49 protein-coding genes, 2 pseudogenes and 1 riboswitch (2 of these 52 cut by a window edge) are annotated in these 57,671 nt (G+C 67.2%); of the genes and pseudogenes, 23 read left to right on the forward strand and 28 right to left on the reverse strand.

Annotation, left to right across the window (positions count from 1 at the left end; all coding sequences use genetic code 11):
* Both ABH927_RS17440 and ABH927_RS17445 read right to left on the reverse strand, forming a co-directional pair.
* Positions 1 to 180 carry the 5' end (the start) of an RNA polymerase sigma factor gene (locus ABH927_RS17440; RefSeq protein WP_370022738.1) on the reverse strand. 1,056 nt of this gene lie to the left of the window's left edge, so 180 of the gene's 1,236 nt are visible here — the first part of the coding sequence; the start codon lies at positions 178 to 180; its stop codon lies beyond the left edge, outside the window.
* Entirely contained in the window at positions 170 to 535 is a 366-nt protein-coding gene (locus ABH927_RS17445; RefSeq protein WP_370022740.1) for a YciI family protein, read from the reverse strand. The genes ABH927_RS17440 and ABH927_RS17445 overlap by 11 nt, the downstream gene beginning before the upstream one ends.
* Before the next feature lie 157 nt (positions 536 to 692).
* Between ABH927_RS17445 and ABH927_RS17450 the strand changes: the two genes are divergently transcribed.
* The 3 genes from ABH927_RS17450 to ABH927_RS17460 all read left to right on the forward strand — a co-directional run bounded on the left by ABH927_RS17450 (position 693) and on the right by ABH927_RS17460 (position 2,547).
* Positions 693 to 905, forward strand: a complete 213-nt coding sequence (locus ABH927_RS17450) for a nuclear transport factor 2 family protein (protein WP_370022742.1) — start codon at positions 693 to 695, stop codon at positions 903 to 905.
* A gap of 128 nt (positions 906 to 1,033) precedes the next feature.
* Positions 1,034 to 1,582 carry an RNA polymerase sigma factor gene (locus tag ABH927_RS17455; RefSeq protein WP_370022744.1) on the forward strand — a complete coding sequence of 183 codons (549 nt, stop codon included), beginning with the start codon at positions 1,034 to 1,036 and terminating at the stop codon, positions 1,580 to 1,582.
* Positions 1,579 to 2,547 carry a hypothetical protein gene (locus ABH927_RS17460; protein ID WP_370022746.1) on the forward strand — a complete coding sequence of 323 codons (969 nt, stop codon included), beginning with the start codon at positions 1,579 to 1,581 and terminating at the stop codon, positions 2,545 to 2,547. The genes ABH927_RS17455 and ABH927_RS17460 overlap by 4 nt, the downstream gene beginning before the upstream one ends.
* Positions 2,548 to 3,136: 589 nt before the next feature.
* Here ABH927_RS17460 and ABH927_RS17465 read toward each other — a convergent pair.
* The 5 genes and pseudogenes from ABH927_RS17465 to ABH927_RS17485 all read right to left on the reverse strand — a co-directional run bounded on the left by ABH927_RS17465 (position 3,137) and on the right by ABH927_RS17485 (position 6,421).
* On the reverse strand, positions 3,137 to 3,718 hold the full coding sequence (locus ABH927_RS17465; RefSeq protein WP_370022747.1) for a ClpP family protease: 582 nt from the start codon (positions 3,716 to 3,718) through the stop codon (positions 3,137 to 3,139).
* A gap of 124 nt (positions 3,719 to 3,842) precedes the next feature.
* Positions 3,843 to 4,112, reverse strand: coding sequence for an ROK family protein (locus ABH927_RS17470; RefSeq protein ID WP_370022749.1), 270 nt, complete (start codon positions 4,110 to 4,112; stop codon positions 3,843 to 3,845).
* Positions 4,113 to 4,531: 419 nt separating this feature from the next.
* Positions 4,532 to 5,215, reverse strand: coding sequence for a DUF4386 domain-containing protein (locus ABH927_RS17475; RefSeq protein WP_370022750.1), 684 nt, complete (start codon positions 5,213 to 5,215; stop codon positions 4,532 to 4,534).
* Between the two features lie 11 nt (positions 5,216 to 5,226).
* Positions 5,227 to 5,484, reverse strand: a pseudogene (locus tag ABH927_RS17480) (DUF4386 family protein); the annotation flags it as partial.
* A 169-nt stretch (positions 5,485 to 5,653) separates the two neighbouring features.
* On the reverse strand, positions 5,654 to 6,421 hold the full coding sequence (locus tag ABH927_RS17485) for a DUF4386 domain-containing protein (protein ID WP_370022752.1): 768 nt from the start codon (positions 6,419 to 6,421) through the stop codon (positions 5,654 to 5,656).
* Positions 6,422 to 6,956: 535 nt separating this feature from the next.
* Between ABH927_RS17485 and ABH927_RS17490 the strand changes: the two genes are divergently transcribed.
* Complete coding sequence (locus ABH927_RS17490; protein WP_370022753.1) at positions 6,957 to 7,235, forward strand: hypothetical protein; 279 nt, start codon at positions 6,957 to 6,959, stop codon at positions 7,233 to 7,235.
* A gap of 127 nt (positions 7,236 to 7,362) precedes the next feature.
* Positions 7,363 to 7,692, forward strand: coding sequence for a three-helix bundle dimerization domain-containing protein (locus ABH927_RS17495; protein WP_370022755.1), 330 nt, complete (start codon positions 7,363 to 7,365; stop codon positions 7,690 to 7,692).
* Between the two features lie 66 nt (positions 7,693 to 7,758).
* On the opposite strand, the pseudogene ABH927_RS17500 reads toward ABH927_RS17495, so the two are convergent.
* Positions 7,759 to 7,836: pseudogene (locus ABH927_RS17500) on the reverse strand (hypothetical protein); the annotation flags it as partial.
* Between the two features lie 806 nt (positions 7,837 to 8,642).
* On the opposite strand from ABH927_RS17500, the gene ABH927_RS17505 reads away from it, so the two are divergent.
* On the forward strand, positions 8,643 to 8,900 hold the full coding sequence (locus tag ABH927_RS17505; protein WP_370022756.1) for a hypothetical protein: 258 nt from the start codon (positions 8,643 to 8,645) through the stop codon (positions 8,898 to 8,900).
* 290 nt (positions 8,901 to 9,190) lie between these two features.
* On the opposite strand, the gene ABH927_RS17510 is transcribed toward ABH927_RS17505, so the two are convergent.
* Genes ABH927_RS17510 through ABH927_RS17525 form a run of 4 tightly spaced genes read right to left on the reverse strand, consistent with a single transcriptional unit; the run spans position 9,191 to position 14,706 of the window.
* Positions 9,191 to 11,275: a dipeptide ABC transporter ATP-binding protein gene (locus tag ABH927_RS17510; protein WP_407072832.1), complete on the reverse strand. Its 2,085-nt coding sequence runs from the start codon at positions 11,273 to 11,275 to the stop codon at positions 9,191 to 9,193.
* Positions 11,185 to 12,120: an ABC transporter permease gene (locus tag ABH927_RS17515; protein WP_370022759.1), complete on the reverse strand. Its 936-nt coding sequence runs from the start codon at positions 12,118 to 12,120 to the stop codon at positions 11,185 to 11,187. Before ABH927_RS17515 ends, ABH927_RS17510 begins: the two co-directional genes overlap by 91 nt.
* Positions 12,117 to 13,070, reverse strand: a complete 954-nt coding sequence (locus ABH927_RS17520; RefSeq protein WP_370022761.1) for an ABC transporter permease — start codon at positions 13,068 to 13,070, stop codon at positions 12,117 to 12,119. The genes ABH927_RS17515 and ABH927_RS17520 overlap by 4 nt, the downstream gene beginning before the upstream one ends.
* Before the next feature lie 25 nt (positions 13,071 to 13,095).
* Complete coding sequence (locus tag ABH927_RS17525) at positions 13,096 to 14,706, reverse strand: ABC transporter substrate-binding protein (protein WP_370022763.1); 1,611 nt, start codon at positions 14,704 to 14,706, stop codon at positions 13,096 to 13,098.
* Positions 14,707 to 14,901: 195 nt separating this feature from the next.
* On the opposite strand from ABH927_RS17525, the gene ABH927_RS17530 reads away from it, so the two are divergent.
* From ABH927_RS17530 to ABH927_RS17550, 5 genes are read left to right on the forward strand one after another with little or no spacing between them, the layout of a single operon-like run.
* Positions 14,902 to 15,585, forward strand: coding sequence for an IclR family transcriptional regulator (locus tag ABH927_RS17530; protein WP_370022765.1), 684 nt, complete (start codon positions 14,902 to 14,904; stop codon positions 15,583 to 15,585).
* Positions 15,586 to 15,616: 31 nt separating this feature from the next.
* Positions 15,617 to 16,672 carry an ADP-ribosylglycohydrolase family protein gene (locus tag ABH927_RS17535; RefSeq protein WP_370022767.1) on the forward strand — a complete coding sequence of 352 codons (1,056 nt, stop codon included), beginning with the start codon at positions 15,617 to 15,619 and terminating at the stop codon, positions 16,670 to 16,672.
* Positions 16,669 to 17,661, forward strand: a complete 993-nt coding sequence (locus tag ABH927_RS17540) for a PfkB family carbohydrate kinase (protein ID WP_370022769.1) — start codon at positions 16,669 to 16,671, stop codon at positions 17,659 to 17,661. The genes ABH927_RS17535 and ABH927_RS17540 overlap by 4 nt, the downstream gene beginning before the upstream one ends.
* The gene (locus ABH927_RS17545) at positions 17,658 to 18,461 is read left to right on the forward strand and encodes a hypothetical protein (protein ID WP_370022771.1); all 804 of its coding nucleotides are present in this window, start codon (positions 17,658 to 17,660) and stop codon (positions 18,459 to 18,461) included. The genes ABH927_RS17540 and ABH927_RS17545 overlap by 4 nt, the downstream gene beginning before the upstream one ends.
* Positions 18,458 to 19,945, forward strand: a complete 1,488-nt coding sequence (locus tag ABH927_RS17550) for an aromatic amino acid lyase (protein WP_370022773.1) — start codon at positions 18,458 to 18,460, stop codon at positions 19,943 to 19,945. The genes ABH927_RS17545 and ABH927_RS17550 overlap by 4 nt, the downstream gene beginning before the upstream one ends.
* Before the next feature lie 177 nt (positions 19,946 to 20,122).
* On the opposite strand, the gene ABH927_RS17555 is transcribed toward ABH927_RS17550, so the two are convergent.
* A complete protein-coding gene (locus ABH927_RS17555; protein ID WP_370022775.1) occupies positions 20,123 to 21,232 on the reverse strand; it encodes a fatty acid desaturase in 1,110 nt (369 codons plus the stop codon).
* An 11-nt stretch (positions 21,233 to 21,243) separates the two neighbouring features.
* Positions 21,244 to 22,398, reverse strand: a complete 1,155-nt coding sequence (locus tag ABH927_RS17560) for a ferredoxin reductase (protein ID WP_370022777.1) — start codon at positions 22,396 to 22,398, stop codon at positions 21,244 to 21,246.
* A gap of 819 nt (positions 22,399 to 23,217) precedes the next feature.
* On the opposite strand from ABH927_RS17560, the gene ABH927_RS17565 reads away from it, so the two are divergent.
* Positions 23,218 to 23,478, forward strand: a complete 261-nt coding sequence (locus tag ABH927_RS17565) for a hypothetical protein (protein WP_370022779.1) — start codon at positions 23,218 to 23,220, stop codon at positions 23,476 to 23,478.
* Positions 23,479 to 23,688: 210 nt separating this feature from the next.
* Here ABH927_RS17565 and rpoB read toward each other — a convergent pair whose 3' ends face one another.
* Complete coding sequence (gene rpoB, locus ABH927_RS17570) at positions 23,689 to 27,156, reverse strand: DNA-directed RNA polymerase subunit beta (protein ID WP_370022781.1); 3,468 nt, start codon at positions 27,154 to 27,156, stop codon at positions 23,689 to 23,691.
* Positions 27,157 to 28,294: 1,138 nt separating this feature from the next.
* Here rpoB and ABH927_RS17575 point away from each other — a divergent pair.
* From ABH927_RS17575 to ABH927_RS17585, 3 genes are all read left to right on the forward strand, one after another.
* Positions 28,295 to 29,164 (forward strand): LLM class flavin-dependent oxidoreductase, encoded by an 870-nt coding sequence (locus tag ABH927_RS17575; protein ID WP_370022783.1) that lies wholly within the window; start codon positions 28,295 to 28,297, stop codon positions 29,162 to 29,164.
* Positions 29,165 to 29,669: 505 nt separating this feature from the next.
* Complete coding sequence (locus tag ABH927_RS17580) at positions 29,670 to 30,410, forward strand: DUF899 domain-containing protein (protein WP_370022785.1); 741 nt, start codon at positions 29,670 to 29,672, stop codon at positions 30,408 to 30,410.
* Between the two features lie 222 nt (positions 30,411 to 30,632).
* On the forward strand, positions 30,633 to 31,829 hold the full coding sequence (locus ABH927_RS17585) for an FAD-dependent monooxygenase (RefSeq protein WP_370022787.1): 1,197 nt from the start codon (positions 30,633 to 30,635) through the stop codon (positions 31,827 to 31,829).
* Positions 31,830 to 31,865: 36 nt separating this feature from the next.
* Here the strand turns inward: ABH927_RS17585 and ABH927_RS17590 are convergent, their stop codons facing one another.
* Positions 31,866 to 32,651, reverse strand: a complete 786-nt coding sequence (locus tag ABH927_RS17590; RefSeq protein WP_370022789.1) for a MerR family transcriptional regulator — start codon at positions 32,649 to 32,651, stop codon at positions 31,866 to 31,868.
* A gap of 56 nt (positions 32,652 to 32,707) precedes the next feature.
* On the opposite strand from ABH927_RS17590, the gene ABH927_RS17595 reads away from it, so the two are divergent.
* Positions 32,708 to 32,992 carry a hypothetical protein gene (locus tag ABH927_RS17595; protein ID WP_370022791.1) on the forward strand — a complete coding sequence of 95 codons (285 nt, stop codon included), beginning with the start codon at positions 32,708 to 32,710 and terminating at the stop codon, positions 32,990 to 32,992.
* Positions 32,993 to 33,066: 74 nt separating this feature from the next.
* On the opposite strand, the gene ABH927_RS17600 is transcribed toward ABH927_RS17595, so the two are convergent.
* Positions 33,067 to 33,780, reverse strand: coding sequence for a hypothetical protein (locus ABH927_RS17600; protein WP_370022792.1), 714 nt, complete (start codon positions 33,778 to 33,780; stop codon positions 33,067 to 33,069).
* 400 nt (positions 33,781 to 34,180) lie between these two features.
* Here ABH927_RS17600 and ABH927_RS17605 point away from each other — a divergent pair, with 400 nt between their 5' ends.
* Entirely contained in the window at positions 34,181 to 35,335 is a 1,155-nt protein-coding gene (locus ABH927_RS17605) for an MFS transporter (RefSeq protein ID WP_370022794.1), read from the forward strand.
* Here ABH927_RS17605 and ABH927_RS17610 read toward each other — a convergent pair.
* Together ABH927_RS17610 and ABH927_RS17615 are read right to left on the reverse strand one after the other, a co-directional pair.
* Positions 35,328 to 36,188, reverse strand: a complete 861-nt coding sequence (locus tag ABH927_RS17610) for a LysR family transcriptional regulator (RefSeq protein WP_370022797.1) — start codon at positions 36,186 to 36,188, stop codon at positions 35,328 to 35,330. The genes ABH927_RS17605 and ABH927_RS17610 overlap by 8 nt on opposite strands.
* 205 nt (positions 36,189 to 36,393) lie before the next feature.
* Positions 36,394 to 36,525, reverse strand: coding sequence for a hypothetical protein (locus ABH927_RS17615; RefSeq protein WP_370022799.1), 132 nt, complete (start codon positions 36,523 to 36,525; stop codon positions 36,394 to 36,396).
* A gap of 86 nt (positions 36,526 to 36,611) precedes the next feature.
* On the opposite strand from ABH927_RS17615, the gene ABH927_RS17620 reads away from it, so the two are divergent.
* Positions 36,612 to 36,785 carry a hypothetical protein gene (locus ABH927_RS17620; protein WP_370022800.1) on the forward strand — a complete coding sequence of 58 codons (174 nt, stop codon included), beginning with the start codon at positions 36,612 to 36,614 and terminating at the stop codon, positions 36,783 to 36,785.
* A gap of 272 nt (positions 36,786 to 37,057) precedes the next feature.
* On the opposite strand, the gene ABH927_RS17625 is transcribed toward ABH927_RS17620, so the two are convergent.
* From ABH927_RS17625 to ABH927_RS17645, 5 genes are all read right to left on the reverse strand, one after another.
* The gene (locus tag ABH927_RS17625; RefSeq protein WP_370022802.1) at positions 37,058 to 37,309 is read right to left on the reverse strand and encodes a hypothetical protein; all 252 of its coding nucleotides are present in this window, start codon (positions 37,307 to 37,309) and stop codon (positions 37,058 to 37,060) included.
* A gap of 391 nt (positions 37,310 to 37,700) precedes the next feature.
* Positions 37,701 to 41,294: a methionine synthase gene (gene metH, locus ABH927_RS17630; RefSeq protein ID WP_370022953.1), complete on the reverse strand. Its 3,594-nt coding sequence runs from the start codon at positions 41,292 to 41,294 to the stop codon at positions 37,701 to 37,703.
* 104 nt (positions 41,295 to 41,398) lie between these two features.
* Positions 41,399 to 41,475: riboswitch (S-adenosyl-L-homocysteine riboswitch) on the reverse strand.
* A 246-nt stretch (positions 41,476 to 41,721) separates the two neighbouring features.
* Entirely contained in the window at positions 41,722 to 44,019 is a 2,298-nt protein-coding gene (locus tag ABH927_RS17635) for a LuxR C-terminal-related transcriptional regulator (protein WP_370022804.1), read from the reverse strand.
* Between the two features lie 69 nt (positions 44,020 to 44,088).
* Positions 44,089 to 44,691: a hypothetical protein gene (locus ABH927_RS17640; RefSeq protein WP_370022806.1), complete on the reverse strand. Its 603-nt coding sequence runs from the start codon at positions 44,689 to 44,691 to the stop codon at positions 44,089 to 44,091.
* A gap of 249 nt (positions 44,692 to 44,940) precedes the next feature.
* The gene (locus ABH927_RS17645; RefSeq protein ID WP_370022807.1) at positions 44,941 to 45,762 is read right to left on the reverse strand and encodes a hypothetical protein; all 822 of its coding nucleotides are present in this window, start codon (positions 45,760 to 45,762) and stop codon (positions 44,941 to 44,943) included.
* Between the two features lie 306 nt (positions 45,763 to 46,068).
* Here ABH927_RS17645 and ABH927_RS17650 point away from each other — a divergent pair, with 306 nt between their 5' ends.
* Positions 46,069 to 48,426, forward strand: coding sequence for a PQQ-dependent sugar dehydrogenase (locus ABH927_RS17650; protein WP_370022809.1), 2,358 nt, complete (start codon positions 46,069 to 46,071; stop codon positions 48,424 to 48,426).
* Positions 48,427 to 48,550: 124 nt separating this feature from the next.
* On the forward strand, positions 48,551 to 49,186 hold the full coding sequence (locus ABH927_RS17655) for a class I SAM-dependent methyltransferase (RefSeq protein ID WP_370022811.1): 636 nt from the start codon (positions 48,551 to 48,553) through the stop codon (positions 49,184 to 49,186).
* A 59-nt stretch (positions 49,187 to 49,245) separates the two neighbouring features.
* On the opposite strand, the gene ABH927_RS17660 is transcribed toward ABH927_RS17655, so the two are convergent.
* A complete protein-coding gene (locus ABH927_RS17660) occupies positions 49,246 to 49,740 on the reverse strand; it encodes a DUF1992 domain-containing protein (protein WP_370022813.1) in 495 nt (164 codons plus the stop codon).
* A 399-nt stretch (positions 49,741 to 50,139) separates the two neighbouring features.
* Between ABH927_RS17660 and ABH927_RS17665 the strand changes: the two genes are divergently transcribed.
* Positions 50,140 to 52,344 (forward strand): NACHT domain-containing protein, encoded by a 2,205-nt coding sequence (locus tag ABH927_RS17665; RefSeq protein ID WP_370022815.1) that lies wholly within the window; start codon positions 50,140 to 50,142, stop codon positions 52,342 to 52,344.
* 166 nt (positions 52,345 to 52,510) lie between these two features.
* Here the strand turns inward: ABH927_RS17665 and ABH927_RS17670 are convergent, their stop codons facing one another.
* Positions 52,511 to 53,908, reverse strand: a complete 1,398-nt coding sequence (locus tag ABH927_RS17670; RefSeq protein WP_370022817.1) for a wax ester/triacylglycerol synthase domain-containing protein — start codon at positions 53,906 to 53,908, stop codon at positions 52,511 to 52,513.
* A gap of 502 nt (positions 53,909 to 54,410) precedes the next feature.
* Between ABH927_RS17670 and ABH927_RS17675 the strand changes: the two genes are divergently transcribed.
* The gene (locus ABH927_RS17675) at positions 54,411 to 54,737 is read left to right on the forward strand and encodes an isoamylase early set domain-containing protein (protein ID WP_370022819.1); all 327 of its coding nucleotides are present in this window, start codon (positions 54,411 to 54,413) and stop codon (positions 54,735 to 54,737) included.
* 324 nt (positions 54,738 to 55,061) lie between these two features.
* Here the strand turns inward: ABH927_RS17675 and ABH927_RS17680 are convergent, their stop codons facing one another.
* Both ABH927_RS17680 and ABH927_RS17685 read right to left on the reverse strand, forming a co-directional pair.
* Complete coding sequence (locus ABH927_RS17680) at positions 55,062 to 55,298, reverse strand: hypothetical protein (protein ID WP_370022821.1); 237 nt, start codon at positions 55,296 to 55,298, stop codon at positions 55,062 to 55,064.
* A gap of 469 nt (positions 55,299 to 55,767) precedes the next feature.
* The gene (locus ABH927_RS17685; protein ID WP_370022824.1) at positions 55,768 to 56,400 is read right to left on the reverse strand and encodes an HNH endonuclease family protein; all 633 of its coding nucleotides are present in this window, start codon (positions 56,398 to 56,400) and stop codon (positions 55,768 to 55,770) included.
* A gap of 629 nt (positions 56,401 to 57,029) precedes the next feature.
* Between ABH927_RS17685 and ABH927_RS17690 the strand changes: the two genes are divergently transcribed.
* On the forward strand, positions 57,030 to 57,671 hold the 5' portion of the coding sequence (locus ABH927_RS17690; protein WP_370022826.1) for a hypothetical protein. It continues 42 nt past the right edge of the window; only the first 642 of its 684 coding nucleotides appear in the window; its start codon is at positions 57,030 to 57,032; its stop codon lies off the right edge, out of view.

Here is a 57,671-nt window from a genome sequence, read left to right on the forward strand (position 1 = left end):
GAGCCAGCCCAGCGGGTGCGCCGGGACACCGCTGCGCGGCCACGTGTCGCCGGCGGCGATCAGCGCCTCTTGCACCGCATCCTCACAGCGCGCGAAGTCACCGTACCGATGCACGAGCGAGCCGAGCACCTGGGACGCGAGTGTCCGTAGCAGCTCCTCGACCGGCTCCTCAAGCCTCAACGGTTGCCCAGCCGTGGTCCATCAGCGGCCACACCTCCAGCCCGCCGCCGTACCGCAGTCCCGGATAGGATCGCGCAATGTCCAACGCCCGCTGCTCGTCGTCGACGGAGACGACGAAGTAGGAGCCGACAAACTCCTTCGCCTCGAGGTACGGGCCGTCGGTGACGACCGCACCACTCTGCACCACCCGCACCGATCGCGGCCGGGGGATCAGCCCCTCAGCGCCGAGGAGCTCCCCGGACTCGCGCAACGCGTTGTTGAACGCGTCCACCTCATCGATCAGCTTGGCCAAGTCGCCGGGCGGCAGACTGTTCCAGACATCCTCGTTGCCGTAGATCAGCATCAGGTACTTCACCCTGCCGCCCTTCTCCTCGACGGCGGCCCGATGCCGCTTCCGGGAAAGGTCAATCCCTGCATCACGCCCTCGATTCTGCCCCAAGCCACGGCTTGAGCCCTTGCAGGGTACGGCACGCGGCGGCGGAAAACGGCTATCGGTAAACCAGGTGGTGACCATGCGAGCGCGGCCCGAACCGGAACATCCGGGCGAGCGGCCGGGCCGCTACTTCGCGGAATACCGCTCCACCGGCACGGTGGCCGCCAGCGGCTACGAGTACCGGCAGGCCTACACGGCCTACCTGGAGGTTCGCGACGGTCTGGTGACGATCTGGCGGGAGTACTTCAACCCGCTCCCGCTGCGCGAAGCCCTCGCGTCCGCCGGAGCCTGACGGGGTGGCGGGGTCGCGACGCGGCCCCGCCACTTCGATGCGGTGAAATGATGCCGCCTCCTTCGACATGTATGGGGCGTAACCGCACGTAGCCCACCATCGAAGGAGACCGAGAATGAGGATCGCCCGTGGGGCGTGATCAGAAGGCGCGGTTCGAGGCTGTCTACGCGGACACCTACGAACGGATCTTGGGATATGCCCTTCGCCGCTGCGACTCTCCCGAGGACGCCGCCGATGTCGTGGCCGAGACGTTCGCGATCGCGTGGCGCCGGGTGGACGCGCTGCCGTCAGGGGATGGAGCGCGGCTCTGGCTGTACGGCGTGGCGCGCAACGTGCTGGCCAACCACCGCCGCGGCCAGGTCCGCCACCGGTCGAGGAGTGTGGAGCTCACCGCCGAGATCGCCGACCTCTACACGCACTCGCCCGAGGGCAGCGTGGAACTGGGCGCGATCGGCCGAGTGTTCCGCGGCCTGTCAGACGAGGACAGGGAACTGCTCTCGCTGATCGCCTGGGAGTGCCTGGACCACGGCGAGATCGCCAAGGTCCTGGGCTGCTCGCGCAATGCCGTACGCATCCGGCTGTACCGCGCCCGCAAGCGCTTCTCCCGCGGGCTGCAGGGCGCCGGGGTCCACATCGCATCGTCGAGCCGGTTGGCTCTTGCCCGGAGGTCGCTGTGAACAACGTCCATGAGCTCATCGGTCGCCTCGCCCGAGTCGAGGACGAGGAACTGGCCGGGCGAGCGTCGGCCGCGGGGGCCCGGACGCTGCTGGCCTCGATCGTCATTGAGGAGTCGCGGGAGGCCACCGTCGCCAGGCTCCGCCCGTTCACCGCCAGGCGTCTCGTGGTGGGCATGACCGCCGCGGCGGTGCTCGCCGCCGCCGTCGTCGCAGGCCCGAGCATCCTGGGTGAGCGGCTCGGCAGCGCCACCTCCTACGCCAACGCCGCCGTCGCGATCCAGCGCGAAGGCGACCACTACGTCGCGCGGATCAAGGATCCCTTCGCCGATCATCAGGAATACACGGAGGCGTTCCACGCGGTCGGCCTGAAGGTCGATCTGCGGCTGGTCCCCGTCTCGCCCGGCGCCGTCGGGAAGGCGGTGGAATACGGCGTCGGCCTCGGCGAGGAAACGCGGACCGAGGACGCCAGAGCCGGGGACACGAGCCACGGCGACGTCGTCAGTGCGGGGACCGAGCCGGAGGGTTGCGAGGTGGGCCAGCCCGGCTGTTCCATGGTGCTCAAGATCCCCGAGCGATTCGCCGGGAACGCCTGGGTCAAGCTGGGACGGCAGGCCCTGCCTCAGGAGACGTACCAGAACCACGGCTCGGCCACGGACAGCGGCGAAATCCTCGCCGGGGTCCGAGTGGACGGGCGCGCGGTTGGCGAGGTCCTGGCCGAGCTGCGGGCACGCAAGGCAGCAGCGGAGTTCAGTCTCGTGCGGATCCACGCCGACAATCCCGACGTGCGAAATCTCGATGATCGCGAGGACCCGGACGGCGCTCCCATGACAACCCTGACCTTCGATCCGGTGCCCGGCGACAAGGTGGGGGCCGGCTGGACCGTCTGGGAGGCGGAGCCGGTGAAGGAGGGCGTCGTCCGGCTGCTCGTGACCCCCGAGCACCTCGATCACAACCCTCTCGATTAAGACTTCGAGGTCCCGTACGGCATGCCGTACGGGACCTTCCTGGCGCAGGCGGCCGGCAGGTCCTGGAGGTCCGGCGGCGGACTTAGTAGTAAGCCGAACCCCGAAACGGTCACGGTCGCGGTGCCGGGGTTCTTCACCCTGTACCGAATGCGGGAGGGCACGGACGCGATGCTGGCGGCGACGTACGCCGCGTGGTCGTTGGGGGGATGGAGACCGTGCCGAGGTACTGACCCCGGCAGTTGCCGATCTTCACCTCGACCGGCGCGGGGTTCTGTTCGAGCTTGACCAGCACGTTTCCTCGGTGAACGGCCGTGGGAATCAGCTCCGGGCTGAGGAAGATCTCGGCGCCCGGCTGCACCGTCGACCCAGGGTCACGGTGTCGGCGTAGGCGGGCGCCCCTGCCGCGATGACGAGTCCAGCCGTGGCCAGGGCGACGATCAGATATGACTGACGCATCGAGACGTGCTCTCCTTCTGTCATTTACGAGGTCGTTAACGAGTTCGTTGACCAATAAGGCAGAGTGATGTGAAAAGAGCGGCGCCCGTCTCGGCGTACGCCTGAATTGAGCGAGAATTACCCAGAGGGCGAATCACTCAATCTCCGCGCCCACCTCACTGGTGTTTCGAATAACCTCGTCGACGAATCCGTAGTCCCTCGCCTCGGTGGCGGTGAACCAGCGGTCGCGGTCCCAGTCCTCCTCGATCTGCTCCAGCGTCTGGCCGGTGTGGAAGGCGATCCGCTCGCGCATCATCTGCTTGGTGTAGAGCATCTGCTCGGCCTGGATGGCGATGTCAGCCGCCGTGCCGCCGAGGCCGCCGGACGGCTGGTGCATGACGACTCTGGCGTGCGGCAGGATGTACCGCTTGCCAGGCGCGCCAGAGCAGAGGAGGAACTGCCCCATCGAACCCGCTATGCCCATCCCGACGGTGGCGACGTCGTTGGGGATGTACTGCATCACGTCGTAGATGGCCATCCCGGCCGACACCGAGCCGCCGGGCGAGTTGATGTAGAGCCAGATGTCACGCCGGTCGTCGCCGGCGGAGAGCAGCAGCAGCTCGCCGCAGATCCGGTTGGCTACCTCGTCGTTCACCTCGCTGCCGAGCACGACGATCCTTTTGCTCAACAACCGCTGGTACAGCTGGTCCTCAAACACGGGCCGCGGACTGGCCATCTGTTCCACCTGCGCCTAATCTATTTTATGAATGACGAATCCATGCGACCATAACGCCGTCCGGCCCCGCGATTTCCACCTTTTCGCTGTGAGCGCTTTCCGCTGAGAGCGCAGCGCTGCTCAATCAAGCGGTTTCTTCCAGTACGGCCGCCGCGGCGCCGACGAGGCCGGTGTCGGAACCCAGGGCGGCCGGGAGGATCTCGATGCCATGGGTGAACGTCAAGGTCGCGTGGGCGCGCACCGCCTGGCGGAGAGGGTCGAGCAGGACGGCCCCCGCCTGGGCGACACCGCCGCCGATCACGGCGACCCGGATGTCGGTCACCGCCGCAGTGGCGGCGAGCACGACGGGGTGCCTCCGCATGGCCGACGCCGCGACCCCGGCCGCGGTGGGCACCGAGTGAGGTGAACACCTCGTCGAAGACCGCGGAGAATTTGGCGTCGCGGTCGCGAATGAGGAACCTGATGCGCTCGGCCCGCTCCCCCAGGTACATGACCAGATTGCGGGCCTGCTGAGCGGCCCAGGCTCCGGTCGGATGCGCTGTGACGCCCGCGACGCGAACGGCGCGTGTGGCGTGCTCGATGAAGAACAGAACGTAGAGCCGCTTGAGGAAGACTGTGTCGACGTGGAACAGATCGCATGCCCAGATGCCCTCGGCCTCATCACTGACCCGCATTAACGAGGTGATGTCCGGGACCGACTGGCCCTGGCCGGACATCATCACCACGATCGCCCGCCGCAGCTTGATCGGATCCTTCGCGGTCCGCGTGATCCGCTGCAGCTTGCGGCCTTCCTCTAGCTACTCCGTCAAGGCGTCATCGGGCGTATGGGCTAACCCGCGCCGGCTGAGACGCCTGAGGCAGTTTGAAGCCCTTGGCAAACAACCAGATGGGCAGGACCAGGAGTTCGAACAACCCGCCCGGAGCCAGCAAGAACACGCCCAGTCCCGTGTCCATGTCCAGGACACCGAAGAGGTCCAGCGGCACTCCCAGCAGAAGTAGGGCGTAGCCGATGAGTCCGAGGACCGCGATGGGCTGAGGGACTATTCTTGAAACGAACAGCAGGTAGGTAAACACCAGGCCGCCGATACCTGTGGGAATGTATACCCACAACATCGTATTGGGGACGGCTTGCAGCTGAGTCAACAGGTAGATGCCGCAGGTGGCGGAGACCGCGAACTCGACAACCCTCATTACCGGGTACCAGAGCGCCAGCTTTTGATTGAAGCCCTTTAGGACTCGGTACATGAGGAGGCCGATTCCTACCACGGCCAGGCCCGAGCACATCATGAGCGCTACGCCGGCCGTCAGCGCCGTTTTGTCGGGGTTACCGTCGATGAATGCCTGGGTGAGTGTAGCGCCGATCACGGCCAAGACCATCTGCAAGATGAACAAGGCTCCGACCGCGACCGCGATCCTTCGGGTTGTCATAACTGGACTGTCCTTTCTAAGTCTTTTGCTTGATGAGACCTTCACGGCCGGGGCCTGCAGCGCTGTCACCCGACATTGACCTAGCGGGCCGCTTGTTCGACACGCTCTCCTGCCCCTGGACCTGTGGTCAGCCGACGGCCGCTGATGAGCAGCCAGAAGATGAGCACCACTTCACCGGCGAAGGTGAACAGAGCGATGTCGAGCGAGTAACCCGAGACCAGCACCGCGCCGATCCCATCAGCGAGGTATCCGAGCCCGGCGACTACCAGCAGGATGCCGAGGACTCTCGGCATGAAACCGGACCGATACGCCAGATAGCCGATCAGCAGCCAGTGGAAGGAGAAGAGAACACAACGTCGAGCGGGACGCCGAACGTCTCGGTGATCCGGACCGCCATCCCCAGTGGTCGCCTCGGGCGTTGTCCTGGTCGCCTAACTCCTGCCGGGCCAGTCGGCCTGCGCGGACAGCGGCCGGGCCCTTGGGGAGGCCCTGCCGTCTCTTCGACGGTTAGGCGACGACGTCGCGGTCGGCGGGCGGGGTGCCAGCAGCGACCATTCCAGATGTGAGGGGGGAGGGCTTAAAGCCTTTGACCACCAACCAGACGCCAAGCGACCCCTCCCAAAGGAATATCGGGATGACCACGATGCCCGACAGCAGAGAGACTTGGGCGTAGAGGCCGAACATCACGGCGGTCGCGGAAAGGAAGAGCAGGGGGGCTCCGATAAGTCCCATCACGGGAATGATGCGTGGCACGAGCCGGGACCGGTACAACAAGTAGCCCAGCAACAGTGCGTTCACGGCCGGAATGACGCCGGGTCCGAGGAGAAACGTCCAGTTGTGGATCGCGACGAGCGCGTTTCCTGTAGTGATGAGCGAGGCCGCATCGGCTCCGGCGGCTCCGGCCTGCCGCAGGGTTACGACTGCGAAGAGGCTGATGATGCCGACGACGATGATGGCGGCTTCAAGGACACGAGCGGCGACAAAGCCAAGCGCGGCAGTTTCGTTCTGCCGTTTGACCACCGGAAACAGCACGACCGCGGTGCCTATACAGGCAAGGACGCAGATCACCTCCAGGAAGCCGCCCCAGAGCACGCCAGTGTCAGGACCGGGGCCGACGATGTAGTCCGGATGGTTCAGCACGGGGCCGTAGAGGATGAGTGCAGGGATCGAGGTGACAATGGTAATCAAGTAGAGCACTCCCGCGACGAGGGCGGTCTTCCTCATTGAGTCCATCGGGATTCGTTTCGTCGCTGTGGTCTGGACGATGATCGCCATGTCGGTCTCCTTTCGTCGTCAGTCCGTAAAACCAGGCGCCCATGGGGAATCGAGGTGCCCCTTGGGCCAGATTTCGTACCGTCCGGGGTTGTGATGATGGCCAGTCGATTCCGCTCACCATGTGGCCATCCATTGACTACCGCTGCTCCCTCTGAGCACCTGTCCAACGAAATGGGCTTAAGCGGACCAAGGCCGCCGCCGTGGCGGTACAGCGAGAGCATCTCCCTCGCCGACCAGTCCGAGGATGGTTCAGCGATGACGCCTAATGCGGACTCCTTTGGCGATGCATCGACGTCCACGCGGATCGGTCTTCCGGATCGGTCGAAGCAGGGGGCCGACCGCCTCGGAACCGCCGGCGCCGACGGTCAAACGCATTCCCCTTGAATCAACACCCGCCCGTACCGGGCGGAAACGGGCGATCAGCAAACGATTCATCAGCAGAACTGATTACTAGAGAGCTTTAAGGGCCGGAGTCATGTAACTGTCCCTGCTCTGGCGGGGTGACTGGGGACAGGTCTGGGCCTATGCCCGGTGCATGAGGTATCCCGATAACGGCGGGTTGACCGCCCAGGAGCGGCAGCGGCGGGAGCGGCTGCGATTACATGCGGCCGACCGGCTGGCGGTGCTGGAGGCCGAGCTGGAGACCGGTCCGGCGGCCTACGAGATCCAGGTCACCCTCGCCGACCGCAAGCACGGGCGCAGGCAGGGCCTACCCGACGCGGGGGCGCGCGAGCACCAGCAAGATCACTACTCCAGATGCCTCTACGGTTCAAGGGGATCGACAGCACACCCCGGCGGCGGGGACGTCGGGTAGGTGAACACATTGGAGGAACCCCCCGGTGGCTGGCAATCTGTGCGAGCGTGAGGAGTGGAGAGGTCGCTGTCGGGTCCAGGTATTTGATTTGCCGTCGTCGGCTCTCCGCGATGGTGAGGAGCGCGCCATGTGCGCGAATGCACTGCAGATCGCGTTACCCCCTGCGATTGAGGAGCTAACGGACAGGTTGAAGGTGTCCTATGCCGACCTGCTGACGGCCACGGTCGTCGAGGGGGTGGTCCGCGACTGCTACCAACCGTTCAAGTACGTCCGGATCACCAGCTACGTACCTATGTTCGTCGAGCACGACAGTCGCATCCGGCTGCGGCAACTCACCGAGTGCCACGTCCGGACCTCTCCACCTGCTCCTTCGCGAGAAATGTCCGGCGGGCGGCGAAGCCGCTCCTTCATGACCGCTCTGCGAAGTCTTCGGGCCAGGCTGACACGCTCGACGTAGCCGTCGCGAGCTGACGCTCGACGCCAGCGCGGGGTTGTACCAGGAACGGTCGAAGAAGACCGTCTCGCCGACCGCGGGCAGGCGGACGATGTAACGCTGGGAGTACCACTGGGTGCTCTCGCGCTCGTGGTCCGAAACGCCCACCGACCGGCGAACAACCTCAGACTCCGCATCTACATCCTCGGGTTCGGGTCAGTGAGACTGGGTCAGACTCGTACTTCCATTCGCAGGGTGATCGGTTGCGGTGATGGACCCTTCCCGGATCGGCTGTTTCCCGCACGGCACAGGTGGCGTTGGCTGAGGGGTGAACGAGTCCCACAGCCGGCGCTCCCGCTCCTGCGGACGACTCCTGCTACGACCGGTCCGGAAGACCGATCCCTGGCAGACATCGATTCACTGCTTAGGAGTTCGGTCATGGGCATTATCGCCTGGATCATTCTCGGACTCGTGGCTGAGCTGGTCGCCAAAATACTGGTCCCTGGCAGGGACCCCCAAGGACAGCAGTCGGCGCTCGGGCCGTTGGGCAGGCCGCAGGTGATGCTGCCAACCTCATCCCCAAGCTCACGCCCGGGCTCGCGGTCCGGCCCCGGAAGAGGCGATGGGTGATGCCCGTCGCCGGTGGTCTCGCCCTCATCGTCGTCGGGGCGATCCTCACCTTCGCCCTGTCGGACAGTACGGTAGGCGGCGTCGATCTGAACATCGTCGGACGAAGAGCATCAGCAGATGATCATGATGCCGTGAGCCGCCTTGGACCTGGCGCGGACCGTGCGCCGTCCGCTGGCCGACGTCTTCAGCGTCTTCAGCGACGATTCGTGATCTGTGAGCCGTGATCGAGGGCCGAAGGCCCCGCCACGGGCACCGGACGTGAGCCGTACGGCACGGCCACCGACCGCGCGCTCGGCAACGTCTTCACCAGCCTGGCTGGCCAGGCCTGGGCCGACTGGCTGTTCATGATCGGCCTGGCGGGCATCGGCACCGCCCTGATCCTCGGCGCGGGTATGCGCATCGTCGCCGCCGCCGGGGGACTGCTGCTGGTGCTGATGTGGGCGGCCGAGCTGCCGCTTGCCAGCAACCCGCTCATCGACGAGCACATCGTGTATGCGATCGTCCTGGTCGGGCTTGCGCTCGCTGGTGCTGGAGACACCCTCGGAATCGGCCGGTGGTGGAGCACCAGGCTGCTGGTCCGCCGCTACCCCATCCTGAAATAAGCCCTCGGGCAGGGCTCACATCATCTCCCGCCCGCCTCCTCGACTCGGGGAGGCGGGCGGCCGCGCTGCCTGGCGTCGTGCAGTCGAGGAGACGATGACCGACACGAATCAGACGGTTCCCGCGAGATCCGCACGACGAACCTCGCCCGCACAGGCCGCGAGCACGGGACGAAGGTCCACAGGGGGTATCCAGCCTCCCACTGAAGCTCCCACTGGGGCAGACCCTAGTGGGTCGGCGAGTCGACAGTGGTCGGCGCCGAGGGTTCGGTCACGGTCGTCTCCTTTGTTGGTCAGCTCTTCAGGCCTGACTGAAGTTCCGTCAGTGCGGTTGGTGGAATATGGCAGCGAATCTTGTGCCCGTTGCCCGTTTGCTGCCACGGAGGCGCCTCGGTGTCGCAGATCGATCCGATTTTGCGTGGGCAGCGGGATGCGAATCGGCAGCCCGGCTGATCGGCGGACGGTGGTGGCATCGGGCCGGTAAGGCGGATGCGGCTGACTTGTTCCGAGGAAGATTGCAGCCGCGGGATCGCCGACACGAGGGCCTCCGTGTAGGGGTGGTGCGGGGCGGCGAACACGTCGGCGGCGTCACCCACTTCGACGAGCCAGCCCAGGTACATGACGCCTATTCGGTCGGCGAGGAAACGTACTACCGCCAGGTCGTGGGAGATGAAGACATAGCTGGCGTCGCTCGTTCGCTGCGACTCCACGAGCAAGCTCAGGATCGAGGCTTGGACGGATACGTCGAGTGCGGAGACGGGCTCGTCGAGGAGAACGACGTCGGGGCTTCCGGCGAACGCGCGGCCGATCGCGACTCGCTGCTTTTGCCCACCGGACAGCCGCGTCGTCTTGGCCTCTACCTGCGCCTGATCCAGGCGGACGCGCCGTGCCAGTTCGAGGACCGTGGTGGCGCTGCCGAGTTTTTTGATGGCACGCTGCAAAATGAAGCGCACGCTGTGTCGGGGGTTGAGCGTGCTGTCGGGGCTCTGGAACACCATTTGGATGGCGCGTTTCACGTCGCGCGGGCGCCGGGACAGGCGGCGGGGAACGTCGTGTCCGTGCAACAGGATCTGGCCTGCGGTCGGCTCGACGAGGCCGGCGACGATGCGGGCCAGTGTCGTTTTCCCGCTTCCCGATTCGCCGACGAGGCCGAAAATCTCTCCTTCGCGGATTTCCAGGGAGAGATCGTGAACGACGGTGGTCTTCTTGTAGGTCTTGGTGACATTGCGCAGGTGTAAGACCTCGGGGCGCTGCTCGGTGACGGGGAACTCGTCGCCCGGTCCGGTCAGCGGTAGTGGCGATGCGTCGTCCGCGTGGTAGCAGCGCACCGTGCGGCCCTCGCCGAGAGCGATGAAAGGCGGTTCCTCGGCAAGGCAGTCGGATTGGGCCAGTGGGCACCGTTCCGCGAAGCGGCACCCTTGTGTCACCGTATCCAGGCTCGGCGGTGCACCAGGTATCGGGCGTAGGTAGCGGGTGTCCTTCGCATCGCCGAATCGCGGGATCGACGCGACCAGTGCGCGCGTGTAGGGGTGCTTCGGCGCGTGAAGCACTTCCGTCGCTGTGCCTTGTTCGACGACTCGCCCGGAGTAGAGGATTGTGACGCGGTCGCAGATCCGCGCGACCAGCCCGAGATTGTGGCTGATGAGCAGGATGGCGGTGTTCGACTGGCTTCGGATGGTGCCGATGAGGTCGACGATTTCGGCTTCGACGGTCGCATCCAGCGCGGTTGTGGGTTCGTCGAGGATGAGCAGTTTGGGGTTTGCGGCCAGCGCCATCGCGATGACGACTCGTTGCTGCTGCCCACCGGAGAGCTCATGGGGGTATCGGCGTGCCAGATGGTCCGGTTCGGGCAGGAGAACGCTGCGCAGCATCTCGACGGCTTGCGAGCGCGCTTCGTCCCGGGCAGTTGAGGTGTGGAACCTGAAGACCTCGGCGATCTGGTCTCCGACCCGCATGGACGGGTTGAGCGCCGAGCCGGCCTCTTGATACACGATGGCGACGTTGTTGCCGCGTTCGTGCGTGAGTGCGGCGTGGCTGAGCTGCGTCATCTCGACGTCGCCGACTCTGATGGTGCCGCTCGTGATACGGCCGTTGTCGGGGAGGTAGCGCAGCAACGAGAAAGCAAGCGTGCTCTTGCCCGACCCCGACTCGCCGACGATGCCGAGTGCTTCTCCTGGGCGGACCTCGAGCGACACGTCGCGAAGAACGGGGTAGGACTCGCCTCGGACCACGTATGTGACGTTGAGGTCCGTAACGGACAGCAGTGGCGGTTCTTGTGTCGCGGTGGTCACTTGAATGCCTTCCTGAGTCCGTCGGCTGCGAGGTTCACGCCGACGATGAACGTGGCGAGGGCGATGGCCGGGGCCAGCAGCGCCCACGGTGATATTTCGATGTAGGCGCGTTGTTCGGAGATCGTTCGACCCCAGTCGGGCGAGGGCGGCTGCAGGCCGAGGCCGAGGAACGACAAGGTCGCTGCCGTGAACACCGCATACCCCAGGCGGATCGTGGCTTCGACCAGGATCGGGCTGGTGACGTTGGGCAGCACCTCGATCACCATCGAGTAGAAGCCGCGTTCGCCGCGCATCCGGGCGGCTTCGACGTAGCCCTTCTGGACTTCGTCACCCACCGAACCGCGGACGGTCCTCGCGATCTGCGGGACGAAGAAGACGGCGATGAGGATGATGACGTTCAGCAGCGATGACCCGAGAATGCCCAGCACCAGCACCGCGACGATGAGCGTGGGAATCGCCATCAGCACGTCGACGGCCCGCATCACGAAGATGTCCACGATGCCGCCGTAATAGCCGGCGACCAGACCGAGGAGTGCGCCGAAGATGACGGCCAGGACGGTCGCGGCCGGAGCGATGAGGAGGACGGTCTGCGCGCCCGCGAGCACCCTCGACAGCACGTCCCGGCCGAGATTGTCGGTCCCCAGCAGATGAGTCAAGCTGGGCGGCTCGAATGAGTGGAACGGGTCGACCGCCTGCGGATCGTGCGGGACGACGAGCTGCCAGGCGACGCCGACGAAGACCCAGAACAAAACGATCACGACGCCAGAGATGAAGGTGGGGGACGTCAACAGGGTCTTGATGATGTAACGGCGGTTGCGTCGTGCGCGGTTCGCCTTGGCGTCGGCCGGGAATTCTGGCTGGCCGGGATCGTGCGGCGTCTCCCCGTTCGGCTCCGGCGCGGGGGTCTGGCGGGTGGTGGGCTGGTCGGTCACCGGGAGCCTCCGAGGCGGATCCGCGGCACGAGCACCGCGAAGAGCACGTCTGCCAGCAGATTGGCCAGCATGATGATCAGGCCGAGGGTCAGGGTCGCGGCTTGCACGACGGTGATGTCGTGGCCGGTCGCGGAATCGAGCAGGAGCTTGCCGATACCGGGATAGTTGAACAGGGCTTCGACGACGATGAGGCCGCCGACCAGATACGTGACCTGACCGGCGATCACGGCGACGGTCGGCGGCAGCGCGTTGCGCGCGACATGGCTGACAACGATGCGGCGCCGCGGCAGGCCCTTGAGAATGGCAGTGCGATAGTACGGCCGCGCGACTACGTCGATCGTTCCCGCTCGCGCCATCCGGGCGATATAGCCGAACAGGACGAACGCGAGCGGTATGGCGGGCAAGATCAGGTATTCCAAGCGTACGCCGAAACTCGAACCCGGCGGGGCCACGGCTGTGACCGGGAGCCAGTGCAAGCCGATGGCGAAGATCGACAACAGCACGACGCCGGAGACGAACTCCGGGATGACGGTGAGCGATACGCCACCTATGGAGACGAACTTGTCAAGCGGTCCGGCTTCTTTGAGCCCTGCCGCGATGCCCGCGATCACCGAGATCGGGACGATGGTCACGAACGCGACGGCGGCGAGCAGCAGCGAGTCGCCCAGCCGGCCCATGACCAGGGCGAAGACCGGCTCCTGGAGCAGCTGCGACTGTCCCCAGTCGCCGGTGACGAATCCCTTGAGCCAGGAGAAGTACCGGGTCCACAGCGGCTGGTCGGCGCCCAGTTTGTGATTCAGGATGGCGACCTGGTCAGCGGTCGCGTGGGGCCCGAGGATGGTTTGGGCGAGGTTGCCGGGAAGAACCTGACACAACACGAACACCAGCAGGGAGACCACCAGTAGTGTCAGTGCGATCTGGCCGACCCGGCTCAGCAGATAGTTGCGCATTGTTTCCCGGCACCTCGTCCGTGTGTTAGTGGCTGATCCAGGCGGAGGTCAGCACGATGTTCCCGATCGGCGAGGGCGTGATCCCGTGCACGTTCTTGTTAGTGGCCTGGGTGAAGTCCTGGAAGAACGCGACAACGACGGGGACCTGATCGTGAAGGATCCTCGCTGCCTGGGTCGCGATCTGCTGACGCTTGGCGGGATCGATGGTCGCGTCGTATTGGGCCAGCAGCGCGTCGAACTGGGGGTTGGAGAAGTGGGAGGAGTTCCACACACCCTTCGTGATCAGCGAAGCCTCGATCAGCTGCTCGGGGACTGGGCGCGTTCCCCAGGTCACAATGGTGAACGGCTCCTGCAGCCAGGGGGTGTTCGAACCAGTTCCGTAAAAGGCGTTCGAGGACAGCTGGTTAATGTTGATGTTGATTCCGGCCGGTGCGCAGTTCTGTTTGATGAGCGCGGCATAGTCTGGGACGCCGGGTTCGTCGTCGATCGTGAGGGTCGCGGTGAAGCCATGCGGGTATCCGGCCTGAGCGAGAAGGGTCTTCGCCTGGTCGATGTCACGGGTGCGCTGTGGGATGCCCTGCGGCTGAATCGAGTAGATCGGTGACCAGAGGTGATCGTTGGCGATGGTTCCCTTGCCTTGTGTAACTCCCTGCAGCGCACCCTGGCGGTCGATACAAAGCGCGACCGCCTGACGGACACGCACATCGTTGAACGGCTTCTGTGTGACCTGCATGTTCAGCGCCAGGTAACCCGCCGACGGGCCGGCGATCACGTTCACACTCGGGTTCCGGTACAGGGAGCTGTCGACGTCGATCGCCATGTCCACGGCCCCGCCGGTCAGGGCGAGCGCCTCGGCCTTCGGGTCGGAATAGTAGGTGATGTCGATCTGTGCCAGATACGGCTTCTGTCCCCAGTAGTCGTTGCGCAACTTCAGGGACGCGCGCTGCGCCGCCTGATAGCTGGTGAGCGTGTACGGGCCGGTGCCGACCGGATTCTTCAGCCAGTCGCCGGAGTAGTTCGCGGGCAGAATCACGGTGTTGAAGTTCGCCGGTGACACCAGATAGGGGAAGTCCGCATACGGGCGGTCCAAATGGAACACGACCGTGTCGTCACCGGCTGCTTGCACCTTGCCCTGGCCCAGGGTGCCCTCGAAGTTCGTCAGGGCACCGGAGCTGTTCTTCGGATCGAGCACCCGGTTGAACGAGGCGACGACATCCCGGGCGGTCATCGTCTGGCCGGTGTTGAACTTCACCCCCTGACGGAGGGTGAAGGTCCAATTCTGCGCGTTCGCGTCACTCTTCCAGCTGGCCGCAAGCTCCGGCTCGAGCGTCGACTTGGGCCCGACCACGTTGACCAGATACTGCGCGACCTGCTGCACCACGATGATCGACGACCCGTCCGCCATCGTGATCGGGTCGACCGCGGTCGACGGCTTGCCCGCGCCGACCCGGAGTGTCCCGCCGGGGACGGGCGTGGAGTCTCCGGACGAGCCGGATCCTCCACCGGCACCACTACAGCCCGCAAGAGCGAGCGCGGCAACGGCGATCGCGCCCACAGCGGCGCGCACGCCGTACAGAGGTCGCCGACGTCGCGGCGCGGGCGAGACTGCCTCTGGGGTATGGGGTTGCTGGTTCACATTTCTCCTCGCTGAGGCAGTAGAGGTTGTTGCGTCCAGTCCGTGCCGCTGGGTGCACAACGAACCAGGTACGGGTGTCCACGTCCCCCGGTGATGCATCGAAGGCTAGTCTGGGCTACCGTTGCGCGGTAGGTTATGCCACAGAGCGGTAGCAAGCAAGCAGATGACGGCATAACCGATTCAGAGGACGGACTAATGACAAAGGACGCGGATCCGGGCATTCGCACCCTGGACCGAAGCTTGAGCTTGCTCAGCTTTGTGGTGAACGCCGAGACTCCGCAGACTCTCGCCGAGATCGCAGCACAGTCGGGCCTACCCTTGAGTACGGTAGCGCGGCTGCTGAAAGGCCTGGAGGCGGCGAACTTCATCGATCGCGACTCCAGCGGGCGCTACATCACAGGGTTGACGTTCCTGCGTCTCGCCGCCGTTGCGATCAACTCCTCGCCCTGGCTGCGAATCGCGGAGCGCCATCTGCGCGGGCTCGCGTCGTCCACAGGTGAGTCTGCCTACATGGCCGTGCTGGACGAGACCGGAGAGAACGCCGTCTATGTGCTACGTGCGCCCAGCCCGAACCCCATCCGTCACTGGACCTCCTCGGGCCGCCCCGAACCCGTCGACCGTACCGCTATGGGTGCCGCTCTCCTCAGCAACGTCGGCCCTGAGGGTTACGTCGCCGTCGAAGGCGCAGTCACGCCCGATGTCACTGCGATCGCTGCGCCATTGTACGGATCCGACGGTAGCGTCCGCGCCGCCATCGCCGTCATCGGCCCGAGCTACCGGATCACGCCGGAGCAGGTGACCGTTCTCGGGGTCGCCGTTAAAGAACTCGCCGACCTTCTTTCCAAGGACGTGGACCGTTTGGTCCATCAAGGCGTCTAACCGACACGAACCGGATAGGACCATTCACCGCATGTCTAGCCTCCCTCCCGCCCCCGGCGCCCCGGTCACGCCGTCCAAAGTCGACGCGCTGCGTGAGCGCGCGCACGCCACGCTGGCAGGCCTGGCCGTCGGCGACGCGCTCGGCATGCCCACGCAGATGCTGCCGCGCAAGACCGTGGTTCGCCTGTTCCCCACGTTGACCGGGTTCGAGCCGGGCCCCCAGGAGAACCCGATCAGCCCTGGGCGGCCGGCCGGCGAGTACACCGACGACACACAGCAGGCGTTGATGCTGGCCCAGTTGCTCGTCGAAGGCCACGGCCGCATCGATGCCCACCGCTTCGTCGAGATGCTGGCCGCCTGGGCCAAGGAGGCTGAGATGAACGGGACCGAGCAGCTCGGCCCGTCATCCCGCAAGGCGATCGACGCGATCTTGAACGGTGCGGCCATCGACGATGCCGGCAGCTACGGCGCCACAAACGGTGCTTCGATGCGCATCGCTCCCATCGGCATCGCCTTCCGCGCCGATGATCTCGAGACCTTGATCGACCAGGTGCAGGAAGCGTGTGCGCCGACGCACAACACCGGCGTCGCCATCGCCGGCGCGTCAGCGGTGGCCGCCGCCATCTCCTACCGCCTGGAGGGGTGCTCCTTCGACGAGGCGCTGCAGGTCGCACTGGCCGCGGCCGAAGCCGGCGCGGAGCGGGGCCACCACTTCAACGGCTCCGATGTCGGAGAACGGATCAAGTGGGCCGTCGACTACGTCGCCGACCTCACCGTCGATCAGGTCATCGACCGCGTGTCTCGGCTTGTCGGCACAGGCGTGCAAACCCAGGAGACGGTCGCCGCGGCCTTCGCACTTGCCTCCCGATGGCCGAACGACCCCTGGCAGGCTTGCCTCGCCGCCGCCCAGCTCGGCGGCGACACCGACACCGTCAGTGCGATCACCGGCGCGATCACCGGCGCCGGTGTGACTCCAGAGGCGTTCCCCGATGGCGCCCTGGCCCACCTCGAGACGGTCAACAACGTAAATCTGCGGAAGATATCCGACTCCCTCGTGGATCTCCGCCTCGCAACCGTGAACCGATGACGACCACCGCGACGTTTCCGTCCTTCCCGATCAGCAGACTCGTCCGGGTCGGCAGTGCGATCGTGGACATCCTGCTCTACGTCGACCACTTGCCCACACGGGGCGGCGACGTCATCTCCTCGAGTTACCTGCACGCCACAGGAGCCGGATTCAACGTACTCGTTGGCGCGCGGCGCCTCGGCCTGCCCGCCGCGTACGGCGGCTTGATCGGCGACGGCCCGCACGGAGTGAAGATCGCCGCCGATATGGACGAGGTCGGTATTCACCGGCTTCTTCCGGTTCGTTGTGGCCAAGACAGCGGCTTCTGCGTCGGTTTCATCGAGCCCGACGGGGAGAGAACCTTCGCGACGATGCCCGGTGTGGACGCCACCATCGGGACCAACGATCTCGCTATGTTGCCGATCGCGGCCGGCGACGCCGTCTGCGTGTCCGGCTACGACCTCTGCTATCCCGTGTCCGGCGAGTCGATAGCCTCGTGGGTCGGAACCCTCCCGCCGACCACGTTCCTTGTCTTCGACCCAGGCCCGCTCGTGTCCAGCATCCCCCGGGACCGGTTGTCCCGCATCCTCAACCGGGTCGACATCCTGAGCGCGAACATGGCCGAAGCAGCAGCCCTCACCGGGCTCGACGAGCCGGCTGCCGCCGCGGTAGCGCTGGCAGCCCGAGGCGTCGCGGTCATCGTCCGTGCCGGCGCCAGCGGTGCCTGGATCGCCTCCGGCACCGAGGTCGCCCACGCGCCGGCCCGGAGGACAACCGTTGTGGACACCACCGGGGCCGGCGACTCGCACCTTGCGACGCTCGTCGCCCGTCTCGCGGTCGGAGATGACCTCTACCGAGCCGCCCATTGGGCCAACGTCGCCGCGTCGCTCAACGTCGAGCGACGCGGCCCCAGTGCCAAGCCCACCATGAACGAGATCGTCGACGCGGCAACCCGGACACCGGAATTCACCTGGCTGGTCGCCGGCCGAGGGGATCAACCGCTGTCATGATCGACTCGAACGACAGGCCCGCGTACTGGCTGGAGCAACTCGTCCATCGCCCACAGCGGCGCCTCGACATCTGTGTGCAGGTCTTCGCCTCGGCGATCGCCGCCTACAGGGCACCCTATGAGGCGTATGACCCGGACCTGGCACAAGTGTGGCCGGACTCGTACTCACGGCCGGTACTCGAACGCCTGTCGAGCTTGCTACCCCGGATAAGTGAAGCGGAGTTCAACTATCAGGCCCCGGTGAGCTTCCGTGTCGTGCCCCGTGTCCTCATGAGCGCCAATCGCCTGGTATCCCGCGCATCCACGCTCGCGACCTCGATCGGGGCCCCGACGCGGCCTGTGCCGCCCTCGATGGTGACTCCTGTCCTGGACCAATATGTTGCCCTGTGGGCAGACCTCGCCCTGCTCGCCGACAAGATGCATGCCGCCTTGCCGCGTGAGGGCGGCAACCCGTCTCCCCTGCTGCACGAATCCGCCCTCGCCGTCGACCAGGCCCGCGGCCGGGCGCGCCGTACCCCCATGGTCCTGCACTACCGCCCCGAGTCCATCCTCCCCGACATCCCCGACGCGAAAGCTCAGGCGGCGCACGCCGCCGAAGCCGCGGGCCGGGACGCCGGCAGAGCGTTCGCCTGCCTCGCGATCGGGGCCCTCGCCGCAGCCAACACCGACGATCGCGAGAACCCGTTGCAGCCACTCCACGACCGAGTGCGGGCCCTCCTGAAACGCTTCAACCACGTTGAGGCTGCCCGTGAGCTCGCGGACGATTTCGAGTCCGAGATATCGCAACCGGAGGAAGCGTGACCCTCACCCTGCGCGGCAAGGAGAGCTTCTCCCTGGAGTCCTTCGAGGCGGTAGCGTTCCATGGAGAGTCCGTCACGCTCAGCGAAGAAGCGCGGCAGTCGATCACCCGGGGCCACGAGGCATTCCAGCGCTTCCTGGAGCAGAACGCAGGGAAGTTCATCTACAGCGTCACCAGCGGCAGCGGACCCGACGCCAAAAAGCAGTACTCCCTCGACGAGGCCCGTGCCCGGCTGGCGACGCAACCGTGGGCCAAGCTGTCCTTCGGAGGCCCCGACCTTCCCAGCTATGTGTCCCGCGGCACGATCTTCTGCCAGCTCGCGATCCTGATCGAAGGCCACACCGCGATGGATCCCCGCAAGGCGGAAGCCATCGCGCGAATGCTCGACGGCGACGTTCCCAGCCTGCCCGAGCGAGGACTCACCGCCGGCGGCGAGCTGATGTCGCTGTTCACCTTGTTCAGCCACCTCACCCTCCAACCCGATCACGGGCTCGGAGCGGGCAACGGCGATAACGGATCTCCCCTGAGCGCAGCGATGGCGGCCTGTGCCGCGATCTTGTCACCGCGGCGGCTCGCCTTCGTGGAGCGAGTCCTGGCCCTGCTGCTCACCGCGCTCGGCTGCACCGATCTCGCCGCGGCCGCGGCCACACAGAGGCACTGGGATGACGCGGACGAAACGGGCGCGCGGCGATTCGCCGAACTGGGCGGCGAGCCGTCCGGGCCTAATTCGCCGTCCGCGCTTGAACTGTTCGCTTCCGTCTTCTATCTCGTGAGCGCCGCACGACGCGCCGTCGCCAACCTCCAGGAGATCGCTGAACTGTGCATGCACGAGCGCGGTTCCAACCCCTCGTATCTGCCCCCGTCCCCCCGTCACCCGTTCGGGCGCGTGATTTCCCACGGCGGGTACCACAACGCGCTTGTCGCACCAGCGCTCGACGAGATGGCAACAGCATGGACCAATCTGGGATCGATGCTGCACCTGTTGATCATCCGGGCTCATCAAGGGTGGGCGTCGGGACTGCCCGACAGGCTTCTTCCGCCCGGAACCAACTACGTGACCGGGAGTTCCACAACATATCTTGAATACGTACCCAACGACTTCGTCGCTGAAATGCAACGTCTCGCCCAGCCCACTCTTCTTAATCCGTGGGAGCTAGCGGCATCCACACAGGACGACGTCGGCATCCCCGCTCCACTTGCGTTCAGGATGGAGCGCCAGGTCGCCGCCTGCTTTGACGCAACCGTGGTCACCGCCGCCGTCACGGCCTCTCAAGCACTGTCATTGGGGAATACGCCCCTTGAGCGCGAACAGGGTGCGCTGCTCGATGCAATCCGAAAGCTATTTCCCGTGGTATCCAGCCTCCGCAATCTCGGCGACGAGCAAGCGAAAGCACTGGCATCGATGTCGGCCGCCATCGAAGCGGGCGAAGGCCCATTGGCGCCCTACACCATCCGGCAAACCACACCCTCATCTAGGCTCCCTTGACATCCGATCGCTAACCCAACAATCCACAGCAGCCCCTCGATAAGGGCAACAGGCGACGTCCCCCCTTTTGAACCTGTCGGTGCCGAAAAACTCGCTGCTGCTCCGCCATGCGGAAGGCAAGGGACCCGGCGAGCCGCTCTTCTCTCGTTTCACCGCGGAGACGCACAGCGTCGCTGGTCATGCCACTGCCTTGAATTCCGAGGCCGGGGGCGCGATCGCCGGTGGCAGTGCCGGCCCCGGCAATGCCAGCCGCAGGACACGCTTCCAGACCGAGCCCGCCTGCCGGGCGAGTGACCCGGATGTGTAGGGAAGGCCGAACCTCACGCACAGCGCGCGGACCCGCGGGGCGATCTCGGCGTAGCGGTTGCTCGGCAGGTCGGGGAACAGGTGATGTTCGATCTGGTGGCTCAGATTACCGCTCATGATGTGGAAGATGCGGCTGCCCTCGATGTTGCATGAGCCCAGAAGCTGGCGGACGTACCACTCCCCTCGCGTCTCGCCCTCGAGCCGGTCCTCGGTGAATATTTCGGCGCCCTCAGGGAAGTGGCCGCAGAAAATGATGGTGTGGGCCCAAACGTTGCGGGTCAGGTTCGCGCTCAGGTTGCCGAGCAGGGTGGGCAGGAAGGCCGGACCGGCGAGCAGCGGAAAGGCGACGTAGTCCTTGACGACCTGGCGCCGCGCCTTTCCCGCCACCGCCCGTAGCTGGGCCAGCGCCTCTTTCAAACTCTTCTCCCCGGACGGGATCCGCTCCAATTCGAGGTCGTATATCGCGATGCCGTACTCGAAGAAGAGCGCCAGCAACGCGTTGTAGAACGGCTGGGCGAGGTAAACCGGGTGCCATCGCTGCTCGGGGCTGATCCGCAACATCGAATAGCCGATATCGCGATCCTTGCCTAGCACGTTCGTCCAGGTGTGGTGGACAAAGTTGTGGGAGTGCTTCCACTGGCCGGCCGGGGAGGCGATGTCCCACTCCCACGTCGTCGAATGGATCTTCGGATCGCGCATCCAGTCCCACTGCCCGTGCAGGACGTTGTGGCCGATCTCCATGTTCTCCAGGATCTTCGCGGTGGCGAGTGCGGCGGTTCCGGCGATCCACGCAGGCGGCAGCCAGGAGGCGCACAGCAGCGCCCGGCCGGCGAGTTCCAGCTTGCGCTGTGTCACAACGAGACCGCGGATGTACCGCGCGTCCCGCTCGCCCAGACTAGCGAGCACCTCATCGCGTATTTTGTCGAGTTCTCGGCCGAACTCTTCGACCTCGGCCGGGGTGAGACGGGATGCGCCAGGCATGTGTGTTCCTCTCAGAGTTCGATCTCGACGGGGCCGGCGGCGGCCGACACGCAGGTCTGGATCAGGTCGCCCTCGTCACCGTGAACCTGGCCGGTGCGCAGGTCGAGCACCCGCCCCGAGCGAAGCCGGACGACGCAGCTGTAACAGATGCCCATGCGGCAGCCACTGGGCATGACGACCCCCGCGTCCTCGCCGACGGTCAGCAACGGGGTTACGCCGCCGGCGTCCAATTCCCGGCCGCTCCTGCTGAAACGCACACGGCCGCCCTCACCGTCGGCGGCCGGGAGCATAGGGCGGAAATGTTCGACGTGCAGCCGATCGGGTGGCCCGGCCCACTGCGCCGCGATCTCGTCGAGCATGGCGGTCGGCCCGCAGGCCCAGACGCTGCGTTCCGCCCAGTCCGGGCACAGGCCGTCCAGATCCGCCAGCCGGAGCCGCCCTCCGGTCCGCGTGTGCCGCTCGTGCAGCCGCAGATGCGGGGATCGCGCGGCCAACTCCCGAAGCCGCCCTCCGAAGATCACCTTCTCGGCCGTGGGCGCCGAGTGCACCAGCACCACGTCGGATGCCGTACCCGGAAATGGCGCGTCAGGGGCGGAGCCCGTCCACGTTGCCTCTCCACGGCCACCGCCCATCGGCTCCGCGCCGGTCAGCGGGTCACTCAGCATCGCCATCACCGGGGTGATGCCACTGCCGGCGGTCAGGAACAGCAGACGCGGTGGTGGCGGCACCGGGAGGACGAACTCGCCCTCTGGCCGGCCCAGCCTGATCACCGTCCCGGAAGGTGTGTGCCGTACGAGATGGTCCGAGACGAGCCCGCCCGGCACGGCCTTCACTGTAATGGTGACGCAGCCATCAGGCCTTCCCGGGGGTGATGACAGCGAATAGGCGCGCCAATGGCGCCGTCCCTGGATGTCCACGCCGACCCGCATCCATTGACCAGAGCGATGCGGGGTCCACCCCCGGCCTGGGCGGATCACCAGGGTCGCCGCATCAGCGGTCTCGTACTGCACCGCCTCGACACGGCCGCACAGCTCCTCCGTGGACCAGAACGGGTTGATGAGCCCGAGGTAGTCCCCGGGAAGCAACGGTGTCGTCAGCCACCGGGCCGCCAACGCCAACCGGCGCAGGACCGTCGGCCTGGATGGCGCTATGCGGTATGCGGTCACGTCCGGAACGGTCAAGGAGCCTTCCCTCCGAGAGCGGTACACGAGCCACGGCATTGGCGCCCGGGCCCGAACCTCGTCTTACAGATCGCTCATCGTCTTCGATCCTCAGCCAAGCGCCGCGTGCGGCGCACAAGTCCCTTGCGGCCGGCACCGATGGCCTCATCATCACTCGACAATCGGGACGTCGATGGGGTCGTGGTACCCGTCGTGCAGGTCGAGCACGCTGGGTGACGTGCCCAGGATGGCTCAGGAAGCGGTTCAGGCCTGGTAATGGCTTCTGCCGACGGGACGTGGGCGGGTGGAAGCCGCCCCAGCCCCGCCTGCTCGGCGTGGAGCCCACGCGGAGACTCCGAAGATGACGTCGCCAGCTCCTTGCGCATCCACGCACACAGACGCGGCCTACGTCTGTCCGAGGTGGCCCATGCCGTCGTCCACGGCGAGCTCGACGTCGCCGGCTGACCACGCCCTTGGCCCCGCGGTTAAAGACACGAGGGCCGGGGTCGCGCAGACGCCAATGGACGTCCCCGAGGAAACGCGCTCCGCTGCGGTCAAGCGGGCATGCTCAGGTCGGCGAAGCCAACTACGACCAGGCGCGGGAAACAGCGAGCATCCACGACCAGCACCCCGACTACCGGCAGGAGTGGAAAATCGCAGCTGCCATTTCCGGCACCGTCCGCTAAGACGCCCGTTCCGCCTCGTGACCGAGGCACGCCAGACCGTCAGGATCCCAAACGGCGGCAGGTGGATGCGGAAGCCATGTGCTTACAGCGGTCGACGCTGGGAAGGTGCCCTTGTGGATTCGGCGGAAGGGGGCCGGCCATGCCTGACAACGTCGTATTGATCATGCGGTTTCACCTGGTGAGCGGGGAAGACGTATCCCTGGTAAGCGGGGATTTCGATGGGGAACCCGAGGCGTTGGAGGCGATCGCCCGTGCCATGGATGAGCGGCGCGGCCTAGTGCTGACAAGGGCGAGATATGGCGGCGAGGGCGACGTGAACGGCGTGGTCTTCAACCTGACCAACGTCGTTTCGGTCCGGGTGTTGAAGACGGCTGGCGCCGAAGCGGGCCAGTACCTGTGATAGCGGTTACACGGGAAGCTTCGGGCCCCACCGGCAGATCCAAGCGCGGCCAGCGCCATCGTGACCGCGCCGTGCCGCAGGTCGTGCATTGGAGGACGTCCAACACTTGGCCGCGGCCTCGCGCGCGCCGGCAGCGTGTCGGACCCGCGCCGGAGACGACCACCTTTCTTCCGACGCGGGCCGACACCCGCGGGTCGCGCATGGGGACCGTCAGACTTCTTCGACGCTGCTCGGCTCGCGCCGGGACAGGTCGATGCCGAGCTCCTCCGCCGCGCGGAAGACGTCCTCGTCCGTGTCGCGCATCTCGATGGACATGCCGTCGCTGGAGAGCACCTCGACGTTGAGGCAGAGCGACTGCATTTCCTTGATGAGGACCTTGAAGGACTCGGGGATGCCCGGCTCGGGGATGTTCTCGCCCTTGACGATGGCCTCGTAGACCTTCACGCGGCCCAGCACGTCGTCGGACTTGATCGTCAGCAGCTCCTGCAGGGCGTAGGCGGCGCCGTACGCCTCCAGGGCCCACACCTCCATCTCACCGAAGCGCTGGCCGCCGAACTGCGCCTTACCGCCGAGCGGCTGCTGGGTGATCATGGAGTACGGGCCGGTCGACCTGGCGTGGATCTTGTCGTCGACCAGGTGGAGCAGCTTGAGGATGTAGATGTAGCCGACCGAGATCGGGTGCGGGAACGGCTCGCCGGAGCGGCCGTCGAACAGCCGAGCCTTGCCGCTGCGCTGCACCAGCCGATCCCCGTCACGGTTGGGGACGGTGCTGTCGAGCAGCCCGATGATCTCCTCTTCGTGGGCGCCGTCGAAGACCGGGGTGGCCATGTTGGTGCGCGGCTCGACGCTGGTCAGGCCCTTGTCGCGCAGCCGTTCGGCCCAGGCCTCCTGGATGCCGGAGATGTCCCATCCTCGGGCGGCGATCCAGCCGAGGTGAGTCTCCAGCACCTGACCGACGTTCATTCGCCCGGGCACACCCAGCGGGTTCAGGACGATGTCGACCGGCGTACCGTCCTCCAGGAACGGCATGTCCTCCACGGGGAGGATCTTGGAGATGACGCCCTTGTTGCCGTGACGCCCGGCGAGCTTGTCACCGTCGGTGATCTTACGCTTCTGCGCCACGTACACGCGGACCAGCTCGTTCACACCGGGCGGAAGCTCGTCGCCCTCCTCACGGGAGAACACCCGGACGCCGATGACCTTGCCCGACTCGCCGTGCGGCACCTTCAGCGAGGTGTCACGCACCTCACGCGCCTTCTCACCGAAGATCGCGCGCAGCAGCCGCTCCTCGGGCGTCAGCTCGGTCTCACCCTTCGGGGTGACCTTGCCGACGAGAATGTCACCGGTCGTGACCTCGGCGCCGATGCGGATGATACCGCGCTCGTCGAGGTCGGCCAGGACCTCCTCGGAGACGTTCGGGATGTCCCGGGTGATCTCCTCAGGGCCCAGCTTGGTGTCACGGGCGTCGACCTCGTGCTCCTCGATGTGGATCGAGGACAGCACGTCGTCCTGCACCAGACGCTGGGACAAGATGATCGCGTCCTCGTAGTTGTGGCCCTCCCACGGCATGAACGCCACCAGCAGGTTCTTACCGAGCGCCATCTCACCGGTGTCGGTGCAGGGACCGTCGGCGATCACCTGATTGACCTCCACCCGGTCGCCCTCGGCCACGATCGGCTTCTGGTTGAAGCAGGTGCCCTGGTTGGACCGCTTGAACTTGGCGACCCGGTAGGTGGTCCGCGTGCCGTCGTCGTTCATGACCGTGACGTAGTCGGCGGAGACCTCCTCCACCACACCCGCCTTCTCGGCGTTGATGACGTCACCGGCGTCGGTCGCGGCGCGGTACTCCATGCCGGTGCCGACCAGCGGCGCCTCACTCTTCAGCAACGGCACCGACTGACGCATCATGTTGGAGCCCATGAGCGCGCGGTTGGCGTCATCGTGCTCGAGGAACGGGATCATCGCGGTGGCAACCGACACCATCTGGCGCGGCGACACGTCGATGTAGTCGACCTCCTCGGCACGTGCGAGCTCGGTCTCGCCGCCCTTGGTGCGGACCAGGACGCGGGACTCGGCGAACGAACCGTCGAGGTTGAGCGCCGTGTTGGCCTGCGCCTTGACGTAGCGGTCTTCCTCGTCGGCGGTCAGGTAGTCGATCTGGTCGGTCACCTTCCCGTCGACGACCTTGCGGTACGGCGTCTCGACGAAACCGAAGGCATTGAGCCGGGCATAGGAGGCCAGCGAGCCGATCAGACCGATGTTCGGGCCTTCCGGGGTCTCGATCGGGCACATCCGGCCGTAGTGGGACGGGTGCACGTCACGAACCTCGAAGCCGGCCCGCTCACGGGACAGACCACCGGGGCCCAGCGCGTTCAGGCGCCGCTTGTGCGTCAGCCCCGACAGGGGGTTGGTGTGGTCCATGAACTGCGACAGCTGGGAGGTGCCGAAGAACTCCTTGATCGACGCCACCACCGGGCGGATGTTGATCAGGGTCTGCGGCGTGATCGCCTCGACGTCCTGGGTCGTCATGCGCTCGCGCACCACGCGCTCCATGCGGGCCAGGCCCAGGCGGACCTGGTTCTGGATGAGCTCGCCGACGCTGCGCAGGCGGCGGTTGCCGAAGTGGTCGATGTCGTCGACCTCGACGATGACCTCGCCGTTGGCGCCCGGCATCGAGTCCTCGCCGGCGTGCAGCCGGACGATGTACTCGATCGTGGCCACGATGTCCTCGTCGGTCAGCGTGCCCTGGGTGATGTCGGAGTCGACGCCCAGCTTCTTGTTGATCTTGTAACGACCCACCTTGGCCAGGTCGTACCGCTTCGGGTTGAAGTACAGGTTCTCCAGCAGCGTCTGGGCGGACTCCCGGGTCGGGGGCTCGCCGGGACGCAGCTTGCGGTAAATGTCGAGCAGGGCGTCGTCCTGGCCGGAGGTGTGGTCCTTCTCCAGGGTGGCCCGCATCGACTCGTACTGGCCGAAGCGCTCCAGGATCTGCTCGGTCGTCCAGCCGAGCGCCTTGAGCAGCACCGTGACGGGCTGCTTGCGCTTGCGGTCGATACGCACGCCGACGCTGTCACGCTTGTCGATCTCGAACTCGAGCCAGGCGCCACGAGACGGGATCACCTTGCAGCCGAACAGGTCCTTGTCGGAGGTCTTGTCGACCGAACGGTCGAAGTAGACACCCGGGGACCGCACCAGCTGGGAGACCACGACACGCTCGGTGCCGTTGATGATGAACGTGCCCTTCGACGTCATGAGCGGGAAGTCGCCCATGAACACCGTCTGGCTCTTGATCTCACCGGTGGTGTTATTGATGAACTCCGCCGTCACGAACATCGGGGCGGAGTAGGTCATGTCCTTGTCTTTGCACTCATCTACGGAGTACTTGGGCGGCTCGAACCTGTGATCCCGGAACGACAGGGACATGGTTCCGGAGAAGTCCTCGATGGGACTGATCTCCTCGAAGATCTCTTCGAGACCGGATTGGGCCGGAACGTCCTTGCGCCCGGCCTGGCGAGCCGCCTCGACCCGGCCCTTCCATTTCTCGTTGCCGAGCAGCCAGTCGAAGGACTCGGTCTGCAGGGCCAGAAGGTCGGGAACTTCGAGCGGCTCCTCGATACGCGCGAAAGACACGCGACGGGGACCAGCGGGCACGGCGGAGGCGTTGCGCGAGGCTGCCAACAGATGTCCTTCCGGAGAGCACGGATGGAATCGAACTGCGCGCACGCCAAACGCCCCGGGCGGAACCCAGGGGCGTCGATATACGGCGCGAGGGAGCAGCGTAACGCAAATGACAAACGCGTGTCCATACGTACTGTAAGCGTCAACCTCAGTGCCACCTTCAGCTTGCCACAGCCGGAGTGGCCTCGTCAACTTCTCCCCGGCAGCAGGCACAATGCATTGGCGGCCACTGCTCCTTCTGGAGGACGCCGAGGCGCGGGTGCCCATGCTCCAGGACTCGGGTTCCGCGCCGACGACTCGCTGAACAAGGCGGCGGACGCGCTGGGCGGCGCGGGCACGGAGGAGGAGAGAAGCGGGCCGTTCGTACGGAGCGCATTCTGGATGAACTCCTTCGCCAGATCCGCGGTCCCCGTCAGCTGCTGTCGGCCAGCAGCGTGACGAGGGTATCCGGGAGGACGGTCACGTCGTCCACATAAGGTGCCCACGAGCCCACGCTGTACGGCGAAGCCCACCAATCCGCCGTCACTCAGTGCTTGATGGCTCCTCCGAACGCCGGCAGCGACATGCCGTAACCCGCATGAGAGCACCACTACCGGTGAGCATGACCACCCGGGGTAGCGCGATCTGGGAAATCGCCGATCCCAGGGGCCTGCGCCCCTTCCGGGTCGTCGTCGGAGTGAGCAGCAGCCGAGATGGTCGCGGAATTCGCACTGTGAATCATCGGCTGCGCGTACCCGATCTGGCTCGCGGATGCTGTTCCTGTCCCCCCAAAGAGCGCCGCAATGAGCGCGGCGGGAGGAATCAGGAAGCGCCATCTCCATGCCTTGTTCATCGAAACCATCCTTGATTAACGTATAGAAATTTTGGTGCCGGCTCCGGGCCGTCGATGGTGGACGCCGCCCTGAAATGCGCGATCTCCCTCCACCTCCTTCCACGCAATGCATGACGGAGGGCTCATGTCAACATCACAAGGGCAAATATTGTTTTATTCGTAATGACTCGCGACCGAACCGGCTCCAGCTCGCGGCGGGAGCCGTCTGAGCTGTCGATCGGCTTATGGTGACGAGCCGCGCAGGGCCGTGATCCAGGACGGCGGGAGCTCATGGTGCGAGTAGCGTGGACCACGGGGGTGTGATCCATGAACGTCGGCCTTGGCCTGCCCATCAGCGATCCACCGGTTCTGCTCGATTGGGCCCGCAGCGCGGACGCCGGGCCGTTCAGCACCCTCGCCCTGCTGGATCGCCTGGTGTACGACAACCCAGAACCACTGGTGACGCTCGCCGCACTCGTGGGTGCCGCCGGCCGGATCCGCGTGCAGACCGAAGTGCTGCTCGCTCCGCTTCGCCAACCCGCGCTGATGGCCAAGCAGGTCGCCACCCTCGACCGCCTGTCCGGCGGCCGCCTCACACTCGGCATCGGGCTCGGCGCCCGGCGCGACGACTACAAGGCCGCGGGGATCGACACCCATGGCCGTGGGGCACGCCTCGACGAGATCATGACCGACATGCGCCGCATCTGGTCCGGCGAGCCGTACGGGGAGGAGATCGGGCCGATCGGCCCGGCACCCACACGCCACGGCGGCCCAGAGGTCCTGTTCGGCGCCTTCGCCCCGGCCGCCATCCAGCGCATCGCCCGCTTCGGGGACGGCCTGCTGTGCGCGTCACCCATGGCCGACATGGACCGCCTCTTCCGCGCCGCCGAGCAGGCATGGCGATCAGCCGGCCGTACCGGCCGCCCCAAACTGGTCGCCCAGCTCAACGCCGCGCTCGGCCCGGACGAGACCATCGAAGAGGCGCGCGGCCACATCCGCCGTTACTACAGCGGACCCCAGTACATGAACCTGCCCGCCAATTACACCGACACGGCCGTGCAGAGGATGCTCACCACCGCGGGCGAGGTCCGCGACGCCCTCAACCGGCTGACGGACATCGGAGCCGACGAGATTATCTTTTACTGCTGGTCCGCAGACATCGCGCAGATCGACCGCTTCGCCGAGACGCTCGCATAGCCGGACACGTCCGCGATACGAGAGCGACCTGCTCAACATCCCGCCCGAGCGCCAAAACCAGCCCATCAACCCCGGCAGCAAGACCCACACCGGCGCGTGCACCAGGCTGACGCCGACGTCCTGCGAGGTCCGCCCGCCGAACCAGGGTCCGCGTTTCCCGCGACCCGCACCGGCTCGCTCCGTGGACAACACCGGCGAGGCATTCGTGCGGTGATGGCTACGGCGGACGTGTGGCACGACTGCCGACCAGCGGTTGGCTGAGCGAGTGTGCCCGGAATTGAACGAGGCGGCTCCTCTGATCTGCGCCACGCGGCATTCCGGTTTACTGATGGGCTGGTTTTGTGCATGTCCCGCTCGTTGGGAGGGGTGACAATCTCCTGTGGTGGCGTTTAGGTTTACTCCGTTCAACGCACCGCCTGGTCGGCCCGCCGGTATGGGCCGATGTCGGCGGTTGCGGGTTCTACCGGTTATTCACAACGTGTCTTTGTCCCGTGAGGAGCACATCATGACTGTTACACGGGTGGTGTCCCGTGACGAGTGGCTGGCGGCCCGGCTGAAGCTGCTGGCACAGGAGAAGGAAGTCACGCGAATGCAGGACGCGGTCACCGCAGGTCGCAGCGAGCTGCCGATGGTCCGGATCGACAAGGAGTACACGTTCGAAGGCCCTGCGGGCAAAGCGCGTCTGGTCGACCTGTTCGAGGGCCGCCGCCAGCTCATCGTCTACCACTTCATGTTCGATCCGAGCTGGGAGGGCGGCTGCCCGAGCTGCTCGTTCGCGGTCGACAACGTGGGTCGTTTGGGCCACCTGCATGCCAGTGACACCACGTTCGTACTCGTCTCCCGCGCGCCGTTGACGAAGATCGAGACGTTCCGGGCGCGAATGGGGTGGACGATCCCGTGGTACTCCTCGGCCGGAACCGACTTCAACTACGACTTCCACGTCACCAATGACGAGTCCGTCGCACCCGTCGAATATAACTACAAGGACAAGGCGACGCTGGAACGCGAGGGCATCGCGTTCCTGGGCGAGGGCGACGCGCACGGCATGAGCGTCTTCTTCCGGGAAGATGACACCGTCTTACACACCTATTCAACATACGGGCGCGGCCCCGAGGTCTTGTTGAGCACGTACCACTATCTGGACCTGACACCGCTCGGCCGGCAGCGCTATGTCACCGAGTTCCCCTACCACGACCAGTACGCCGATGAGGCGGGACATTCGCACCACGACCCGGAGTGTCACTGAGCGATCGAGTCGATCTTCCCGCGGTGTACACGGACCGTGACCGGATCCCATCGATCAGCCGCCTCGCCCGCCCACGTCAGCGGGCGGGCGGCCGGCAGGGAGCTGCCACGGTCACGGCCGCGTCAGCTCGGTCCCTGGGACCGTCAGCGACTCGTAAGCCATCGGTCAGTGCGGTCCACGAACCTCGGCTCGTCAAGGTGGACGACCCGAGGGGACTGCGACATGAAGAGCAAGTGCATCCTGATCTCCGGTGCGAGCATCGCCGGTCCGGCGCTGGCGTACTGGCTGCACCAGTACGGGTTCGACGTGACGGTGGTCGAACGGGCGGAGACCCTGCGTGAGGGCGGTCAGGCCGTGGACTTCCGCGGCGAGGCGCACCTGACGATGCTGAAGCGGATGGGGATCCTGGATGACATCAAGCGCCACCGAACCCCGCCTGGGCCGCTCATCCTGCTCGACGCTCACGGTGCCGAGCAGGCGCGCCTGCCGGCTTCGTTCACCGGCGGCGAGGTGGAGATCGCTCGCGGCGACCTGAGCCGGCTCCTGTACGAGCGCACCCGCGACAAGGTCGAGTACCTCTTCGGCGACTCCATCGCGTCCATGGTCGAGACCTCCACAGGGGTGGACGTGGCCTTCGAGCGCGGCGCTCCCCGAACCTTCGACCTGGTCATCGGCGCTGACGGGCTGCACTCCAACGTCCGGCGGCTGGCCTTCGGCGACGAGTCGCGGTTCGTGAAATCCTCCGGCTATTACGTGGCGCTGTTCAGCGCGCCCAACCACCTCGGGCTCCACGCCGAGTCGGTGCTCTACAGCGAGCCGGGGCGGGGCATGCTCGTGTACGGCACGCGGGACGGCGAGGCCAACGCCATGTGCGTCTTCGCCGCCGAGCCCCTCGACTACCACCGGCGCGACGTCGCCACGCAGAAGCGGATCGTGGCCGAGGTTTTCGCCGGGATGGGCTGGCAAAGCGCGAATCTCGTGGCCGCGCTCCCGGACGCGCGCGAGTTCTACTTCGACACGATCGGCTTGGTCCAGATGGACCACTACACCAAGGGACGCGTGGCACTGCTCGGCGACGCCGGGTACGGCGCGACTACCGGCGGCATGGGTGCCGGAATGGCCATGATCTCCTCGTACGTGCTGGCCGGGGAGTTGGCGGCGGCCAGCGGCGACCACTCCGTGGCCTTCCCGCAGTATGAGCAGCAGATCCGCGGTTACGCGAAAGCGTGCCAGCGGGTAGCGGCCGGTGTGGGGCCGTTCTTCGCCCCGTCCACCGCGAAGAAGATCCAGCGACGCGGCACGATCTACAAGATTCTCGCCTCCCGGCTCTTCGTGGGCGTCCTCAACAGGATGACGACCAGCGCCGCGAATCACATCACGCTCAAGCACTACGTCGGGGGCGCCAGAACAGGCGCGTAGGCCTTCATGGCCACTTCGCGACGCTCGAATCAATGGTCAAGGGCGTGCGGTTGCTCGCATCGCCGGCTCTCGGGCGCTGAGAGGTGCGGGTTCGCGGCGAAGGCTGTCGCGGATCAGTGTGTCGAGTCGTTGCCAGGCAGGGGATGAGGCGTTGACGGCGTCTTGGATCAGGCCGGGGATCTCCGAGGCGGTCGCCTGTCCGGGGAGGTCACCGGTTCCGTATCGATCCGTGGTCGCGCCGACGATGCGTCGCGCGAGGTCGGCCAGGGAGGGGTCCCGCGGGTCGAGGTCGTAGGCGTGGTCGTAGTCGAGGTAGAGCTGCCGGAGGGTGGGGTCGGTCAGTGCCTGGGCCTGGTCTCGGAAGAGTTCGTGCGCGATGTCCGGGTGGGTGGCGAAGACGAGGATCCACAGGTCGCTCTCCATCGCGACCCATCGCTCGCTGAAGCCGAGCGCGCCCAGCCGCTGGAGGTGGCGGTCGACCTTGGTGGGAAGGAGCCGGGTGTGGCCGGAGGCGAGCTCCCGTAGCCGCCGTTGGGTGTGGCGCAGGCTTCGGATACGGGTGGTGAGGTCGCCGTCGATCTGAGTGAGGGCGCCTCGGAAGGCTTCGTCCGGCGCGTCCTTGAGAGTCAGGATTTTGGCCAGCGGGACTCCGGCTTCGGCCAGGGTGCGGATCTTGATCAGCTCGATGGCGTCTTGGGCGGTGTAGCGACGGTAACCGGAGGCGTCGCGGTCGGGCTCGGGCAGGAGTCCCTTGTCGTGGTAGACGCGGATGGTCTTGGTCGACACGCCGACGTACCGGGCGAGTTGTCCGATGGTGAGCACGACCCATGCTCTCGCACTTGACCTTGCCCTAAGGGAAAGGTTGGAGCATATGCGGCATGACAAACTTCAACGCCGATCGTGACACTCTGCGCGCACTGGCCGACGAAGGCAACGAGAAGGCCTTGGACCGGCTGGCCGACCTCGCCGAGGCACGCGGTGACCTCGACGAACTGCACGACCTGCTGGACGAGGGCTGCCAGCACGCAGGGCGGTTGCTGACCCGCCGGGCGGTCGCTGTCGGTGACCTGCGGGAGCTGCAGCGGCTCTCGGACGCCGGGTGTGAGGAGGCCGGCGACGAGCTCGATCGGCTGCTCGCCGGCCCGGCGAAGGACACGCCGTGACAGTGGCTGCACCGACGATGTCGATCGAGGCGCGGGCTTGCGGACGCCATCGTGCGGCCGTGACTCAAGCGCCGTCAGGAAAGAGCCAGCACCTCGAACACGGTCTGCACCACGCCGGCGATTCCCACAGCGGCAAGGGCAGAGGTCATCATGTTAAAACAGATGGCCATGACGCAGCCTTGACCACCACCCATCCGACCAACATAGGACCGCCCCTGAGGTCCGAGCCCGCGCCAGATCGTATGAGGTTCGAAGAACAAAAACAGGATGGCTCCGATCTCACCAACTGTGAAAAGCCAGAACCAGGCCCACCGGTTGCCGAGGCGGGGCCGCGCTGTACCGAGCATAATCACGAGAGCAGCAAGCCAAGCGATCTTCACCAGCCAGCTCACGCGGGGAACGGGAACGTGAAACGGCCAATCAGGAAACAGTCCCTCGTTGCGCCTCGAAATCCGCCGTACGACCGGATCTGAACCCGCTGTGCTGAGATCGTGAATCAAATCGTTCTTCTTGTAGGTCAGCTGCCATGGCTCTTTCACGTGGTACCAAAAGAGTGGACTGGTGGACCAACGCAAGTCCTCCAGGCAATCGCCATCGTTTTCGTAGATCACGTACGTGACCTCCCCGGCGCGCAGCGCGGCCTGGAAATTCGCGGCAGAGCGCTCCAGAGAAGTCGCGCTGAGAACGGTTACGAGACCACCCCACAGCAGCACGACCAGGAGACATACACGCACCCAGAGGCCCGCCATCCGGTATCCATCCCGAAGGACCAGCTTTTCCTCGTGCATCCGCACGTGTCTCCAAGTCATGTCGTCCGTTTGTGGCCTCAGTAAGGATTCTGCTCACAACCAGCGCAGAATGAGATGCGATCATCTGTATTGGGCCCCGCAAGATGGCCGGTTCATGCTCCTGCCCGCGGTCAGTCCATCCGGCGGGCGATCACGCGCGCCGCGGTCGGTCATCTCCGGCGGAGATAAGCATCATCGCCAGCCATCGCCGCGAAGAGGGATTCCTCGGCCGTGACCGTTTGCTTGTATCGGCATGAGCACCCAGAAAGACGGCTTGCCACCGCGAACCCGATTCCGCCCGAGCCGCGGCCGCGGTCCCGTCCCAGAGAAGGCCCCCCTCGCCGTTCCCGTCGAACCACAGTTCCCGGACCGATCCCTACCTCCGCGTGAGGCACCGGGCGTGCCGGGATGGCTGGTCGCGCTGCTGGCCGTGGCCACTGGCATGACGGTCGCCAACCTGTATTACGCCCAGCCCCTGCTGCCCTCGATGCGGGATGTCTTTCACATCAGCACGGCCACGGCCGGCCTGCTCATCACGGTCACCCAGGTCGGCTATGTGACGGGCATGCTCTTCCTGGTCCCGCTCGGCGACCGGCTCGAGAAACGCCGGCTGGTCACCGGCCTGCTGGCGGTCACCACCGCCGCCCTGGCGGTGGCGGGTGTCGCGACAAGCTTTCCCATGCTCCTGATCGCCTCTCTGATCAGCGGGTCCACCTCGGTCGTCGCCCAGATCCTCGTGCCGTTCGCGGCGAGTTTGGCTCCCGACCACGCTAGAGGCCGCATCGTCGGCCGGGTGATGAGCGGACTGTTGACCGGCATCCTGCTCTCACGGACTCTCAGCAGCCTGGTCTCCGACATCGCGGGCTGGCGCGTGGTCTACCTCGGCTCCGCCGTACTGATGGCCCTGCTCGGCCTGGCCCTGCGATCAGCTCTGCCGCAGCACGCCCCCACCACCGACATCACCTACACGCACGTCCTGCACTCGACCTTCCGGCTGGTGCGCACCCACCCCGCCCTGCTGCGCCGAGGCCTGTACCAGGCGGCCATGTTCGGTGCGTTCAGCGCCTTCTGGACCACCGTGTCCTTCGTCCTCACCGGCCCCCCTTTCAGCTACTCCCCCATCGGGGTCGGGATCTTCGCGCTCGTCGGGGCAGCAGGAGCGGCCGTGGCACCGCTCGCCGGACACTGGGCCGACCGCAAGCTGGTACGCCCGATGACCGGCATCGCCTTCGCCGTCGCGGCAGCCGCCTTCGCACTCGCAGGCTTCGGGCAGCACAACATCATCCTGATCGCACTCGCGGCCGTCCTGATCGACGTGGCCGTGCAGACCACCCTCATCCTCGGCCAGCACACCATCTACCAGCTCGACCCCACCGCACGTGCCAGGCTCAACAGCGCCTTCATCGCCATCTTCTTCGTCGGCGGCGCGCTCGGATCACAGGTCGGCTCCATCGCCTACCACGCCGGCGGCTGGATCGCGGTGGCCGCCGTCGGCGCCGCCCTTCCCCTGCTCGCCCTGATCTACTGGACCTCGGAACGCCGAGCGCTCAGGTGATGTGCCGCATCAGTGCTGTCACCGCAGGGGATTCCTGCCCCCCGGGCCTGACCACCATGATGTTCCAGCTCGGCGCGTGCTCGGTGAACCGGCGCACGACCAGGTCGGGGAAGCGCGCGGCGATCGACACCGGCATGACGCACACTCCGAGATCGTGCCGGACCAGTTCGGACGCCGCGACGATGTCGTTCACCTCGAAGGTGGTGCCGCGCTCGATGAGGGCGGCACGGAAGGCCCGGTCGACCGCGTACCGGATGGCCCAGCCGGGCGTGAAGTCGACCATGGGGAGATCGGCGATCTGGGCGAACGTCACCCGGTCCTCTTCGGCGAACACCCTCGCGGGTGAAGCCACAAGGACCATCTCCTCGCGAGACAGCAACCGAGTCACCAGGCCACGCTGCTGCTGCTGGTCCAGCGCGACCACGGCCAGGTCCACCGAGCCGTCACGCAACGCCTGCCGGATGTCGGCCACAGCGGCCTGCCGCAGGCGGACCACCACTCCGGGATGCTCCGCCCGCAGAGCGGCCAGAGCGCGATGCAAACCAGCCCAGACCCCCTGCATGATTCCGACGGTGATCACCCCTCGCAACTGGCCACGCACGGCGTCCATAGCCTCCCTGGCCTGCTCCGCCGCTCTCAGCGCTGTGCGGGCCGCCGAGACGAACACCTCGCCTGCAGAGGTCAGCGCCACCCTGTGTGTGGTCCGGTCGAACAGCCGCACCCCCAGTTCCTTTTCCAGACCGCGCACCGTACCGGATACCGCTGACTGCACCACGTGCAGACGTCGCGCCGCCGCCGTGAACCCCCCTTCCTCGGCGACCGCAACGACGACCTCCATCTGCCGTAACTCCATCGCACTCTCCCTCATCCGGTGAGAGCCCAGGGTGATCATCTCCCGATGAGCTCAGCGCAGGAGTCAATCATCGCAATTCGACGAAGGACGGCCGAGAACCGCTACTGACGGTTCAGACCCCACGGACGGGCGCGGACGACAAGGGTCAGCCTGCGGCAGGTGCCGGGCGGTGAGATGCGACGGCTGCTTCGGGGCCGGCGCGGGATCACAGGAGTGCGCGGCGCAGCGCGGCGACGCGTTCGGCGGCGGGTGTCAGGTGGCGGTCGTCGAGCATCGGGCACAGCAGGAGCTGGAAGGCGAGGGCCGGGCCGCCTCCTCGAACAACGTCGGCGCCCACGTCCGCGCCCTTCCCTGACCCCTGTACTGCCTGCGCCACGTGATCGGCTCGCGCGGCGCAGGCCGTACACCTGGAATGGAGAACCTGTGAAACGACTCCTCGTCGGCGCGATGACCGCGGCCATGGCCATCGGCGGCGCGGTCTCGTCGCGGCCGCTCGGTCGGCCAGTGGGGCCACCCCTGGCCAGAGGCTGGTACGGCGCGGCGCCGTACGTCATGCCCTTCGACTGCCGCCGCCAGCGCCGACATGGTGGAGTCTGACCTGGTCAGCAGCGACCGGTACAGAAATTCGTCGTCCCAGGAGACGCCGAGCCCCTCAAGGAGCGGCCCGGAATGTCCAGCTGTCATAGCCGTCCTCATCGCGCGGGTTGCCCGGAAACGATATTCAGACTGAATTGATTCGCGATGGATTCGGTACGGCTCCCGCCCGCATGATCAAGATCTTCGGCCGCAACGGCCGACCGGACGAATCGCGGACATGTCCATCACCCCATGTCATCGCGATTCCCGGCCCGTGGGTGGCTCCGGGGCGCTCAGAAGCTGCTGATTCGGGTCGACGTGTAGGGAGCGAGCCGGGCTCCGACAACGTGCGTGAAGTTGACCACGTAAGTGAAGGTGCCCGGCTCCCCCTCGTGAGAGATCTGGAGAGGCACCACGCTGCCCTGCTCCATCCAGGTGACCAGTTCCTCTGCTGTAGGCATCGTGCCGTGCACACGGAGGATGAGTTCCTTTTCCTTGCCAACGCTCAGTAAGTAGAGCAGCCCGGTGGGAGCGTCCATGGTCATAGGATTCTCCTTGCGGTAAGGGCGGAACCGGTTCAGGTGGGTGTTCCCGCCAAGTCCGCGCATAGCCGGATACCAGTGGTGATGTTTCAGGGAAGCGGCGGACCTGGACGTGGTCGGGGCCGGTTTCGGTCTCGGCTGCTGGAGCGTCCTTGATCGACCAGCCTGGCTCGTACCCCCATCAGGGTTCTGACCTGGCGCTTTACCGCCCTCGGCCCCGAGATCGTCGTGATGATCTGGTCGTCCCTGATCAACCGCTGCGTCTTTCGCAAAGCATGCCAAGCTCAGGCGCCTGGTCCACACCATGCGGCAGACCGCGGCCAGCAACGACGCGCCGGCCTCCGCCTACCGCGCCGCCCGCACCCGGCTGAGCAGGTTCGAGGAGGGATTCGGGTTACCGGGGGTCGTAGGCGAGGTTGGGACGTAGCCAGCGCTCGACTTCGGAGAGGGGGACGCCTCGCCGGCGGGCATAGTCCTCAGCCTGATCCTGGCCGATGCGTCCCACAGTGAAGTACCGCGACGACGGGTGAGCGAAGAGCAGGCCGCTGACGCTGGCGGCGGGGGTCATCGCGAAGGATTCGGTCAGGTCCATGTCGAGCCGCTTGGCGTCGAGCAGGTCGAACAGATCCCGCTTCTGGCTGTGGTCCGGGCTCGCGGGGTAGCCGAAGGCGGGGCGGATGCCGCGGAAGCGCTCGGCGTGCAGGTCCTCGAGGGAGGGGACGGCGTCCGGCTCGTACCAGGCGCGCCGCGCCTGCAGGTGGATGTGCTCGGCGAACGCCTCGGCGAGGCGGTCGGCCAGGGCTTTGACCATGATCGCCCGGTAGTCGTCGTGTCGCGTCTCGAAGGCGTGGGCGAGATCTTCAGCACCGTGGACCGCCACGGCGAATCCGCCGACGTGATCCCCGGCCGGGGCGACGTAGTCCGCCAGGCATCGGTTGGGGCGGCCCGCGGGCTTGGCCGTCTGCTGGCGCAGCATCGGGAGGCGGAGGTCGCCGCGGTAGTCAGTGATCACGATGTCGTCGCCCTCGGAGTGGGCGGGCCAGAAGCCGTAGGCGCCTCGGGCGCGGAGGGATCCATCCGCGATGATCTGGTCGAGCAGGACGTTCGCCTCGTCGTAGAGCTCCCGGGCCGCCGGCTGGTCGAGGATCGCCGGGTACTTGCCCTTCAGTTCCCAGGCCAGGAAGAAGAACTGCCAGTCGATCATCGCGCGGAGGGCGTCGAGATCCGGCTGGACGAGGCGCACACCGGTGAAGGCGGGGACCGCCAGGTCATCGAACGGCACCTGCTCACGGTTGTCGCGAGCTTGCGCCAGAGACAGCAGGGGGCGCCGCTCTCTGGTGGCGTGCTGCTCGCGAAGGCGCTCCTGCTCGGCGCGGTTGCTCACGGCCAGTTCCTCGGCCCGGTCGGCGTCGAGCAGGTCCGCGACCACGCCGACGACGCGGGACGCGTCCAGCACGTGCACCGAGGTGCCGTCGTAGACGGGGGCGATGCGAACCGCGGTGTGCTGGCGTGACGTCGTGGCACCGCCGATCAGCAGGGGAAGCTTCAGCCCGCGGCGCTTCATCTCGGCGGCGACGGTGACCATCTCGTCCAGCGACGGGGTGATCAGCCCTGACAGGCCCACGGCGTCGGCGCCTTCGGCGATGGCCGTGTCGAGGATGACGGCGGCGGGGACCATGACACCGAGGTCGATGACCTCGTAGTTGTTGCAGCCGAGAACGACGCCCACGATGTTCTTGCCGATGTCGTGCACGTCGCCCTTGACGGTGGCGAGCACCACCTTGCCGTTGCCCCGGCTGATGTCGGCGCGGCCTTCCAGCCTCGCCCGCTCCTTGTCGGCCTCCATATAGGGCTCGAGATGGGCGACGGCGCGCTTCATCACCCGCGCGCTCTTGACCACCTGCGGCAGGAACATCTTGCCCGCGCCGAACAGGTCGCCGACGGTCTTCATGCCGTCCATCAGCGGGCCCTCGATGACGTCGAGTGGACGGGCCGCCCGCAGACGGGCTTCTTCGGTGTCGGACTCGATGAAGTCCACGATGCCGTGCACCAGCGCGTACGCCAGGCGCTGCTCGACCGGCGCCTCACGCCAGGACAGGTCCACCGTACGGCGGGTGCCCGTGCCGCTCACCGTCTCGGCGAACGTGACGAGCCGGTCGGTGGCGTCGGCGCGGCGGTCGAACAGCACGTCCTCGACGAGTTCGAGCAGGTCTGCCGGGATGTCCTCATAGACCGCGAGTTGCCCCGCGTTGACGATGCCCATGTCAAGGCCGGCGCGCACGGCGTGGAAGAGGAACGCCGAGTGCATCGCCTCGCGTACGACGTCGTTGCCGCGGAAGGAGAACGACAGGTTGGAGATGCCACCGCTGGTCCGCGCTCCGGGGCAGCGTTGCTTGATCAGCGGCAGCGCGTCGATGAACGCCTTCGCGTAGCCGTTGTGCTCGGCGATGCCGGTGGCGACCGCGAGCACGTTGGGGTCGAACACGATGTCCTCGGCGGCGAATCCGGCCCGCTGGGTGAGCAGGTCATAGGCGCGGGCGCAGATCGACACCTTGCGCTCGACGGTGTCGGCCTGTCCCTGCTCGTCGAACGCCATGACGACCACGCCCGCGCCGTAGTCGCGGATGCGCGAGGCCTGCTCCAGGAACGGGCCCTCGCCCTCCTTGAGGCTGATCGAGTTGACCACGCCCTTGCCCTGCACGCACTTGAGCCCGGCCTCCAGCACGCTCCACCGCGAACTGTCGATCATGATCGGGATGCGGGCGACCTCCGGCTCGGTCGCGATCAGGTTCAGGAACGTGGTCATGGCCTGCTCGCTGTCGAGCAGGTCGGCGTCCATGTTGACATCGAGCACGTTGGCCCCGCCGCGAACCTGCTCCAGCGCGACGTCGACGGCGGCCTGGTAGTCGCCCGACTCGACCAGGCGCCGGAAACGCGCCGACCCCGTGACGTTGGTCCGCTCCCCGATCATGACGAATCCGGTGTCCGGGCCGATCTCGAAGGGCTCCAGCCCGCTGAATCTCGTACGCGCCGAGGGCGCCGGCAGCGGGCGCGGCCGGAGGCCGGACACGGCGGCCGCGATCCGCTCGATATGCGCCGGAGTCGTCCCGCAGCACCCGCCGACGATGTTGACCATCCCTGATCCGGCGAACTCGCGGAGCAGCCGTGCGGTCTCGTCGGGTTGCTGGTCGTAGCCGCCGAACGCGTTGGGCAGCCCGGCGTTGGGATGAGACGCCGTGTAGACGCCCGCGAGCCGCGACAACTCGGCCACGTGCGGGCGCATCTCCTCCGCGCCCAGCGAGCAGTTGACGCCGACCACCAGCGGGTTGGCGTGTTCGATCGCGTTCCAGAACGCCTCGACGGTCTGCCCCGACAGCGTACGGCCGCTCAGGTCGATGAACAGCGAAATCCACAGCGGCAGGTGCGGGGCCACATCCCGCGCGGCGGCGATCGCGGCCTTCGCGTTGAGCGTGTCGAAGATCGTCTCGATCAGCAGCAGGTCGACCCCGCCCTCGGCCAGCGCCTCGATCTGCTCTGTGTACGCGGCGCGGACCTCGTCGAACGACACCGCGCGGTACGCCGGATCCTCCACCCGCGGGGACAGCGACAGCGTGACGTTCAGCGGCCCGATCGAGCCGGCGACGAAACGCCCGCCGGCCTCGTCCGCGGCCTGCCGCGCCAACTGGGCGCCCCGCAGGTTCATCTCCCGCACGAACGGCTGAAGCAGGTAGTCCGACTGGCCGATGCTCGTCGCGGTGAACGTGTTCGTCGTGGTGATGTCCGCGCCCGCCGCCAGATATCGCCGGTGCACGTCGAGCACGAGATCCGGCCGGGTCAGATTCAGCAGGTCCGGGTCACCGGTCACGTCACGCGGATGGTCGCGGAACCGGTCGCCCCGATAGTCCGCCGCGGTCAGCCCGGCGCCCTGCAGCATCGTTCCCCAGCCCCCGTCGAGCACCAGAACCCGCTGGTCCAGCAGCTCTCGCAGAGCCGGAGCCTTACCGCGACCGGCCGCGCCGGCACCGGGCGCCTCCCGGAGGGTGCCGCGTCCGTGCTCGCCGTTCGAAGACCTGTCCACTGGACCACCTTCCGTTACGGAAGGCGCCCTTGGGGAACAGTCCTGGCCGAGCGTGGCGGACCTCGGGCCCGTCGCAGCGCCTCTCGGCTTGATACCAAGGATACAAGGGCCATTCCCAGTGTCGGCTTGTCCCATCGTGCTTCAGTTGGACTCGGTGGCCTCACGCCGGCGGCCGAGCGTGCCGGGCTGGTCAGCCGCGACGAGTCCGGCCCGTCCTTCCGCCATCCGCTGATCCGCTGCCCAAGCTGGGGATCACCACCCGGGCCCAGCTCCACGCTTTCGCCGCCGACGGCTCCGAGCTGGGCTGACGGGTCGCCCCGACCTCGGCGGAGCGACGTCAGCCGGTCCTGCTCCGCTCCCGCATCCAGTCGGCGATCTCGGTGCGGGAGTGGAAGCCGAGTTTCGTCAGGATGTGTTCGATGTGGCCCTCGGCCGTGCGCTGGGCGATCGTGAGGGAGGCCGCGATGTCCTTGTTGCTCCGTCCCTCGGCGACGAGCTGGGCGATCTCCGTCTCCCGGCGGGTCAGTGGCGTGTGGCGCGCGACCCTGTCAACGGGCTCATCGACCGGCTCGGAGTCTCGGAGGGCGTACTCGAGCGCCGTCTCGAAGAGCAGCTCGGCGCCTTTCGTCAGGGCTGCGCGGAAGGCGGATTCGCCGAGCGCCTGACGGGTTCGTGCCGTACATCGGTCGTGATAGCCGGCCAGGCCGTATCCGGACAGCGGGGCGCCGATCGCCTTCCAGAGGGTCTGGAGGACTCCCAGCAGCGACGCCGCGCGTTGATATCGGCCCTCGCCGGCGGCGATCCAGGCCAGCGCCTCCAGGTTGAGCCCCATGCCCAGTGGGTCGCCGAGTGAACGGTTGAACCGCAGGCTCTCCTTCTCCAGCAGGGCCGCGCGGTGGTTGTGGCCCTGGCTCCAGACCGCGATTCCCAGCGCCATCATCGCCCACGCCCGGTGCGAGCTCTCCTCATGGGCGTCGCACAGCCTGAGGCATTCCTCGCCGAGGGAGATGGCGCGCGGCAGGTCGCCCCGGAAGGAGTGGGCGAGAGACAGGCGGATGAGGGCGAGCGCGAGGCCGACGGGGTCTTCCGCCGCGCGGTGCAGATCCACCGCCTCCTCATAGAGCGCGACCGCCGATTCGGCCTCTCTGCGGTGCATGGCGATCATCCCGGAGAAGAGCGCGACGTACGCCCGGACGGACGGCAGCCCCAGCCGTTCCCCGAGGACACGGCTCTCCTCCAGCATCCTCTCTGCGGAGGCGATGTCGGCCTGCACGATCGCCAGCCAGCTGTCGACCCACAGAGCCCGCGCTCTGACCTCGCTCGGTTCGGTCGCGGTGGCGAGCCCCCGGTCGAGCAGGCGGCGTCCCTCACCGAGGTAGTAGCTGGTGATCCAGTGATAGAGGAGGTCGCCGGCCATGTCCAGACCCGTCCGGACCTCTCGCGGGTCGGCGAAGCAGTGCTCCAGGGCCGCACGCAGGTTGGGATGCTCGACCTTCAGCCGGGTGGCCCAGGCCACCTGTGAGGCGCCGAAGACCCGCTCGCGCCCCTCGGCCGCCAGCCACCGGTAGTAGTCGCGGTACCGGCGCCGCAGCTCCCGCTCCGTCCCGGACTCCCGCAGCCGGTCCTGGCCGAACTGGCGGATGGTCTCCAGCATCCGGTAACGGACTCCGGTGGGGTGTTCCTCGCGGACCAGGATGGATTTGTCCATCAGGGCGCTCACCAGGTCCGCGATCTCCTCGCGACGGACACCGTCACCGGCGCAGACCCGTTCGGCCGCCTCCAGGTCCAGCCCTCCGGAGAACACCGACGCCCGCGCCCACAGCAGCCGCTCCTGGTCGCCGCACAGGCCGTAGCTCCAGTCGATCAGCGCCCGCAGCGTCTGATGCCGCGGCAACGCCGCCCGAGAGCCGCCTGTGAGCAGCCGGAACCGGTCGTCGAGCCGGTCGAGCAACTGCTGCGCCGACAACACCCGCAACCGCACCGCCGCCAGCTCGATCGCCAGCGGAATCCCGTCCAGCCGCCGGCAGATCCGCTCGACCGCCTCCCGATTGTCGACGGTCACCGCGAAATCCGGCAGCACCGCCCGCGCCCGCTCGGTGAACAGCCGGACCGCGTCGCTGTCGGCCAACGCCGGGACCGGAAGCATCCGCTCGCAGGAGACCCCCAGCGGCTGCCTGCTGGTCACCAGGATTCGCAGCCCCGGAGCCGACCGCAGCAACCGCTCGGTGATCATCGCGCAGGCGGGCAGGAGATGCTCGCAGTTGTCCAGCACCACCAACGCCCGCTTGTCGCGCAGGTGCTCGACCACCGCCTCCAACTGCGGCCGCGCCGAAAGAGCGCGGATCTCCAGCACCTCGGTCAGTGTCTGCACGAGCAACTCCGGAGTGGCGAGCTCCGCCAGCTCGACCAGCCACACGCCATCGGGGAACGCCCGCCGTACGTCACCGGCGACGTGCGCGGCCAGCCGGGTCTTGCCGACCCCGCCCGCACCCGTCAAGGTCACCATCCGGGCCCCGGACAGCATCCGCTTGACGTCGGCCACCTCCTGCCGACGCCCCACGAAGCTCGTGCCCTCGACCGGCAGCCCACCACCGCGCAACCGCCGCCGCTCCGGAGAACTGACTGTCGCGTTCATCCCTCGCCTCGCGCCCGGCTCAAGCAATGGATCGATCACCACGCTTTATAACGAACCGATAAACCCATGCTATGACCGGGCCGAATCCCCCCGCGTGGCCTCTCCCGTGGTGTGGTGATCAGCGATGTCCGTGGCGCCGACCGCGTAGACGAATGGGCCGCGGACGCCGTTGTTGAAGCGCTCCGCCGCCGCCAGAGCGCGCTGGAGCCGTTCGCTGGGCTCCATGCCGAGGTCGGCGGTCGCATGGAGGGCGCCGAGCGCGAGGGCCGCTCCGCCCCCGACGGCGGCGAACCCGTCAGCGGACTCCCCCACCTGGTAGTCGTCCTCGATCTCGAAGAGCCGCCCGGACACACCGACGAGGAATGTGCCGCCGGACTCCTGTTCGGACTCCTTACGGGCGTAGCCGCCCTCCTTCAGGCACGCGCGGACGGCGTCCACGAAGTTGGTGACCATGAAGGCGTGCAGGTCGCCCTCGGCGGGAGGCTCGGGCGGGGTGAACGCGTAATGGAGAAGCTGCCCCATGCGGTAGCTGCTGGTGAAGCCGAACACGTAGGGGCCGTTGAGGAAGACTTTCGGGTCGGAGCGCAGGCGGATGTCCCAGCCACAGGACCCGGCCGAGTCGCCGGCCATGTAGACGCGGCCGTCCTGGACGATGGCGGCGATGGCAGTCACTGGGGGGCTCCTCACGCTGCGAGATCAGGAGGGGTGGCGTCCGCGTGGACCCGCTCGTAGCGGCGGGCCTGAACGCCTTGATCTCGATGATGATCCTCCCGGCGATGATCGCCAATACCCACCGGATGTCCGCCAGGTGGCCGCGGGGCGACCTCGGAACGCCCCGCACGGAACGTGACGGGAGATGTTCACCGCCCCGCACCCGCGTCGGGCACGGGGAACAAGCGTGGTGAAGGCTCCGCCGGCTGATCAGGTCCGATCGCTCGCGGGCTGATCGTCGTCGAATGAGCCGCGCGAGCGGTCGTGGTGGCAGGTTCCGGTGACGGTGAGGCCGCGCATCCGGCCTATGTTGTCGAAGGAGCCGAACCCGACGCGGCCCGACTCGAACCGCTTGTCCGTCGCGGTCATCAACGGCGTGGATGCCCCGTCGACGTAGACGGCGATCTCACCAGTCGTGGCGCACCGCCGGACCCGGACCTTGTGGAACTCGGCGTCGGTGATGGCGGGCGGGGCCCCCACCTTGCCGTTCCACTGATCGTCCAGACGCAGGCGGTCGGCGTTGTCTACCACGAAGATCCCATTGTGCGGATAAATCGTGTTATCCGTTGAAAGGTGCGCGTAGTAGAACTGCGTGGGCGACCGGTACCCGAACACGATGATCACATCACGATTGGTGATCTCCACGGGGGTGTCGAGCCTGACCTCGGCGTCGATCTGCACCGACCCGAACTCCGGGCCCCGCGTGAGGACCGCGTACTCGTACGGCCGGCGCGGGCCGGGCTGAGGGGTTCCGGCCTCGGCGAGGACGACCTCCGATCCCGGAAACCGCCACTTCGCCGGCGTCACGGGCGCCCAGTCGGAGACCGCCGTCACGCCGCTCACCCGAGTTCGCCCGATGCGGCACCCCGCGACCGAGCCTGCGCCGCTCAACCCCGCGACCGAGCCTGCGCCGCTCGACGGCGAGACCTCGGCGGCCGCGCGGTAGGGCCGCTCACCGGCGACGGCCACGACGCCTGCCGCCACGACCAGGGAAAGGGACACGAATCTGTGGAGAACGCGGGCCGACCGCATCGGATCGTCTCCTCGGCATCGACGGAAAGCGCTTTCGAGACCACTTCCGGCGAAGCCTATATTTCTGCGTGGCACTGTCAAGTGCCGTTCGCCCTCGATGTAAAGACGCCGCGCGTCGACACCGGCCGAGACCTTACACGCACAGTCAGCGGATCTCGGCTGTGACTGTTGCCACGCCCCGCCCGCCAGTTTACTTTCGACGAAAGCGCTTTCCCGCGTGCTGTCGCGACCCCGGCGGATGGAGGGTTCTCCTTGTCGAAGCCCAGAAGGTTGCTCCCGAAACGCAGATCGTTAGTCCTCCCGGCCGTGTTTCTCCTGGTGGCCGTGCTGGCCGCGCCACAGGCGCTCGCGCGGACGCCGGACGCGGCCGGGGAATCCCGCACCCCCACGACCTCACAAACAGACACTCCCACGACGACACAGGCCGACGCCCCCGTCACCGACCCGATCCCCCAGGACCCCGTCCCGTCCACCTTCGGCTTGACACTCGCCGAGTTCGCCGGTTTCCCGAAGTCAGAGCCTGTCCCGCCGCCGACCGACCGGCGGCTGATGCGGCAGGCCCGGATCAACTATCTGGGCGAGATCCCCGACGGGTCAGGGCGTAAGTTCGTCCCCGACCTCAACGGCACGATGTACATCCTCAACGGCGGGGCGCCCCAGCCGTACCTCGACGTGCGGGCGGAAGCGGGGCCTGACTTCTTCTCCGGCCGGGGCCTCGGCAGCGGCTTCGGGTTCGTGACCTTCCACCCGGAGTTCGCGAAGAACGGCATCTTCTACACGGTCCACACCGAGGCGTTCGACGCGCTGCAGGCGAAGACACCGGACTGGACCCAGCCGAACCCGATCCTCCACAGCGTGGTGACCGAATGGACGGCGGAGGACCCGTCCGCGAACACCTTCAAGGGAACCCACCGTGAGGTGCTGCGGCTCGGATTCGCCGGACTGACCCACGCCGTCCAGCAGATCGACTTCAACCCGGCGGCGAAGCGGGGCGACGAGGACTACGGCCTGCTCTACCTGGCGGCCGGGGACGGCGGCCTCGGCGTGTCGAGCAACGTCCCGCAGGACCTCAGCGTGCCGTTCGGCAAGATCCTGCGGATCGACCCGATGGGCCGGAGCAGCGCCAACGGCAAGTACGGCGTGCCTCGGTCGAACCCGTTCGTGAACAAGGCCGGCGCCCTCGGCGAGATCTACGCGTACGGCATGCGCGACCCCCACCGCTTCAGCTGGGACGCCCGCGCGGGGAACCGGCTGTTCCTCGGCCACATCGGCGAGCACGCCATCGAGGCGGTCTACGAAGTCCGGGCCGGCGACAACCTCGGCTGGAGTGAGCGGGAAGGCCCGTTCGTCTTCGACAAGAACGACCGGTGCCACCTCTACCCGCTGCCGCCCGACGACGAGAAGAACGGCTACACCTACCCCGTGGCGGCGTACGACCACGACCCGCCGGCGGGCTGGCCCTGCACGCGCGACAGCGGCCACGCGATCAGCGGCGGCTTCGTCTACCGGGGACACCGCCTGCCGGGCCTGCAGGGCAAGTACGTGTTCGCCGACCTCGTGGACGGTCGCGTCTTCTACGCGAACGCCGGCGAGATGCACCGCAAGGACGGGCGGCTGGCCACGATCTACGAGCTGAAGATCTTCGACCCCGAGGGCAGGCGGGTCACCATGCGCGACCTGGCCGGTGACGCCCGAGTCGACCTGCGCATCGGCACGGATCTCGCGGGCGAGCTCTACCTGCTCGCGAAGGCCAACGGCAAGATCTGGAAGGTCACCGGCACGCGCCTGGTGCCCCCGACCCCCGATGTGCTCCCCACTCTCAATCGCAACCTGATCGCGTTCTACGACTTCGAGCACCCCTTCGTGGCGAGCACCGGCGTGGAGCTCGACCAGGGCTCATCCGGCACGGCCATCACGCTCGTCAACGGCGGGGCCGCGATGCGCGTGAAGGACGGCGCCTATCCCGGAAGCAACTCGGCGCTCCAGACGCAGCAGGTCAATCCCACCGTGAAGGGGGGCAACGACGACTGGAAGGCGGGCGTCTACTCGGCGACCGGCGTCCCCAGCCTCCACGCCTTCAACGGGGTCAAGGGCGCGACCATCATGGGATGGGTCAAGATGACCGGGCAGAACCCCAGCCCCAACCCCGGCAGCGCGACCCCGGGCGCCACCTACGGCGCGATCGGGCTCGTCGGCCTCCTCAGTGGAGACTCCGACGGCCACGCCGTACGGGCCCTGCTGGAACTCATCAAGGTGGGCGACGAGATGCGCCTGGTGGCGCTGGGCCGGCGCGTCGACGGCGGCGCCTCTCAGACGTTCGCCGCCAACGAGGACTGGCACAAGCTGCTGCCGCTCAACGAGTGGGTGTTCCTCACCGCGACGTTCGACTACGACAAGGGCACGATGAAGCTGTACCGCAACGGCGAGCCCATCGACGGGTTCTACGTCGTCCCCGGCGACCCGTGGGAGATCGGAGGCGAGGGCCCGCACTACGCCTCGCCGACCGACCCGAGGGGTATCAAGATCGGCGGGAGCTTCCCCCAGAACACCCGGGAAGGCAACCCGTGCAACTGCCGGATGGACAGCCTCATGTTCCTCGACCGGGTGGTGACGCCCATCGAGGTGAAGCTGCAGTACCTCATGGTCACCAAGGCGCCCTGGTGATCCTCGTCTGAGGAATGTGTCCTCTCCCTGACCCCCTGTTCATCGGCCAGGGTCGGGGAGAGGCCGGCGACCTGGCCGAGCCCCCGGTTCCCGTGAACGGACGGATGATGAACAGGGGGACGCCATGCCGACGAGTCGCATCAGCCATCCGGTCTTCGCCCGGTTCTACACCCGTGTCAGTGAGGTGCTGGACCATCACGGGCTGGCCGAGCACCGCCGAGCGCTGCTGGCCGGGCTGTCCGGGCGAGTGATCGAGATCGGCGCGGGCAACGGCCTCAACTTCGCCCGATACCCGCCGGCCGTCACGGGTGTGGTCGCCATCGAGCCCGAGCCGCGGCTGCGCGCGACCGCCCGCCTCGCCGCCACACGCGCTGCCGTACGGATCGACGTGACCGGCGGTCTGGCCGAACAACTGCCCGCGGCCGAGGGACGCTTCGACGCCGCGGTCGTGACGTTCGTGCTGTGCTCACTGGCCGACCCGGGCGCCGCGCTGATGGAGATACACCGGGTGCTGGTCCCCGGCGGGCAGTTGCGTTTCCTCGAACACGTCCGCGCCGACACGCCCGGCCGGGTGAGGGTGCAGCGGTTGCTGGACGCCACCGTGTGGCCGCGCCTCGCCGGGGGCTGCCACACGGGCCGGGACAGCGCTGCGGAGATCAGGGCGGCCGGCTTCACGATCGAGAAGCTGGAGCGGTTCCTGTTCCCCGCCGGCGTCCGCAGCCCGATCTCCTTCTGCGCCCGCGGGCTGGCCCGACGGTGAGACCTGACGGGCAGGTCGCACCCTGGACACCACAGGTGGTTCACAGCGCGACCACCGGCTCAACCTCCGGCGTCGCGCTTCGCCCGTAGCCGCGCGAAGAGGGAGCGCCTCTTGGGCCGCCGTTCCGGTGCCGACGGCACGCGTGGGGTGGTCGCGGGTTGCCGCTCCTTCCAGTCGCGCACGACATCCTCGACATCGAAGGGCGCCAGATTGAGCGGCGGGCCCGACATCGCCTTCCTGGTCCCCTCAAGGATCTTCTCGTTGATCTCCGCCACGATGCTCCGGACCTCGGCCTCCGACCTGGCTCCGGCCGCCATGGCGAGGGCCTCCTCTGCCTCCTTGCGGAGGGCGAGCGTCGCGGGCAGGGGAAAGGACAGGTTCTCGGCGCGCAGCTTCTGCTTGATCCACCACATGTCGTCGTACGGCTTGCCCTGGTCGGGAAGGGGCTTGCCCGCGCCGGGCAGATCGTCGAACTCGCCGCGTTCGACGGCCTCGCGGATCTGCCGGTCTATCCACGTCTCAAAGCTGACACCCGGTGGCTTTCGCTCGGTCATGGGTGTGCCTCCACGTTCGCCGGACGGGGGACTACTGCGAGCATAACCACGCAACTCGTTACCGGGACTGATCGGTCACCGAGGGCGCTGCGTCCAGGCCGGTCTGTGGCGTTCCCTCGAGTGCTGCTCTACGGCGCTGGTAGTGACGAGCGGCTCGGGCCATGAGGTGACCGCACATCACACTGCTTGCGGGACAACTTCAGCACGTTCGCCCGCGTGGCCGAAAGCCCCAGCGGGCCTCGTCATGCATGGTCACGCTACACAAAGCGCCAGGTAGGACGGTGCGTGCGGGAGCATGTGCATGATCACGGCAAGGGCGGGGCGGAAGGGGGCCCGGCGTAGCTGTCCAAATGCGGCCAAATTCGTCAGATAGATCATTGGCGCTGTCACCATGTGGGAATGAGAGGCTGGGCCGGCTGGCGACGTATCGCGGTCCCGATCGTCGGCGTGGCGGTCATCGCTGGGATCAGTTACGTCCTGGCTGAGCTGTCGGAGTTCAAGAAGGCGACCGACTGGGCGCAACTCGCCAGCGTCGCCCTCGGGGTCCTGACGCTGATCCCCACCGTGATCGCCTCGTGGCGGCGGCAGCAGTCCGGCAGGGCGAGCACGCCGGAGCAGGTCGACCGGGCCGAGCAGGCGCTGAGATCGCTCGTGCGGGCTCAGTGGCGCGAGGAGATCCTCATCAGGGAGCTGGACGAACCCGCCCCGCTGCCGGTCCGCTGGCGGATCTCCGGCCTCGGCGTCATGGATCAGGACGACCGCGTCGATCGGCCGCGATCCCTTCGCTCCTGGTTCGGCCTCGGCCGCGTACGGTTCGACGGCCGCACCGACCGGATGGCCGAGATGGCCGGGCGCTTCCGTAAGCTCACGCGGCGCCGCCTGGTGATCCTCGGCGAGCCCGGCATGGGCAAGACCACGCTCGCCGTGCTGCTGCTCCGGGAACTGCTGGAGGATCCCCAGGCCGGCGACCCGGTCCCCGTGCTGCTGTCGATGTCGGGCTGGGATCCGGCGGCCGAGCCCGTGAACAGGTGGCTGGCCAGGCGGCTACGGGAAAACTACCCCGCTCTCCGGGCCACCGATTTCGGCCCCGACGCGGCGCGCGGCCTCGTCGCGCACCAGCGAATCCTCCCGGTCCTGGACGGTCTGGACGAGTTGCCCGACCAGGTGCGGCCGCGGGTGCTCGCCGCCTTGAACGCGACCCCGGCCGCCGAAGGGCTGATCCTCACCTGCCGCACCTCGGAGTATCAGACCGCGGTCAGCCTCCCGGGCAGCGACGTGCTGGCCGGCGGGGCGGTCATCGAGCCCCGTCCCGTCAGGAGCTCCGACGTCATCGCGTACATTCGCGACCGCCTGTCATCCGGGCAGGAGCGCGACTGGTCCGGCGTGCTGTCGGCTGCCACGAAAGATCCCGAGGGGCCGATCGCGGAAGCCCTCTCCACACCACTCGCGCTGTGGCTGCTGCGCAAGGTCTACATCGAGACCCGCGCGGACCCCTCCGAGTTGTGCGACGCCGAGCGCTTTGCGACGGCCGCCGCCATAACCGAGCACCTGCTCGACAATCTCGTCCAGGCCGCCTTCGCGGCCACCCCGCCTGAGCACGATCCCGACGACCCGCACGACCATGACCACCCGTTCCGGCCGCGCCGCGCGTGGGACCCGGACGACGCCAGGCGTTGGCTCTCCTTCGTCGCCCATCACATGTCCGGGATCGAGGCCCGGGACTTCCGGTGGTGGCATCTGCACCGCGCGGTGTCCCGGCGCTGGAGCATCCTGATCGGCGGTGTGACCGTCGGGCTCACCGTCGGCCTGACGGTTGGGCTCACCAGCGACGCCATCGTCGCCTTCCGGAGCCCGCACGAGGGCAGCCTGTGGGACGCGCTCCTCTTCGGCCTGGCGGGCGGGCCGGTGGGCGGGCTGGTCGGCGGCCTCACCGGAGGGTTCATCCTCGAACGGATGAAGGGCTATCCGCTCGAACCGGCCTATGCGAACCTGCGGCTGCGCGGCCACGTCGGGCAGCTGGCCGGACGCCTCTCACTCGGCCTGACCATCGTCCTCCCAGTCGGCATGATCGCAGCCTTCGCGCTGTGGCGGGTCGTCGGAATCAGCTCCCAGGCCGGAGACTTCGTTCTCTACGGGCTGGTCGTCGGCACTGTGGGGGGTCTCACCCTCGGACTGAACAAGTGGGTGACGACCCCTTTGACCAGCGACCGGCCGCAGGCCCCGCTGATCACGCTCCAGCGGGACCTGCAACTCCTGTACGGACGATCCCTCGCGTTCGGGGTGGCGCTCGGCCTCGCCTTCGGAATCGCCGGAACGCTGGTGAGCGGATTCTCGGGGCTGCTGCGAGGTGTGGCGGCCGGAGTGGCCTTCGGGATCGCGGGCGGGATCGTCTTCACCCTCACCTTCGGGTTCACAGGCGCCAGTTCCATCTACTTCGTCGCCGTGTCGACGCTTCGCCTCCGGCACCGGGCACCACTACGGCTGATGAGCTTCCTGGAGGACGCCCACCGGGTCGGCCTGCTCCGTCAGGCGGGCCCGGTCTACCAGTTCCGCCACGAGAAGCTCCAGGACCGCCTCACCCAGCTCTACCGTCAGGGCGGCTGACCCCCTGTGTCGCCCCGGGCGAAATCCCCCTCCATCGGTGACCATACCGGCGAAGGTCCGGCAGATCCGCCCGTGGCATCGCCCGTGGAATGTCAGCGGCGGGGCGGCTGGGGCGAGCCTGACGGCGCCGCGTTCACGGCGTGCCCTCGATGCAGTCGGCGAGCCGTCAGCACTGGTGCGCCGAGGCCTCGGTCTCGCCCGGCGTCGTGATCAGCGCGACCAGTTCGGCCCGCAGAGCGGCGGTGAGGACAGGCAGGTCCGGCAGGTGATCCGGGTCGGCGACGACAGTGATCGCCAGCGTTCCGGCGTAGGACAGCGCGATGAAGCTCACGGTGACGTTCCCGGTCTCGGAGACCGAGAGCGGGATGATCGCGCGAATCGTGGCCCCGGCGATGGTGAGCGGCCGGTCGGGGCCGCGCACGTTGCTCACCACCGTGTGGAGGCGCCGCTGGTGCCTCATGTACCAGCGGTAGAGGCCGAGCCTGGACGCGAACCGGAGCGACGGCCCGAGCGGATAGACAGCCGGCGGCGCTGCGACCGACCCCCTGCGGCTCCTGATGACGTCCGCGATGCGCGCCAACCGCCGCCCCGGATCCCCCGCCCCGGGAAGGCTCACCAGCAGCGGCCCGACCTGGTTCCCCAGCCCGGAGGTGGTGGCCGTACGGCGTGCCGCAACCGGCACCGTCACAGAGAACGCCTCGACGGATTCGCCCCGGCCTTCCAGCACCCTGTGCAGGGCGCCGGTGATCGCGGCCAATATGGCGTCATTGACCGTCCCGCCGTGCAGGTGGGCGGCCGCCCGCAGTGCGGCGAGATCGGTGCGGACCACCGCCATCCGGCGCCGTGGTCCAGACGGCTGGATCAGCGAGCAACGAGCGGCGGGCGCCGGATTGAATCCGCCCGCCGCCCCCATCGCGGCCCGCGTGTCACGCCAGAGCAGAGGCAGCCGGGACAGCGTCCGCAACCGCCCCCGGAATGCGTCGGCGGCGAGTTCGGATGGGGAGGGCCGGCGCTTCGGGAACGGCGGAGCCTCGGGGCGGGCCGACTGATCGACCAGGCTCGCGAGCACGGCCAGCCCTCCGAGGCCGTCGGCCAGCACGTGGTCGACGACGACGACCAGCCCCACCGCGCCGTCGGCCAGGCCGGTGACGAACACCGCCGACCACAGCGGCCGAGACCTCGGCAGCGGCTCGGTGACCACGGCGGTGGCGGCGTCGAGAAGCGCCTGTTCGTCTCCCGGAGCCGGACAGGTCACGGTCCGCACGTGCAGGCTGACATCGAACGCCGCGTCGTCGACCCACACCGGACGGCCGCATCCCAGTGGCGCCGGCATCAGTCGCTGACGCAATCGGGGGACGGACCGGATCCGGTCGGCGATCAGCTCTGTGGCGGCAGCCACGTCGAAGCCCCGCTCCGCGCCCAGGACCAGAGCCGCGCCCACCTGCATCGGAACCGGCCCGGCCGAACCCATCGCGAGCACCGCCAGATCGGTCGCGGTGACCCGCTCGATCACCGGCCGAACCGCGGAATCGGCCTCCCCCGGCGGCAAAGGGTCGGTTTCCATGCGTGCACCTCAACGTCCATCCGGCAATCCGCAGCTCTCGTACCGGACCCGTGGAACCGTCGAGCTGTCCGCGAGTCCGGCACCGTGACCGTAACCCCGGGCTCGACGCCGCCCCAGGGCCGAAGGTCCCCGCAAACGGCGCCTCACCGGGCTCGTGGGCCTGCGCCCACCCGGCCCGCCAGGACCTGTTCGACAGCGTGTGCCTCGGCGAGGTCGAGACACGGCGGACAACACGGTGAACAACACAGCGGAGAACGCCGGCGGGCAAAAGCGCGGGGTGAATCCCGAGCCGTTGATCCGGATCACCGGACGTATTCGGTAGATCAAGGGCATGGTTCAGCGCGGCGGAGATTTTCGTCACCCGGCGGGGGGTAGGTGCTGGACGCGGCCGCCCAATAAGGACGGCCGAATACATCGGTTGCCATCCCGCGTGGCCTGACGCCGGCGTCCCGCGTCGCCCTGCTCGCGTTCAGCCGCCACGCCAGCGATCCCAGGAGGCGTCGTGATCAAACGAGGCAAGCAGGCACAGAGCGGACAGGTCAAGCTGACCTTCAGCGTTCCGGTCGATCAGGCCCCGGGCGGGCTGTCCGTGGTGGGTGACTTCAACGATTGGGATCCCTATGCCCACCCGATGCAGGTGAAGAGGGACTCCTACGAGTTGACCGTCACCGTCCCGGCCGACCGCCCCATCTGCTTCCGCTACCTCGCCGACGGCGGGGTGTGGTTCGACGACGTCGATGCCGACTACCACGACCAGCACGGCGGCCACCTCAGGCCCGTCGCTCAGAGCGTTGAGGCCGATGACGAACCCCTCGCCGTGAGCGCCTGACGCCGGCGGCGTGACGACTTCCCCGGGAAGGCCTTTCCCAGGGAAGTCCTTCCATAAGGCTTTCAGGAAGGCTTCTCCAGAAAGCTTCTCCCGGAAGGCTTTCGAGACAGGCTTGTCAGCCGGGGGGGACGAGCGGGCGCTGGATCACCGGCTCGCACACCATGAGCGTCGAAGAAGGTGTCGCCGTCAGGGCGATGCGGTTCCGGCCTCATATGTCAGAGCCACGCCGCAGCCGGGATCGCGCCCCTCCGCCCCCTTCCAGCCCTTCCGGCCCTTTGTACCGAAGGGCTGAACGTTCTACCGAAGGGCTGAACGCCGGGACGATCAGGCACCGAGGTCGCGGGCCACGGTGTCCAGCGCGTCGGCGAGCTCGTCCAGGTCGTGATCGCTCAGGTCCTCACCCGTGAGCCGCTGCTCCAGATCCCGGCGGCTCACGATCACAAGGCCCTCCGCCTCGGCCTCCGGAGCGATCACGATCTTGCCGCCGACAAGGGTCAGCGCCGCGTCCGGATCCGCGGAACCGAGCAGCCTGCGGACGTCATCTCGTTGCACGAATTCCATGCGAATCTCCCCGAACCTCGCGTGAGGTAGCGAATGTTACCCAGGTGGGAGCGCCGAACCGGTGAGCGCCCCCGCCAGGCCGCCTCCCCGAATCCAACGCGCACCCTGGGCTCCGTCCTCGTGGGAGCGAGGCAGCGCCGGTTACCGATCATCCTTGTCCGGTCATCTGGGAGCACATCGCGGGAAGAAAGCGCTTCCATATGCAAGATGACCGGACAAGAGGCCCCCGGATAGGGCCGCTGAACGAGGCGTGACGGCAGCGGTGAGACACATGACGGAGAGAAGACCTGAACCGGCCCGCAGGCCGATGCGTCATGAGGGCATGCTGAGGACAGCGATCCCCATCCTGGCCGGAACCTTGCTGGTGAAGCGCCGCCCATCCCCTCAGGGGGATGGACGGCGCCGAGTTGAGATGGGGCATCTCACCCGTCACGGGTGACGGCGGCATACCGCCCCACCATCCGGGAGATCAGCAGTAGCCGAGCATGGTGTTCAGCGCGGACTTCTCGCTGCTCTGCAGGGTGAGGTTGTAGTACCACTTCACCTGGATCCACGCGCGGGCGTAGGTGCACCAGAACGAGCTCAGCGAAGGTTTCCACGTGCTGGGGTCCTGGTCTCCCTTGGCCTGGTTGACGTTGTCGGTGACGGCCCACAGCTCGGGACCGCCCAGGTCGTTGGCGTAGGCCTGCCGCTGAGCGGTGGTCCAGGCCCAGGCGCCCGAGCGCCACGCCTCGGCGAGGGGCACCATGTGGTCGATGTCGACATCCGACGCGGCCGTCCAGGTCGCGCCGTCATAGGGGCTGTACCAACTGCCGGAGACGGCGGAGCAACTGGAGTTGGTCACGACGCCTGTGCCGTCACGCTTCAGCACGGTCTCGCGGGTGTCGCAGGTGCCGCTGATAGTGATCCAGTGGGGGAAGAGGGCGCGGTCGTAGGTGGACTGGTGGCTCTCGGAGGCGACGGTGAGCACGGCGAGCCGGGAGGCGGCCGTGCTGGCGGACGGGATGTTCGGTGGGGTCGCGCCGGCCGGTCCGGCGGTGAGCGTGAGAGCGAGGACGACGGTGACGAGGGCGGCGAGCGTCCCGGCGAAGACTCGTTTCACGAGCCTCTCCTTCTGCCCGCTTCTCCGGCCAGGAGGGGGGTCTGGGCGGTGACGGAGAAGTCAGACAGATCGGAGAGTCGCTAAAGCTGACAACCGGTGAAATGTCGAGTCTTGATCGGTAGAAATTGCCGCATTTGTGGCATATCGCCCGTAACTCGACAGGCCGCTCACCTGGCCTGCAAGTACGCGCAGCGCGGCCTCACGACACGGCGGTTCGGGTTGCCGAACGCCGCATGAAGATCTCGTAAACGCAGGTCAGGGCGGCGATTCAGGCCAGCCGTAACCTCTGCGGACGATCAGCCCGAAGAGCCGAGGCCCAGACCGTCTCACAAAGGGACGAACCCAAGGAAATGTCGTTCTGGAGATTCCCTGAACGTACCGGATCCACGGAATTCGACCTGGAGAGGTTGACGATTCTCTCCGACCGGTGTGTTTTGGCGATAGCGTCCAGAGCCGATCGGCGGGGCGGGAGGGGAGTTTCGGTGGTTTACGAGGCTGTGCTTTCGGCGGAACAGTACGGGGCCGACGGCTATTCGCATGACGCCTTGGAGTGGCGGACTCAGAACGATGTCGCCAAGCAGCGCAATATCGCGACATTTCATTTCATCCCTCGGCCAGGTGTCGCGCCCGTGGCGCCGAATCCCACGCAAACGCTCGCCAGCACGGGAATCGGCGTCTACACGACGGTGGGCGTGTACGTCGAGCACCAGGTCCGGATCAACGCCAGCCACTCGGAGCAGCAGTTCATCGACGGCTTTCTCAAGCGGCTCATCTCGGAGGGGGTCTATCCCGCCCAGTACGTCGTCGACTGGGTCTACACCGAGCGTCCCGCCTGCCCCGACGTCTACTGGAGCAACAAGCGGGTCGCCTCCGGCTGCCGGACCGGGATCGAGCAGATGGAGAACCTGCAGCGCCAGCGCAAATGGGATCCGGGGCAGCCGCATCCGTACCCGTACGAGCTCCGCGACGACCTCAAAATCACCGTCTACAGCTCGTTCGACAGCGCCGCCGAAATCGGCCAGACCGTCATATTCGGCCCAATACGGAGAGAAGTTTTTATCGATCTGTACTACAAGCTGGTCACCCTCTATCAGAGCGAGTACGCGGCCCAGCCGGGAGACGACTACGACACCAACCTGTACGACAATCTGATTCCCGCCCATGCCCGGGCGGTCGCCGAGGGGTTGCCGTCATGGACGGATTACCACCTGACCTTGCGGGACAGGCCGTTGTTCCGGAGAGAGCTGACGCAGGAGGCGGACACGATCCTG

Source organism: Planotetraspora sp. GP83 (assembly GCF_041262585.1).
GTDB lineage: Bacteria > Actinomycetota > Actinomycetes > Streptosporangiales > Streptosporangiaceae > JAOEGB01.

Coding starts and splice junctions, on each gene's coding strand:
- ABH927_RS17450 (WP_370022742.1), top strand. CDS start 693: ATGCGAGCGCGGCCCGAACCGGAACATCCGGGCGAGCGGCCGGGCCGC.
- ABH927_RS17465 (WP_370022747.1), bottom strand. CDS start 3,718: ATGGCCAGTCCGCGGCCCGTGTTTGAGGACCAGCTGTACCAGCGGTTG.
- ABH927_RS17485 (WP_370022752.1), bottom strand. CDS start 6,421: ATGGCGATCATCGTCCAGACCACAGCGACGAAACGAATCCCGATGGAC.
- ABH927_RS17490 (WP_370022753.1), top strand. CDS start 6,957: ATGAGGTATCCCGATAACGGCGGGTTGACCGCCCAGGAGCGGCAGCGG.
- ABH927_RS17495 (WP_370022755.1), top strand. CDS start 7,363: ATGTGCGCGAATGCACTGCAGATCGCGTTACCCCCTGCGATTGAGGAG.
- ABH927_RS17505 (WP_370022756.1), top strand. CDS start 8,643: ATGATCGGCCTGGCGGGCATCGGCACCGCCCTGATCCTCGGCGCGGGT.
- ABH927_RS17520 (WP_370022761.1), bottom strand. CDS start 13,070: ATGCGCAACTATCTGCTGAGCCGGGTCGGCCAGATCGCACTGACACTA.
- ABH927_RS17530 (WP_370022765.1), top strand. CDS start 14,902: ATGACAAAGGACGCGGATCCGGGCATTCGCACCCTGGACCGAAGCTTG.
- ABH927_RS17535 (WP_370022767.1), top strand. CDS start 15,617: ATGTCTAGCCTCCCTCCCGCCCCCGGCGCCCCGGTCACGCCGTCCAAA.
- ABH927_RS17540 (WP_370022769.1), top strand. CDS start 16,669: ATGACGACCACCGCGACGTTTCCGTCCTTCCCGATCAGCAGACTCGTC.
- ABH927_RS17545 (WP_370022771.1), top strand. CDS start 17,658: ATGATCGACTCGAACGACAGGCCCGCGTACTGGCTGGAGCAACTCGTC.
- ABH927_RS17555 (WP_370022775.1), bottom strand. CDS start 21,232: ATGCCTGGCGCATCCCGTCTCACCCCGGCCGAGGTCGAAGAGTTCGGC.
- ABH927_RS17565 (WP_370022779.1), top strand. CDS start 23,218: ATGCCTGACAACGTCGTATTGATCATGCGGTTTCACCTGGTGAGCGGG.
- ABH927_RS17575 (WP_370022783.1), top strand. CDS start 28,295: ATGAACGTCGGCCTTGGCCTGCCCATCAGCGATCCACCGGTTCTGCTC.
- ABH927_RS17580 (WP_370022785.1), top strand. CDS start 29,670: ATGACTGTTACACGGGTGGTGTCCCGTGACGAGTGGCTGGCGGCCCGG.
- ABH927_RS17585 (WP_370022787.1), top strand. CDS start 30,633: ATGAAGAGCAAGTGCATCCTGATCTCCGGTGCGAGCATCGCCGGTCCG.
- ABH927_RS17595 (WP_370022791.1), top strand. CDS start 32,708: ATGACAAACTTCAACGCCGATCGTGACACTCTGCGCGCACTGGCCGAC.
- ABH927_RS17600 (WP_370022792.1), bottom strand. CDS start 33,780: ATGCACGAGGAAAAGCTGGTCCTTCGGGATGGATACCGGATGGCGGGC.
- ABH927_RS17610 (WP_370022797.1), bottom strand. CDS start 36,188: ATGGAGTTACGGCAGATGGAGGTCGTCGTTGCGGTCGCCGAGGAAGGG.
- ABH927_RS17625 (WP_370022802.1), bottom strand. CDS start 37,309: ATGACCATGGACGCTCCCACCGGGCTGCTCTACTTACTGAGCGTTGGC.
- ABH927_RS17635 (WP_370022804.1), bottom strand. CDS start 44,019: ATGAACGCGACAGTCAGTTCTCCGGAGCGGCGGCGGTTGCGCGGTGGT.
- ABH927_RS17645 (WP_370022807.1), bottom strand. CDS start 45,762: ATGCGGTCGGCCCGCGTTCTCCACAGATTCGTGTCCCTTTCCCTGGTC.
- ABH927_RS17655 (WP_370022811.1), top strand. CDS start 48,551: ATGCCGACGAGTCGCATCAGCCATCCGGTCTTCGCCCGGTTCTACACC.
- ABH927_RS17660 (WP_370022813.1), bottom strand. CDS start 49,740: ATGACCGAGCGAAAGCCACCGGGTGTCAGCTTTGAGACGTGGATAGAC.
- ABH927_RS17665 (WP_370022815.1), top strand. CDS start 50,140: ATGAGAGGCTGGGCCGGCTGGCGACGTATCGCGGTCCCGATCGTCGGC.
- ABH927_RS17670 (WP_370022817.1), bottom strand. CDS start 53,908: ATGGAAACCGACCCTTTGCCGCCGGGGGAGGCCGATTCCGCGGTTCGG.
- ABH927_RS17680 (WP_370022821.1), bottom strand. CDS start 55,298: ATGGAATTCGTGCAACGAGATGACGTCCGCAGGCTGCTCGGTTCCGCG.